This is a genomic window from Chitinophaga sp. 22308 (genome assembly GCF_052045305.1).
Lineage (GTDB): Bacteria > Bacteroidota > Bacteroidia > Chitinophagales > Chitinophagaceae > Chitinophaga > Chitinophaga varians_A.
The window spans coordinates 1040698-1098368 of the sequence record NZ_JBQEOP010000002.1 but is presented as its reverse complement, the minus strand read 5'-3'; the positions used below and the strand labels follow the sequence as shown (position 1 = coordinate 1098368).

At 49.4% G+C, this 57671-nt stretch carries 46 protein-coding genes and 1 pseudogene (2 of these 47 only partly in view); 8 read left to right on the top strand and 39 right to left on the bottom strand.

Annotated features, from left to right (window positions below; genetic code table 11):
• Window positions 1–527, bottom strand: partial view of a bacillithiol biosynthesis cysteine-adding enzyme BshC gene (gene bshC / locus ACTJJS_RS11300; RefSeq protein ID WP_440663776.1) — the beginning only. Its footprint begins 1054 nt before the window's first position; the window shows 527 of its 1581 coding nt (coding positions 1–527); the start codon lies at window positions 525–527; its stop codon lies beyond the left edge, outside the window.
• 180 nt (window positions 528–707) lie between these two features.
• Here bshC and ACTJJS_RS11295 point away from each other — a divergent pair, with 180 nt between their 5' ends.
• Complete coding sequence (locus ACTJJS_RS11295) at window positions 708–1712, top strand: glycosyltransferase family 4 protein (RefSeq protein WP_343745569.1); 1005 nt, start codon at window positions 708–710, stop codon at window positions 1710–1712.
• Window positions 1713–1714: 2 nt separating this feature from the next.
• Here ACTJJS_RS11295 and ACTJJS_RS11290 read toward each other — a convergent pair whose 3' ends face one another.
• The 3 genes from ACTJJS_RS11290 to ACTJJS_RS11280 are packed head-to-tail and all read right to left on the bottom strand — an operon-like array spanning window position 1715 to window position 5939.
• Window positions 1715–3184, bottom strand: a complete 1470-nt coding sequence (locus ACTJJS_RS11290; RefSeq protein WP_440663775.1) for a glycoside hydrolase family 130 protein — start codon at window positions 3182–3184, stop codon at window positions 1715–1717.
• 13 nt (window positions 3185–3197) lie between these two features.
• Window positions 3198–4469: a glucose-1-phosphate adenylyltransferase gene (locus ACTJJS_RS11285; protein ID WP_440663774.1), complete on the bottom strand. Its 1272-nt coding sequence runs from the start codon at window positions 4467–4469 to the stop codon at window positions 3198–3200.
• A 51-nt stretch (window positions 4470–4520) separates the two neighbouring features.
• Entirely contained in the window at window positions 4521–5939 is a 1419-nt protein-coding gene (locus ACTJJS_RS11280; protein WP_440663773.1) for a glycogen synthase, read from the bottom strand.
• Between the two features lie 179 nt (window positions 5940–6118).
• Here ACTJJS_RS11280 and ACTJJS_RS11275 point away from each other — a divergent pair, with 179 nt between their 5' ends.
• Complete coding sequence (locus ACTJJS_RS11275; RefSeq protein ID WP_440663772.1) at window positions 6119–7018, top strand: DUF72 domain-containing protein; 900 nt, start codon at window positions 6119–6121, stop codon at window positions 7016–7018.
• Window positions 7019–7102: 84 nt separating this feature from the next.
• Window positions 7103–10027, top strand: a complete 2925-nt coding sequence (locus ACTJJS_RS11270) for an FAD-binding and (Fe-S)-binding domain-containing protein (RefSeq protein WP_440663771.1) — start codon at window positions 7103–7105, stop codon at window positions 10025–10027.
• Between the two features lie 79 nt (window positions 10028–10106).
• Here ACTJJS_RS11270 and ACTJJS_RS11265 read toward each other — a convergent pair whose 3' ends face one another.
• From ACTJJS_RS11265 to ACTJJS_RS11245, 5 genes are all read right to left on the bottom strand, one after another.
• Window positions 10107–10757 carry a serine O-acetyltransferase gene (locus ACTJJS_RS11265; RefSeq protein WP_440663770.1) on the bottom strand — a complete coding sequence of 217 codons (651 nt, stop codon included), beginning with the start codon at window positions 10755–10757 and terminating at the stop codon, window positions 10107–10109.
• Between the two features lie 191 nt (window positions 10758–10948).
• A complete protein-coding gene (locus ACTJJS_RS11260; protein WP_440663769.1) occupies window positions 10949–11713 on the bottom strand; it encodes a class I SAM-dependent methyltransferase in 765 nt (254 codons plus the stop codon).
• Window positions 11714–11727: 14 nt separating this feature from the next.
• On the bottom strand, window positions 11728–14901 hold the full coding sequence (locus tag ACTJJS_RS11255) for an efflux RND transporter permease subunit (RefSeq protein ID WP_168873025.1): 3174 nt from the start codon (window positions 14899–14901) through the stop codon (window positions 11728–11730).
• Window positions 14902–14923: 22 nt separating this feature from the next.
• Window positions 14924–16036, bottom strand: coding sequence for an efflux RND transporter periplasmic adaptor subunit (locus tag ACTJJS_RS11250; RefSeq protein ID WP_440663768.1), 1113 nt, complete (start codon window positions 16034–16036; stop codon window positions 14924–14926).
• Window positions 16037–16105: 69 nt separating this feature from the next.
• Window positions 16106–17383, bottom strand: a complete 1278-nt coding sequence (locus tag ACTJJS_RS11245) for a TolC family protein (protein ID WP_168873023.1) — start codon at window positions 17381–17383, stop codon at window positions 16106–16108.
• Between the two features lie 302 nt (window positions 17384–17685).
• Here ACTJJS_RS11245 and ACTJJS_RS11240 point away from each other — a divergent pair, with 302 nt between their 5' ends.
• Entirely contained in the window at window positions 17686–18396 is a 711-nt protein-coding gene (locus ACTJJS_RS11240) for a TMEM175 family protein (protein WP_440663766.1), read from the top strand.
• Window positions 18397–18398: 2 nt separating this feature from the next.
• Window positions 18399–19442, top strand: coding sequence for a hypothetical protein (locus tag ACTJJS_RS11235; protein ID WP_440663765.1), 1044 nt, complete (start codon window positions 18399–18401; stop codon window positions 19440–19442).
• Window positions 19443–19472: 30 nt separating this feature from the next.
• Here the strand turns inward: ACTJJS_RS11235 and ACTJJS_RS11230 are convergent, their stop codons facing one another.
• On the bottom strand, window positions 19473–20447 hold the full coding sequence (locus ACTJJS_RS11230; protein WP_440663764.1) for a terpene synthase family protein: 975 nt from the start codon (window positions 20445–20447) through the stop codon (window positions 19473–19475).
• Window positions 20448–20618: 171 nt separating this feature from the next.
• On the bottom strand, window positions 20619–21158 hold the full coding sequence (gene idi / locus ACTJJS_RS11225; protein WP_168873019.1) for an isopentenyl-diphosphate Delta-isomerase: 540 nt from the start codon (window positions 21156–21158) through the stop codon (window positions 20619–20621).
• A 294-nt stretch (window positions 21159–21452) separates the two neighbouring features.
• Between idi and ACTJJS_RS11220 the strand changes: the two genes are divergently transcribed.
• Both ACTJJS_RS11220 and ACTJJS_RS11215 read left to right on the top strand, forming a co-directional pair.
• Window positions 21453–21926: a GAF domain-containing protein gene (locus tag ACTJJS_RS11220; RefSeq protein WP_168873018.1), complete on the top strand. Its 474-nt coding sequence runs from the start codon at window positions 21453–21455 to the stop codon at window positions 21924–21926.
• Between the two features lie 42 nt (window positions 21927–21968).
• Window positions 21969–22709: a tyrosine-protein phosphatase gene (locus ACTJJS_RS11215; RefSeq protein ID WP_440663763.1), complete on the top strand. Its 741-nt coding sequence runs from the start codon at window positions 21969–21971 to the stop codon at window positions 22707–22709.
• A gap of 9 nt (window positions 22710–22718) precedes the next feature.
• Here the strand turns inward: ACTJJS_RS11215 and ACTJJS_RS11210 are convergent, their stop codons facing one another.
• The 26 genes and pseudogenes from ACTJJS_RS11210 to ACTJJS_RS11085 all read right to left on the bottom strand — a co-directional run bounded on the left by ACTJJS_RS11210 (window position 22719) and on the right by ACTJJS_RS11085 (window position 54368).
• A complete protein-coding gene (locus tag ACTJJS_RS11210; protein WP_440663762.1) occupies window positions 22719–24230 on the bottom strand; it encodes a gliding motility-associated C-terminal domain-containing protein in 1512 nt (503 codons plus the stop codon).
• Window positions 24231–24562: 332 nt separating this feature from the next.
• Window positions 24563–25771 (bottom strand): hypothetical protein, encoded by a 1209-nt coding sequence (locus tag ACTJJS_RS11205; protein WP_440663761.1) that lies wholly within the window; start codon window positions 25769–25771, stop codon window positions 24563–24565.
• A complete protein-coding gene (locus tag ACTJJS_RS11200; RefSeq protein WP_440663760.1) occupies window positions 25762–26892 on the bottom strand; it encodes a DegT/DnrJ/EryC1/StrS family aminotransferase in 1131 nt (376 codons plus the stop codon). The genes ACTJJS_RS11205 and ACTJJS_RS11200 overlap by 10 nt, the downstream gene beginning before the upstream one ends.
• Before the next feature lie 39 nt (window positions 26893–26931).
• The gene (locus ACTJJS_RS11195; protein ID WP_317166438.1) at window positions 26932–27567 is read right to left on the bottom strand and encodes a sugar transferase; all 636 of its coding nucleotides are present in this window, start codon (window positions 27565–27567) and stop codon (window positions 26932–26934) included.
• A complete protein-coding gene (locus tag ACTJJS_RS11190; protein WP_440663759.1) occupies window positions 27551–28777 on the bottom strand; it encodes a glycosyltransferase family 4 protein in 1227 nt (408 codons plus the stop codon). Before ACTJJS_RS11190 ends, ACTJJS_RS11195 begins: the two co-directional genes overlap by 17 nt.
• On the bottom strand, window positions 28774–29283 hold the full coding sequence (locus ACTJJS_RS11185) for an acyltransferase (RefSeq protein ID WP_440663758.1): 510 nt from the start codon (window positions 29281–29283) through the stop codon (window positions 28774–28776). Before ACTJJS_RS11185 ends, ACTJJS_RS11190 begins: the two co-directional genes overlap by 4 nt.
• Entirely contained in the window at window positions 29273–30424 is a 1152-nt protein-coding gene (locus ACTJJS_RS11180) for a glycosyltransferase family 4 protein (RefSeq protein ID WP_440663757.1), read from the bottom strand. Before ACTJJS_RS11180 ends, ACTJJS_RS11185 begins: the two co-directional genes overlap by 11 nt.
• 22 nt (window positions 30425–30446) lie before the next feature.
• Window positions 30447–31772, bottom strand: coding sequence for an O-antigen ligase family protein (locus ACTJJS_RS11175; RefSeq protein ID WP_440663756.1), 1326 nt, complete (start codon window positions 31770–31772; stop codon window positions 30447–30449).
• 58 nt (window positions 31773–31830) lie between these two features.
• On the bottom strand, window positions 31831–33045 hold the full coding sequence (locus ACTJJS_RS11170) for a glycosyltransferase family 4 protein (RefSeq protein ID WP_440663755.1): 1215 nt from the start codon (window positions 33043–33045) through the stop codon (window positions 31831–31833).
• A 34-nt stretch (window positions 33046–33079) separates the two neighbouring features.
• The gene (locus tag ACTJJS_RS11165) at window positions 33080–34372 is read right to left on the bottom strand and encodes an oligosaccharide flippase family protein (protein ID WP_440663754.1); all 1293 of its coding nucleotides are present in this window, start codon (window positions 34370–34372) and stop codon (window positions 33080–33082) included.
• A 3-nt stretch (window positions 34373–34375) separates the two neighbouring features.
• On the bottom strand, window positions 34376–35533 hold the full coding sequence (locus tag ACTJJS_RS11160) for a glycosyltransferase family 4 protein (protein ID WP_440663753.1): 1158 nt from the start codon (window positions 35531–35533) through the stop codon (window positions 34376–34378).
• A 6-nt stretch (window positions 35534–35539) separates the two neighbouring features.
• A complete protein-coding gene (locus ACTJJS_RS11155; protein ID WP_440663752.1) occupies window positions 35540–36778 on the bottom strand; it encodes a polysaccharide pyruvyl transferase family protein in 1239 nt (412 codons plus the stop codon).
• A 140-nt stretch (window positions 36779–36918) separates the two neighbouring features.
• A pseudogene (locus ACTJJS_RS11150) lies at window positions 36919–37113 on the bottom strand (DapH/DapD/GlmU-related protein); the annotation flags it as partial.
• A 290-nt stretch (window positions 37114–37403) separates the two neighbouring features.
• On the bottom strand, window positions 37404–38609 hold the full coding sequence (gene wecB / locus ACTJJS_RS11145) for a non-hydrolyzing UDP-N-acetylglucosamine 2-epimerase (RefSeq protein ID WP_440663751.1): 1206 nt from the start codon (window positions 38607–38609) through the stop codon (window positions 37404–37406).
• Between the two features lie 14 nt (window positions 38610–38623).
• Window positions 38624–39610: an SDR family oxidoreductase gene (locus ACTJJS_RS11140; protein WP_168873005.1), complete on the bottom strand. Its 987-nt coding sequence runs from the start codon at window positions 39608–39610 to the stop codon at window positions 38624–38626.
• A gap of 41 nt (window positions 39611–39651) precedes the next feature.
• Window positions 39652–40941 carry a nucleotide sugar dehydrogenase gene (locus ACTJJS_RS11135; protein ID WP_168873004.1) on the bottom strand — a complete coding sequence of 430 codons (1290 nt, stop codon included), beginning with the start codon at window positions 40939–40941 and terminating at the stop codon, window positions 39652–39654.
• A gap of 51 nt (window positions 40942–40992) precedes the next feature.
• Window positions 40993–43380, bottom strand: a complete 2388-nt coding sequence (locus ACTJJS_RS11130; protein WP_440663750.1) for a GumC family protein — start codon at window positions 43378–43380, stop codon at window positions 40993–40995.
• A 17-nt stretch (window positions 43381–43397) separates the two neighbouring features.
• Window positions 43398–44114, bottom strand: coding sequence for a polysaccharide biosynthesis/export family protein (locus ACTJJS_RS11125; protein WP_440663749.1), 717 nt, complete (start codon window positions 44112–44114; stop codon window positions 43398–43400).
• A gap of 209 nt (window positions 44115–44323) precedes the next feature.
• Window positions 44324–46261, bottom strand: coding sequence for a polysaccharide biosynthesis protein (locus tag ACTJJS_RS11120; RefSeq protein WP_440663747.1), 1938 nt, complete (start codon window positions 46259–46261; stop codon window positions 44324–44326).
• 707 nt (window positions 46262–46968) lie between these two features.
• Complete coding sequence (locus tag ACTJJS_RS11115; RefSeq protein WP_440663746.1) at window positions 46969–47535, bottom strand: LutC/YkgG family protein; 567 nt, start codon at window positions 47533–47535, stop codon at window positions 46969–46971.
• A 23-nt stretch (window positions 47536–47558) separates the two neighbouring features.
• Window positions 47559–48941, bottom strand: a complete 1383-nt coding sequence (locus ACTJJS_RS11110; RefSeq protein ID WP_440663745.1) for a lactate utilization protein B — start codon at window positions 48939–48941, stop codon at window positions 47559–47561.
• Window positions 48922–49701, bottom strand: coding sequence for a (Fe-S)-binding protein (locus ACTJJS_RS11105; protein WP_440663744.1), 780 nt, complete (start codon window positions 49699–49701; stop codon window positions 48922–48924). Before ACTJJS_RS11105 ends, ACTJJS_RS11110 begins: the two co-directional genes overlap by 20 nt.
• A 142-nt stretch (window positions 49702–49843) precedes the next feature.
• Window positions 49844–50425, bottom strand: coding sequence for a hypothetical protein (locus ACTJJS_RS11100; protein ID WP_168872999.1), 582 nt, complete (start codon window positions 50423–50425; stop codon window positions 49844–49846).
• Between the two features lie 122 nt (window positions 50426–50547).
• Entirely contained in the window at window positions 50548–51549 is a 1002-nt protein-coding gene (locus ACTJJS_RS11095) for an LLM class flavin-dependent oxidoreductase (RefSeq protein ID WP_440663743.1), read from the bottom strand.
• 11 nt (window positions 51550–51560) lie between these two features.
• On the bottom strand, window positions 51561–53795 hold the full coding sequence (locus tag ACTJJS_RS11090; protein WP_168872997.1) for a helix-turn-helix domain-containing protein: 2235 nt from the start codon (window positions 53793–53795) through the stop codon (window positions 51561–51563).
• Window positions 53796–54176: 381 nt separating this feature from the next.
• Window positions 54177–54368: a cold-shock protein gene (locus tag ACTJJS_RS11085; protein ID WP_440663742.1), complete on the bottom strand. Its 192-nt coding sequence runs from the start codon at window positions 54366–54368 to the stop codon at window positions 54177–54179.
• Between the two features lie 234 nt (window positions 54369–54602).
• Here ACTJJS_RS11085 and ACTJJS_RS11080 point away from each other — a divergent pair, with 234 nt between their 5' ends.
• Entirely contained in the window at window positions 54603–55901 is a 1299-nt protein-coding gene (locus tag ACTJJS_RS11080; RefSeq protein ID WP_440663741.1) for an MFS transporter, read from the top strand.
• On the opposite strand, the gene rpiA is transcribed toward ACTJJS_RS11080, so the two are convergent.
• Together rpiA and ACTJJS_RS11070 are read right to left on the bottom strand one after the other, a co-directional pair.
• Window positions 55865–56545, bottom strand: coding sequence for a ribose-5-phosphate isomerase RpiA (rpiA, locus tag ACTJJS_RS11075; RefSeq protein ID WP_168872995.1), 681 nt, complete (start codon window positions 56543–56545; stop codon window positions 55865–55867). The genes ACTJJS_RS11080 and rpiA overlap by 37 nt on opposite strands.
• A 17-nt stretch (window positions 56546–56562) precedes the next feature.
• Window positions 56563–57671 carry the end of an aminotransferase class III-fold pyridoxal phosphate-dependent enzyme gene (locus tag ACTJJS_RS11070; RefSeq protein WP_440663740.1) on the bottom strand. Its footprint extends 1195 nt past the window's final position, so 1109 of the gene's 2304 nt are visible here — the last part of the coding sequence; its start codon lies beyond the right edge, outside the window — the gene reads right to left on this strand; its stop codon occupies window positions 56563–56565.

Sequence of the window (57671 nt, the reverse complement as noted above, 5' to 3'; positions counted from 1 at the left end):
CCGATCAGCTGCTCCAGCCCATCGGGGTGCATGCGTCCTACAGCGCCCTGCTGGCCTGCAGCCCAGGTAAGGGTTTTGCCTTCCAGGTAAATGCTGCCCAGTTCATCAAGATCAGCGTCTTCGCTGCCCATATAGTATACCGGCACAAAATGATGCTGCGGGTACTGCTGTTGCAGCTCCTGGCATAGTTTGACGGCTTGCAGTATCTTATATACAAAATACAGGTAACCGGTAAATATATTGGGTTGGTGAGCGGTGGTCACCGTAAAGGTCTGTGGATCGGCGAGCCGGGCGATATTATCCTGGACGGCCTGTATTGGCTCCAGGCTTTCGTATTGTTGCTGCAATGCAGCTACCAGCGCAGCTCTCGGGGTGTTAAACTGTTGCCTCGCGGCTATAGCGGCTGTAAAATCCGGACGAACGGAGGAATAGGTATAGAAAGGTCTGATCTGTGGCGCGTCTGCTAAAAAATCTGTTACCAGCTGATTAAAATAGCCTGTCTTCCCGTAAGGAATATACTCGAGCATATTACGTGTCGAATTACAAATGATCAATAAAAGTAGCGATATATCTGAATACATCGAAACTTTTGAATGTACGAAGTTAGAGAAGAAAAAGCGATTTAAGGATTTTTACCGATGAAATTTGATGGGCGGATGATTATGGATTAGAATTTGCCATGATACCGGACCGGAAACCGGAACACTATGAAGATCGCAATTCTTTCGCCTGTAGCCTGGCGGACACCGCCCCGGCACTACGGCCCCTGGGAACAGATGGCCTCCAACCTCGCTGAAGGCCTGATAGCCCGTGGCGCAGACGTTACCCTCTTTGCCACCGGCGACTCACTCACACAGGGCAAACTGGCATGGACCTGCCCGCAGGGCTACGAGGAAGACCGTCATGCAGACGCTAAAGTCAATGAGTGCATGCATATCAGTTACCTGATGGAACAGGCGCATCATTTTGATATCATCCACAATCATTTCGACTTTCTGCCTCTCACCTATTCCCGCCTCATTGGCACACCGATGGTCACCACCATCCACGGTTTTTCGTCAGAAAAGATTGTTCCGGTATACCAGCGTTACAATCATGTGGGCCATTATGTGGCCATCAGCAACGCCAACAGGCACCCTTCCCTGCACTACAAAGCCACGGTATACAATGGCGTCAGGCCGGAAGACTTTGCCTTCACGCCTGCGCCGGACGATTACCTGCTGTACTATGGCCGCATCCATCCCGACAAAGGCACGTACGACGCTATACAGATAGCCCTGCAAACAAACCGGCAGCTACTGATAGCCGGCATCATCCAGCAAAAAGAATATTTTGATGAAATGGTGAGACCTTATATAGATGACGACCAAATCCGGTACCTGGGCCCTGTGGGCGGCGCTGCCCGCAGCGAACTGCTTGGCAGGGCCAGCGCACTGCTGCACCCGATACATTTCGATGAACCTTTCGGGCTGAGCGTAGCGGAAGCAATGTTATGCGGGACGCCGGTGATAGCGTTCAACAGAGGCTCTATGCCGGAGCTGATACTGGACGGGCGCACCGGTTTCCTGGTCTATACGGTAAACGATGCCGCTGCTGCTGTGGAATCTTTGAAGCAAATAGACCGCTATGCCTGCCATCTGCATGCACAGGAAAATTTCACCACCGGCAGGATGACGGAAGATTATCTGAAAGTATACCGTTCTATCGGGTGAGGTTATGCGCCATCCGCCTTGATCTGCGCCAGCAGCTTTTCGAGATTGACAGTGGCAAAGCCGGACGCATAGTCAGACAGGCCGTAAGGGATGATCAGCTCTTCGTTGTGTACAATGGAACCGCAGGAATAAAGCACGTTGGGCACATATCCTTCCCTTTCGTCTTTATTGGGCATAAGCAGTGGTTCCTTCAGACGGCCGATCTCTGTGCCGGGGTCTTCGAGGTCCAGCAGGCTGGCCCCAACACAATAAGTACGCATAGGCCCCACCCCGTGGGTGATCAACAGCCAGCCTTCCGGCGTTTCTATCGGAGAGCCGCAGTTGCCCACCTGTACAAACTCCCAGGGATATTTGGGGGTTTGCAGTATTTGCGGGTTTTCCCAGATATTGATTTTATCGGAATACATGATATACCCGTTGATGCCGTCAATACGGGATATCATCACATATTTCCCTTTGATCTTGCGGGGGAAGAGGGCCAGGTTTTTATTCTGGGCCCCTTCTCCATACAAGGGCATAATTTTAAAGTTATAGAAATCTTCGGTAGATAATAATTTGGGTTGAATAGCCACCCCGTCAAACGCAGTATAGGTAGCGTAATAGGTAATGCTGCCGTCTTCATCCCTGTATTTCACGAAGCGGGCATCTTCAATCCCCCTGCTTTCCGCGTCAGAGTAAGGGAAGATCACGCGGTCGGAAATATCCGTATCAAGGGAAAAATTCAGTTCATAATACGAATCCGCCAGCCAAAGCAGCCTTTCCAGCGCTTTTTTCACGAGATGATCGACCTGATAGCGCTGCTGCATTTCACGGATGACCTTTTTCAGCGACATGTACTCAAACTCGTCCGAGAGACTGTTCATCACCTCCAGCATTACCGGGTCCGGCAGTTTGATGGAGACAGCGTTCTGAAAGAAGGTGTCTTTCTTATACATGGCGTTGCGGATCACTTCCGCTTCATCCACATAGTTGCCGGCTGTTTGCAGGGAAATCTGATTGTTACGGTCGATGACGCCGCTGCGGAAAGCGATAGATGAGATATGGCCTTCGCCTACGGCGCGGAAGCTGAGGATCACCCTTTTCTGACCTTCTTCCAGCCCGCTCTGGTCCACATCTTCAATCATCGACGGATTAAAAAAGGCAGCAGATTCAATTGAATATTCATTGGTAAAATACGAGCCTGTCAACAGTTTTCTTTTCAGGGACAGTTCATCGTAGTTGACCTGCACTGCAGCAAAAAGGTGCCTGATCCTGTCTGCATGTTTTTCAAAAATGCGGGTGATGTTACGATGGCGCCGGGAGAATTCTCTCAGTATAGGCGTTATCGTTACCTCCACCTGATCATCGGTCATGGCGGCAACATGTTGGATAATAGACTTGGCCCTGGCTTCGCCATTGAAAAAAAACCTGGCAACCACTCTTTTCAGATCAGGATATATCTTGGTAGGTTTCCGCTCAATTGACAGTCGCATGTGTATTGTTTTGTTAGATATTGAATCCGTCCGGCAGGACTACTCCTTTTTTAACAACAACAATGCCGTCTTTCACCGTATATTTTTCAAAGTCTCCATCCGGCAGATGGTCTCCGCCTTTGATATGTACGTTGTTTCCGATACTGCAGTTCTTATCAATGATAGCCTTGTCGATCACGCAGTTTTCACCTATCCCCATTGGTGGGCGGCCTTCAGCACTGGCCCTGTCCAGTTCGTCGTGGGTCTGGTAATAGTCGCTTCCCATGATATAGGTGTTGGAGATCACCGAGCCTTTGCCGATACGGGTACGGATACCTACCACGCAGCGCTCCAACCGGCTTGCCATAATAATACAACCATCGGCGATGATTGTTTTCTCCATGGTACCGGATATTTTGGCGGGGGGAAGCATCCTGGCCCTGGAGTAGATGGTCTGTGATTCGTTAAAGAGGTTAAACTGCGGGATATCATCTGTGAGCCCGATATTGGCTTCCCAGAAAGAGGAGATATTACCGATATCTGTCCAGTAGCCTTCATACTGATAGCTGAATACACGCGCTTTGGCCTCTATCGCTTCCGGGATGACTTGTTTGCCGAAGTCGGCCGCTTCTGGTTGTTTGCCCAGCATATTGAAGAGCACGTCGCGGCTGAAGATATAGATGCCCATACTGGCAAGGTATACCCGTCCGGCATTTTTCATCTCTTCACTTACTTCTGAGGCCCATGGCGGCAGAACGTCTTGTGACGGCTTCTCTGTAAAGGAAACGATGGCGCCGGAATCATCGGTTTTCAGGATACCAAAATCCGAAGCATCTTTGGCAGATACCGGAATAGTGGCAATCGAAATTTCCGCACCGGTTTCTATGTGATGCTGGATCATGTCCCTGAAATCCATCTGGTACAACTGGTCACCGGAGAGGATCAGCACATATTTAAAATCGAAATTCTCCACATGGTGCAAACACTGCCTTACGGCGTCTGCGGTGCCCTGGTACCACGTAGGGTTATCAGGGGTTTGTTCCGCAGCCAGGATATCTACAAACCCTTTGTCGAAATGACTGAAATGGTAGGAGTTTTTGATGTGTTTGTTAAGCGAGGCGGAGTTGAACTGGGTTAAAACGAAAATACGGTTCAGTTCCGCGTTCAGGCAGTTGGAGATGGGAATATCCACCAGTCTGTATTTACCGGCAAGGGGCACGGCCGGTTTAGACCTGCGGCGGGTAAGGGGATATAAGCGGGTACCTGCACCGCCTCCGAGAATAATGGATATAACATCTTTAGTCATAGTGTGGACGTTGGTTTAGATTATGAATTCGCAGTGCGTTATAATAATGATTTAGCCTTTCATGCTCTGGTAGACATCGAGGTACTGTTGGGCCGAGCGTCCCCACGAGTGATTGAGCCGCATGCCACGCAGGCGGATTTCCGACAGGTGGGCGGTATCGTTGAACAGTTCCACTGCACGTTTTACGGAGTAACAGGCGTCCCATACCCCTGCCTGATTAAAACGTATGCCAAAACCGCCGGGATCTCCAAAATCGGTCACGGTATCTTTTAATCCGCCGGTACTACGGACCATGGGCACTGTTCCGTAACGCAGGGCATAGAGCTGGTTTAACCCGCAGGGCTCTACTCTGGACGGCATCAGCAGAAAATCGCTGCCGGCATATATCAGGTGTGACAGTGCTTCGTTGTAGCCAATATGGAGATTAAACCCATAGCTTACGTCATGCCGGGTTTGTTGTAGTGACCATTCCACATATGGATCTCCGCTACCCAGTACGAGGAAGTTTACCTCACCTGGCAGTTCACGCAAAGAGCGGCCAATGATCTCAGGCAACAGGTCGGCGCCCTTATCTCCTACCAGCCGGCCAATAAAGGATACCAGCGGCAGCGAGACATCGAAACCGAACCGTTCACAGAGGGCTTGTTTGTTTTCTTTCTTTCCCTGTGCTACCGTCTCCAGATCATAGTTGGCCTGTACCATGTGGTCCGTTTCCGGGTCCCATACAGCCGTATCGATACCATTGATGATGCCCGCCGTTTTGGCTTTTTCATGACTGATCAGCCATTCGAGGCCGTTAGCGTTCTGATACAGTTCTTCCAGGTAACCCGGCGACACGGTGGTTACGCGCCAGGCACATTTGATGGCAGCGGCCAGCGGATTGATGGCCCCGCCCCAGTCCAGCAGGCCGGCCTTCCACAGGTCGAAAGACGGGATGAGGTACAGCCTGTCCCATCCAAACTGGCCCTGATACTGGGCATTATGAATAGTCAGCACGGAGGGGACTTCCTTCATGCGCTCATACTTGTAGCCGTAGCTCATCAGAAAAGGAATCAGACCAGTATGATGATCGTGACAGTGAATTACATCCGGCTGATGGTTCCACTCGTTGATCCAGTCCAGCACAGCGATCTGGAAAGCGAGGAAACGCTCGGTGTCATTAGGGTAACCGTATACCCCGGGGGTGTCCAGCAGGCCGGGGATGTCTACCAGGTATAAATCGAAGCCCAGTTCATTGTTGCGCTCCTTTAAAACATTGAAATGGTACCAGTCGTGTCCCAGCCACATGCCAGCCTGGTGCACCACGTCAAATTCATGCGTATCATAATATTTGTTCCTGTAGGCCGGCACCACCACTTTGGCGATGGCCCCCAGCTCGTATTGGTATTTGGGCAATGCCCCTACCACGTCACCGAGCCCACCTACTTTGGCTACCGGGTAACATTCCGCGCTAACGTGTAAAATCTCCATGCTAAATAATTGATAATCTAATTTAAGTTAATTGGTAAAAACAAGAAAACAAAGGGTTTCGGCCATTTTATTTTAGCAGTGTGTTTTACCGCCGCAGCCCCCGGCTTTTAGTATATTTGCAGTACCTACACTTATCCTTTACCGGTGATTGTCATGTGCATCCGTTAAAACCTCCTGTTATGGATTTTGGCCGTGTTACACCTGCGGAGCTGGAAGAACTGGACTTCAAACTGCCCGCTGAACCGCTTTTCAACAAAAAAGTGCTGAAAGGCAAGCCCGTTAAGAAACCGCAGGCCTGGCTGGGCTGCGCCAAATGGGGACGCAAGGAATGGATCGGGAAAATATATCCCAAAGGCACCAAAGAAGCCCTTTTCCTTCCGGAATATGTGCGCCATTTCAACAGCATTGAGCTCAATGCCACCCACTACCAGATCTACGGGCCGGACACCATCTCCAAATGGGACGCATCGGCCAAAGGCCTGGAGTTTAAATTCTGTCCCAAAGTACCACAGGCCATCAGCCATTTCAGCAATCTCAGTCCCGCTACGGCCGGCCCCAGGACCACTTCTTTCCTGGAAGGCGTGCTGGCCTTCGGCAAACACCTGGGACCTATCTTCCTGCAGCTGAGCGACAAGTACGGCCCCGCCAAACGGAAAGCCCTATACGATTACCTGGCCTCGCTGCCTACTGACTTGCAGTTTTTCCTGGAAGTAAGGCATAAGGAATGGTATGAAGATGAAGCCGTCCGGCTGGAACTGTTTGACAAGCTGAGGGAACTGAAAGTAGGCGCCATTATCACCGATACCGCCGGCAGAAGGGACTGCGCCCATATGCACCTGACCGTCCCTAAAATATTCATCCGTTTTGTGGGCAACAGCCTGCATCCTACCGACTACACCCGTATCGACGACTGGGCCAACCGCATCAAATACTGGCTGGACAACGGTTTACAGGAAGTCTATTTCTTCATGCACATGCACGACGAAGCCCTGTCGCCCGACCTGGCCGCCTACCTGGCCGACAGAATAGAAGCCGTCTGCGGGCTACAGGTAAAAAAGCCGCAATTTGTAAAGGAATAGTGTTTTTTTTGACGAATACATTACAAGAGATAAAAAAGCCGGACTGAAATATTAATTTCGCCCTCTCTAAACCCGGTACATACCATGATGCGCGAAAAGCTGGAACAATTGGCCCAGGAACTGGAAGGAACGCTTTATACAGACGATACCATGCGGACACTCTATGCCACCGATGCGTCGGCATACCGTGAGATGCCGCTGGCCGTGGCCATCCCTGAATCAACAGACGACCTGAAGAAACTCATCTCTTTTGCGCGTACCAACAAAACATCGCTGATACCCCGCACGGCAGGCACCTCGCTGGCAGGCCAGGTGGTAGGCAACGGTATCATTACCGACGTGTCCCGCAACTTCACGAAAATACTGGAGCTCAATACTTCCGAAAACTGGGTACGGGTGCAGCCCGGCGTCATCCGCGACGAGCTGAACATGTACCTGAAGCCGCACGGCTTTTATTTTGGCCCTGAAACATCCACCGCCAACCGCGCCATGATTGGCGGGATGGTGGGCAACAACTCCTGTGGCTCCAACAGCGTTGTGTACGGCAGTACCCGCGAACACCTGCTGGAAGTAAAAGCATTACTGAGCAACGGTGAAGAAGTCACCTTCAGCACCCTCAGCCCTGATGCCTTTCATGCCAAATGCGAAGGCCCCGACACGCTCGAGACCCGTATCTACCGGCAGATACGCAGCACCCTCAGCGACTATCGCAACCAGGAGGAGATACGCCGCGAATTTCCCAAGAAGAGCATCCCCCGCCGCAATACCGGCTACGCCGTGGACATGCTGCTGGAAACAGCTCCTTTTACCGCCGGCACCGAAGATTTTAACTTCTGCAAACTCATCGCAGGCTCCGAAGGCACCCTCGCGTTTATCACAGAAATAAAACTGCACATCGATCCGCTTCCCCCAAAAGAAACCGGCTTGCTGTGCATCCATTTCAACAGTGTCGATGAATCCTTGCGGGCCAATATCCAGGTGATGGAATACAAACCCAGCGCCAGCGAACTGATAGACCATTTCATCCTGGAATGCACCAAAGACAATATCGAACAACGTAAAAATCGCTTTTTCGTACAGGGAGATCCCGGCGCCATCCTCGTGGTGGAATTCTGCCGCAACACCCGCGAAGAAGTGAAGGAAATAGCCGGCAAACTGGAAGCCCAGCTGCGCGCCGCCGGACTGGGTTACCACTTCCCGCTCCTCTTTGGGGACGATACCAAAAAAATATGGACCCTCCGCAAAGCGGGACTGGGACTGCTCAGTAACCTCCCCGGTGACGAAAAAGCCGTTCCGGTAATTGAAGATACCGCCGTGGCCGTGGAAGACCTCCCCGATTTTATTCGTGACTTCAACGTCATCCTGCAGCAGTACAACCTGCATGCGGTACACTACGCCCACGCCGGCAGCGGCGAAATCCACCTCCGCCCTATCATCAACCTGAAAACGGAAGAAGGCAATCAGCTTTTCAGAAAAATCGCGGAAGAAATCGCGACCCTCGTCAAAAAATACAATGGCTCTCTCAGCGGTGAACATGGCGACGGCCGCCTGCGCGGAGAATTCATCCGCCAGATGGTAGGCGAAAAAAACTATGAACTGCTACGGCAGATCAAATACACCTGGGACCCTGAAAATATCTTCAATCCTCATAAAATCGTGGACACACCGTCCATGAACAGCATGTTGCGCTACGAGCCCGGACAAAAAACACCGGACTTCCATACCATCTTCCATTTCCCGGAACAGACCATTCTGCAGCACGCAGAGCAATGCAACGGTTCCGGCGACTGCCGCAAGACGCCGCTCAGCGGTGGCACTATGTGCCCCAGCTACATGGCCACCCGCAACGAAAAAGATACCACCCGTGCCAGGGCCAACATCCTGCGGGAGTTCCTGACGCACTCCACCAAAGAAAACCGCTTCGACCATAAAGAGATCTACGACGTACTGGACCTCTGCCTCGCCTGCAAGGGCTGTAAGTCAGAATGCCCGTCCAACGTGGACATGGCCAAACTGAAGATGGAATTCCTGCAACATTACCACGACGCCAACGGCGTCCCCCTGCGGGCCAAAATGATAGGCAATTTTTCCAAACTGTCCGGTCTCGCTGCTATTGCGCCAGGCATCTACAATGGGCTGATCAACAACAGCTTTACCGGCGGCATTATCCGCAAGTTCAGCGGTTTTGCGTCCAAACGCTCACTGCCGGAACTGCACCATACCACGCTGCGGAAATGGTTCCGGCAAACCTGGCCAAAAGAAAAGCAAGGCACCGGCAACCGCACCGTCTATCTTTTCTGTGATGAGTTCACCAACTATAACGACACGCCTGTTGGCATTAAAGCCGTGCAATTGCTGCAACGCCTCGGCTATGAAGTGAAAATGATCGACCACCCGGAGAGCGCCCGTGCGTATATGTCCAAAGGACTGCTGCGTAAGGCACGTGAACTGGCAGAAGAGAATGTTCGTATATTCAGTGCCGTTATCAACGACAACGTTCCGCTGCTGGGCGTAGAACCTTCTGCCATCCTCAGCTTCCGCGACGAGTACCCTGACCTTGTCCGCGAAAACCTTCGTCAGCAGGCGCAAACATTGGCTAAGAACTGTTTCCTGATCGATGAATTTATTGCCAGCGAAGCAGAGAAAGGAAATATTACCGCAGCACAGTTCACCACGCAACCGCAGCAGATCAAGCTGCACGGGCACTGTCAGCAGAAAGCCCTGTCCTCTGCGCTGCACAGCAAGAAGATGCTTTCTATCCCGCAGCATTACACCGTGGAAGTAATCCCTTCCGGCTGTTGCGGTATGGCCGGCTCCTTTGGCTACGAAAAAGAGCACTACGACCTTAGTATGCAGATCGGGGAAATGGTGCTGTTCCCGGCAGTACGCAACGCCGCCACCGGTACGCTGATAGCCGCTCCCGGCACCAGCTGCCGCCACCAGGTGAAAGACGGCACCGGCGTAAAAGCACAACATCCGGTGGAAATATTATTTGACAGCCTGATTTAAAAAGACGACGATATACTATTAAACAAAAAAAGCGAAGGGACCAGGTCCCTTCGCTTTTTTATGTTGGTTATACTAAGTTTTACCGAAGACCGATATTGTTCACCACCTCATCGGGGTAACCATAAAATTTTGCATACAGAATTTTGTTCAGTTCCACCGCCGTTCCCGGTTCCTTCACTTTACCTATTACAAACGGATTACCGCCGCCAATAACATGGTCCGGCACATCTCTGCTCACCGTGGAGTTGGCCCCGATGATCACATCATCTCCTACAGTGACAGGGCCTGCTATCACTGTGCCGGCACAAATAAAACACCAGCTGCCTATTACAGGGGTGGTCCTGTTGCCTTTCGTTTTTCCGAAATTGCCGCCGAGGGTCACATGCTGCCCGATAGTGGTCATAGCCCCTATTTTAACATTCCCCCCAATGATCACACCATAGGGATGTGGCAAACGGAGCCCGCCGGCAATGTCTGCAGTATGCGCCAGCGTAGAACCATAACGGCGCCGGAGGCGGTTCGAATAATAAAAAGTCAGTATTTTTATCCGCTTACTATGGAAGTAGCTACATAATCTGAATAACAACACTGCATGGAAGGCCTCGCTTTTTAAAGCCCTTTGGACAACGAGTAACAACAGCTTTCCTTTTCCACCCCGGGGTGCGGTAGGTACGCCGTTTCTAACGTTATACCATGACAGGTCCATCTTTATTTTATCCCAAAAACCCATATTGTTTTGATTAATAATAGTGTGTGCCACTCAGGTATTTTCATTGCCGGAGGAAGGAAGCCAGCCATGAGATGCTGCTCCTGATAAGATATGGCATATAAAAAAGACCTGTGTTCAGCAGGTTATTAAAGGTTTTTCAATTTTCTGTTCTACTATTCTGACGGCAGCAAAGATAGAAAACAATTTCACATTCAGCGTGTGTGCGCTATTAAGCCTGTGTATAATTTTGTTTCATACCGGAACAGGACCATCCCGTTTTCCTGGTACTTTTCAAAGATATCCTCCAGATCCTTTACCATGGCCGTATAACCGGAATGTGTCTTATCCGGCATATACGATGAAGAGGATAACAGTCCTTTCAGCGCAGGAAAATCAAAACGTTGCACATTTTGAAAAGTTTTCTCCCGGAAGCTGCCTGCTGCAAAAAAGATGCCCAGCTGTGCCGGCCCCACATTCCGGTGTTTCATGTCTTTATAGTCAATCCCATGCTGATGCAGCAGGTTTTCATAGGCTTGTTCAAAGGGAGTGTTCATCTGCCGGAAGTTCCACATCAGTACGCCACAGGCATTTTCTTTTGCGATACGCCGGAACTCTTCGCCGGCGGCTTCCTGATTGAACCAGTGAAAAGCCTGCCCGGCAACGATCAGGTCTGCTGAGCGGGAAGGCAGGGTGGTACGTTCTGCCGTTCCCGTTATACTCCGGAAGTTAGGATACCGCTGCAGCAGTTTTTCAGCAGCCTCCCGCATTTCCTTATTAGGCTCCACCGCATAAACGACATTGCCGTTGTCCAGAAAAGGTTCTGCAGAAATACCGGTACCGGAGCCTATATCGGCTATTACTGACTGTTGCGTAAGCCCTGCTTCGGCAGCCAGGTATGGTATGATTGCTACCGGGTAATGCGGCCGGTACTTTACATAGTTGTCCACCCTGTTGCTGAAGCGTTCTGTACTTTTCATGGTATAAAACTATGTTATTCACCCAGACCTTTGGGTTTCTTTTCTTCATTGCCGTGTGCTTCCAGCTCTGCCAGTTTCTTTTTACCGTAAGCCAGTTTGGTGATGAGCACATACAATACCGGAACGGTGAACACGCCAAGGATAGTGGCGGCCAGCATCCCGCCAATAACGGTGAAGCCTATATTAACACGGGAAGCGGCGCCTGCGCCTTTCGCGAGGCACAGCGGCACCACGCCAAGGATAAACGCAAAGGATGTCATCAGGATAGGCCTGAAACGCAGCTTCACGGCTTCCAGCGTGGCATCCAGCAATGGCATTCCCCTGTCTACACGCTCTTTGCAGAACTCCACGATCAGGATGGCATTTTTAGCGGCCAGACCGATCAACGTGATCAGACCAATCTGGGAATATACGCTGTTGGCCTGTTTGGTGAGCGCCAGCGCGGCGATGGAACCAAACAACGCCACCGGTACGGCCAGCAGTACGGAGAATGGTACTGACCAGCTCTCGTACAAGGCGGTGAGCAGCAGGAACACAAACAGGATAGACAACATGAATATCAACACACTGCTGTTACCCGCTTTGATTTCCTGCAACGACACGTTGGTCCACTCGTAACCGAAATTTTCCGGCAACACCTTGGCAGCCACTTCCTGTAAGGCTTTGATGGCGTCACCGCTACTGTAGCCTACTTTACTGTCCCCGTCTATTTCCACGGAGCGGTAGAGGTTAAAGTGGTTGATTACCGGAGCGCCTGCGCCTTTTTTGGAGGTGATGAGCGCGCTGAGCGGCACCATCTGCCCCAGGTTATTACGGACGTAATAAGTAGCGAGATTATCAATGCTGGTGCGATATAGCGAGTCTGCCTGCATCACCACGCGGAAACTGCGACTGAACCGCGTGAAGTCGTTGACATAGAGGCCGCCGAGGAAAGTTTGCAAGGCATTGAACACGTCGCTGACGGCCACGCCCAATTGTTTACACTTGTCCCTGTCCACTTCCACATTGAACTGCGGCGTATTGGCGCTGAAGAAAGCGTAGGCCCGCGCAATTTCCGGCCGCTGGTTGGCGGCCATGAGGAACTGTCCCATTACCTGGGTGAACTGCTTAATATCCGGATTGCTTTTCTGTTCCAGCACGAACGAGAAACCGCCCGAAGTACCCATACCACGCAGTGTGGGCGCGGGAATAGCAATGATCGTGGCGCCTATGATACGGGAGGCGGCTCCCTGTATGCGGCCCAATACCTTACCGATATCGTCTCCATGCGCATAGCGCTCGTCCCATGGTTTGAGGCTCACGAAGAAGGTGCCGGAGTTGGGTTTCACCGCATTGGCCACAAAGTTCATCCCGGTGATGCCGAAGAAGTGGTTAACGGCGCTGTCAGCGCTGAGGATATTCCCGATTTCATCCACCACTTCTTTCGTTCGTTCGGTGGAAGAAGCTTCCGGCAGTTCCAATGCGATAAAGAGGGCACCCATGTCTTCCTGGGGCACAAAGGTGGTGGGCGTCTTCTTAAAAAGATAAAAAGCGGCGACAAACAACACGGCCAGCAAAATGAGCACTACCGGCGTAAAACGGATGGAACGCATCACCATGTTGCCATAACGGTTGGTAACACGGGTAAACCATTCGTTGAACTTATAAAAGAACTTATTGAGCCCGTGGGATTTTTTAGTGAGATGTGCCGGCCGCAGCAAAATGGCTGTGAGCGCCGGCGTGAGCGTTAACGCCAGGAAAGCCGAGAGCAACACGGAGAACGCGATGGTGAGCGCAAACTGCTGGTACAAGCGTCCGCTTACCCCTGGAATAAATGCCACCGGCACAAACACCGCTGCGAGGATCAGCGCGATAGCGATTACCGGCGCCTGCACCTCGGACATGGCCTTGAAAGTAGCTTCCCGTGGCGACATCAGGTCGGCATCTATATGGTGCTGGACCGCTTCCACCACCACGATGGCGTCGTCCACCACGATACCGATGGCCAGTACGAAACCGAAGAGGGTAAGGGTGTTGATGGAAAACCCAAGTAACTGGAAGAAAATAAAGGTACCGATCAGCGAGATGGGAATTACCAATATCGGGATGATGGTGGCACGCCAGTTTTGCAGGAACACAAACACCACGATCACCACCAGTGCGAGCGCTTCGAGGAAGGTGTGGATCACCTCATTGATGGATATTTTTACGAATGAAGTCGTTTCAAAAGGAATGAGCCAGTTCACATCTTCCGGAAAAGACTTGCTTAGTTCTTCCATTTTAGCGATCACCCGGTCGTTCACATTGAGCGCGTTGGCGCCGGGCGCCAGGTAGATGGCCAGACCGCTACCGGTTTTACCGTCCGCTTTGGCGTCGATGGCATAGCTGAAAGAGCCGAGGTTGATGCGGGCCACGTCACGCAGGCGAACGAGGCCGCCGTTCGGGTTTTTCGCTACCACTACGTTGCCAAATTCTTCTGAAGTGGCCAGACGGCCTTTTACGCTTACCGTATATTCAAAAGCCTGTGTACGTGACATAGGCGGCGCCCCGATACTACCGGCAGGCACCTGCTGGTTCTGTTCGGTGATGGCCCGGGCAACATCGGCAGCGGTCAGGTTGAGCGCCGCCATCTTGTCGGGGTTGAGCCATATACGCATGCTATAGTCCTGTGAGAACACGTTCACATCGCCGACCCCTTCGATACGGGCCAGTTCCGGTTTGAGATAGATATTGATGTAGTTGTCGAGGAATTCACGGGTATGTTTGCCTTTGGGTGAGTTAAGCCCGATCACCATCAACATGTCATTAGAACGTTTTTTAACGGTCACCCCTACACGCCTTACTTCGTCCGGCGTACTGGGGAGTGCGAGGCTTACCCTGTTTTGTACGTCGAGCGTAGCGATATCGGGATCGGTGCCGAGGTTGAACGTAACGGTGATGCTCATGGAGCCGTCGTTGGCGCTTACGGACTGTATGTACATGGCGCCGGGCGTACCGTTCACCTGGTTTTCGATGGGCGTGGTCACCGTTTCTTCCACTGTGGTGGAGTTGGCGCCCACATACACAGCCCGCACGTCTGTCACGGGTGGCGCAATATCGGGCAACTGGGCAATAGGCAGGTTAAACATGCAGATCAACCCTACAATCACCAGGATGATGGATATAACTATCGTAGTATTCTTGCGCTCTATAAAAGTTTTTGAAATCATACTGTGATGGCGATTTTAGGAATTAATGTTTACCTGCCGGCGGTGCTGCCGGTGTGCCCGGACCGGCCACATTCACCGTATCTCCGGGCCTTACTTTCTGAAGGCCTTCCACGATGATCCTGTCGCCGGCCTTGAGGCCGCTTTCCACGATCAGCATGGTGTCGGCGACGGGGCCGGGCGTGATATGCACCGGCTGTACGACGTTGTCTTTCGTGAGCGTCATCACGGAAGTTTCGGAGAGGGTTTCTACAATTGCTTTAGCAGGAATGGCCACCTGTGTGGCGGGGGTGGCGTACTGCATGACCACTACGCCGCTCATGCCTGACTTCAGCTGGTTGTCTTTATTATCAAATACCAGGCGCACCCGGATGGTACCGGTCTGCGGGTCCACGATATTATTGATGGCTTGTATTTTCCCCTGTTCCCCGTAGGTTTCGCCGTTGGTGAATTTCAGGAAGAATTTTTCATCGCCCTGTCCTTTCTGAATGCGCAGGAACTGCGGGATGCTGGCTTGTGGCACGTCGAAGTCGGCGAAAATGGGATGTTCATTGACGAGAGTGTTGATCAGTGTCTGGCCGGCGTTGACGATATCGCCTACTTTGATCTGTACGATACCGATGCTGCCGCTGACGGGGGCACGGATAACAGCGTGGTTGACGTCCGTGCCGGCGCGGGCCACGGCTGCCTTGGCGGCCGCCAGGTTAGCTTTGGAAGTCATCACGGCGGTGTACGCCTGGTCTACCGTCTGCCGGGAGATAGCGTCGTGCTCCAGCAGGGTCTTATACCGCTCATAATCCTTTTCTTTCTGGGCGAGGTCAGCTTCGGCCTGTTGCTGGGTGGCAGCCACCTGGCCGTAAGCGGCCACATAACGGCTTTTATCTATCTCGTATAGTGGCTGTCCTTTTTTCACCATACTTCCGTCTTTTACTTTGATACCGGAGAGATAGCCGGTCACGTCCGAGCGGATAGCCACTTCATCATGCGCCGTCAGCGTGGCCGGGAATTGAGAGTGCACGGTATAGGAAGCCGGCACTACTTCCTGCGCTACAACGGTTGCCTTCATCATGCCCATCATGGCCGCCTGTTGCTGTTGTTTTTTTCCACCGCCACAGGCAGTACCCAGCAGTGCAACCACGATTATGATCCAATTTGATTTCAGGTGCATATGGAGAAAAAATTAATAATTGTTGTATGAGTTGCTGTATTATTTAATTCTGCCTGTGGCCTTGTCCAGGTCTGTTTTGCTGATCAGGGTATTGAGCATGGCATTGACGTAGTCTGTCCGGGCCTGTGTAAGCTGGCTTTCCGCAGAGATCACGTCCAGGCTGGTGGCCACGCCCTGTTCAAACTTCAGCACGATGCGGTCGTATATGCCCTGCGTTAGGGCCATATTCGTCTTCTGTGTAACGAACGTGGCTTTATTGCTTTCGTAGGCAGTATTAGCGCTCTTTACCTCCAGCTTGATCTGTTGTGACAGGAAGTCGAGATCATTTTGTGATTTTTTCAGGGTGATCCGTTCTTCCTGGATCTGATGGAGCCTTTCCGTGCCGGTAAAAATGGACCATGATAAATTGAGACCCAGCGCAGAAGCCCCGAAACCTTCTTTATACAGGTCGCCGAAACGGGTAGAGAACCAGTTGACCCCGTAATTGACGAAAAAATTCAGTTTAGGCAGATAGGCCATCTTCTTGCTTTTCAGGCTGAGTTCATTCAGGGCTATCTGGGTGTTCTGAATGCTGTATTCGATACGGTCTTCCACTTTATAGTTGAGCGTATCGGCAGAAAAGGACTCCACATTGAGGTCCTGTACGGTTTCCCGGAGTTCGAGGTTGCTTTCCTGCGGCATGCCCATCTGGAACTTCAATAACTGCATCGTATATACGAGTTCCCGGATCTGGTTTTCGATCTGGGTGACGCCGTTATTATAGGACACCTGTATCCGGTCCACATCTACCCTTTCGGACACTCCGGCATCGTAGCGGGCTTTGGTGTCGGTGAGGGTTTTACGCAACTGGTCGAGGTTGGATTTCGACAGGCGGATATTTTCCTGGTTGGTGAGCACCGCGTAGTAGGCCTTGATGATGGCCACTTTGGTATCGATTTCCGTACGTGTCAGCGTTTTGGTGGCCAGTCCGCGATATACGCGGGAAGCTTTCAGTCCGAGGAAATAATCGCTTTGAAAGACGGTCTGGTTTACCTGGCCGGTGGCATTGGAACTGAAGCGGGTACCAAACTGCACGGGAATTTTCCGGTCATAGTTGCCGCTGGCGATATCGGGTATCAGAGAGGTGGCCAGTTTCAGATTGTCGGTGAAGTTAGCATTGATGTCCGCATGGGGAAACAGCTTTGCGGTGGCTTCCTTTACCTGTTCCTTCGAAAAATCCACGTCCAGGTTGGCATTGACCATATCATGATGATGCGCGGTCCCGTATTGTATGCAGTCGGCCAGGTTAAAGGCGTAGTTCCCCCTGGTTGTATCCATCTGCCCGTAAGTGGTATTTATTCCTGACAACAAAAAAGTAGAAATCAATATAAGGGTACAACGCATACTTATAACATTGAAAGTATATGATGATTGATAGATACCTAACAAACGAAAAAAGAAAAGGTTGTAAAGCAGCGATCGGCGGTTGACAGGGCCGCAACGCAAAAAAGAATCTGACCGGAGGCGGTCGCACAGGAAATGCTGCTCCCCGAATATACGAAACTGTTAGATTAAAAAAACCGTGGCAGGATGCTTTATTCAGCTTTTCGTATATTGCCGAAAAGCCATACGTTTTTATTATGTCTATGTCAGTTATAAAGGAAGCAAAACCTGCACACCGTGAGTTTGAGCTGGACCGGACGGTGTTGTTCAGCGATGCTGTGTTTGCCATTGCCATTACGCTGTTAATCATCGAAATCAAATTACCGGCCATGCCGGCACACTTGCCTGCGGGCGGTTACCGGGAAGTACTGAATCCCTTTCTGATGGAGTTTTTCACTTTCGCGATGAGTTTTCTGTTCATCGGGACTTTCTGGAAATGGCACCTGCACCTGTGCCGTTTTTTACAGCATTATGACGATGGACTGATCCATCGCAATCTTTTTTTCCTGTTTTTTATTGTCACCTTTCCTTTTTCCACCGGCGCCATGATGCATACGGGAAACCATTTCATGCTACCGTTATATATTTATCTATTTAACCTGGCCGGCTGTCTGGCAGGGCTGTTCTGGATAAGCTATTATATTTTCCAGCGCAAGCCGGGACTGGCGGTGGCAGGCCTTCACACCGAAAAGGAATTGCTGTACCAGCGGCTGAAATACAGTTTTCTGACGATGGCCTTCGGGTTTACAGCCCTTGCACTTGCCTATTTTATTTATCCGGACAATACGACCATACAAAATCTCAGTTTTTGCCTGATCCCGCTGTTGATCTTTTTCAACCATTTCCGGTTGAAGATCAAAAAGCGTAATACCCTTCGCCTGGTACATGTAGGCGATAAACCCAGTTAACCATGATCGAAGTAGATAAAAGAGACGGTCAGTTTTTGCACCGGGTCATCCGGCAGTGGCAGCAGGAAGGGCGTCTCAGCGACGCGCAGGCGGATGATCTGCAGAAAAGCTACACTGTACGCACCAATGACTGGCAGACGATCACGCTGTATATTTTTATTGCCGCCATTTCCTGTGCCCTGATGGCGTTTGGATCGCTGGTGCTGGACGAGAAATGGATAGAGGTGTTACGGAAGAAATTTTCGCTGACCGACGGGGTGATCGCTTTTTTGTTTGCCGGGCTGACCGTGTTCCTTTGTTACCAGGGATGGCGCCGTAACAAGCACCAGCCTGCCTTCTCTTTTAACCGTGAACTATTCTGGCTGTTACCGATTCTGAGTACAGGCGTTACCGTAGTGTACCTTGGCAAAAGCATGGACTACCTGGGCGGCAATTATGGCATTTTCTGGCTGCTGGCCACGGTGGTGTACGCGGCTGTAGCACTGACGCTGCATTCACGGCTGTTGTGGATTGCCACGCTGCTGTGCCTGATACCCGCCTATGTGAAGCTGACCTATTATGTTACCGGTGATGCGCCTTATTTCCTGGGGATGAACCTCCCCTGCCGTATGGCCTTGCTGGGCGCCGTAATGACAGGCGCCGGCTGGCTGATGAAGCGCACCGCCATATTCCTGCCGGCAAAAGAAATCACCTGGGGCGGCGGCTGGCTGCTGTTTCTGCTTTCCGGCTGGCTCATCTCTGTTTTCGGCAATTGCGGCACCTGGCAGGAATGGCAGGCACTGCGACAGGTACATCTGTTATGGTGGGTGGCAGTGTTCAGTGCGCAGTGTATCCTTACCCTCTTATTGGGCATCCGCTTCAAAGATGATCTGTTGCGCGACCTCGGCGTTATCTTTCTTTTGCTCGACCTGTACACCCGTTATTTCGAATATCTCTGGGACCGCACCAATAAGGGCCTGTTTTTCTCCATCCTGGCTGTTTCCTTCTGGTGGCTGGGCAAGCGGCTGGAGAAATATATGAACAAGCGTAAGGGAACCCCGGGCTAAAGCCCGGGGCTACGGCTGAATATTTTTCTCTCAACTGTTGACATACTCTTTCATCATCGCGCTATAGCGTCCGGTATCGTGCAGGCTCCATTCGAAGTTGCCGGTAATCCAGGAACGCAGTACCGCCACGTAGCGCAGCAGTTCGTAATCTTTCTCACTGCCGCTGAGTGGCAGCAACTTTTCCAGCACCACAAATATGGCCACTTCCTCGTTGTGCATGCGGGCCGCTTCATCTACCGCCTCCTGCAGGGAGCATTGGCGTTCATGCTGTAGTACCAGTACCAGGTTATGTACGTCACCGGCCTTATGTTCTTTCGGGAAAGAAAAGAGGTCGTTGGCCCAGCATACGATGTTATTGCAGGCTTGCACCATGCGTTTGAGCAGGGCATGCTGCAGCATATCGGCAGGCAAATATATTTTCTCAATGATATCTATCGCCTCCACGTCGGCGAGAAGGGCGCCGGTATAGGGGCGCATCCGTACATAGTCGGCCACGGTGGGGACTATACGATTTTCGCGGTTCTGCGCTTCCCAGAGGCAGGAGTTGAAATAATCTTCCATGCTGCGGATAAAGCGTTGTTGCCATTCCGGTGAGCTGATGGCCTTCATCCGTTCCCAGATGCTGATGAGCGCTGCCGGCAGCGGCGCGTTGTTGGCCGGTGTGCGGGGATCGGGATGACGGAAGATGTCCATGAAACTGGTCATGACACTGCGCAGAAAGCCTGATTTTTTACCGGCTTCCGCCTCATCACACTGATCATCGAGGATAAACAACCAGGTATTGAAATCTGCGATGATACAGAGCTCGTGCAGCCCTGCGTCCGGGAAAGCACGGGCCGCCAGCCAGGCAAAACGGGCTTTGGCAAAGCGGGCCTTCGCTTTGTCGGTAGACAATAAACCATGATGATGCACCCAGTCTTCTACATGTTGCTGGGCGGCTGCCACATGGGAATTCAAACGGGAAGGAAACGGATACTGGACCCGGGGAAACTGGATCGTTGTCATGTGTCTGAGGATTTAGCAGTTAACTATTAAGGGTTATGAAATGGCATAGGCGAATCAGGGAAAACGGCGGCAGGCAGGCATATCAATAGCCCACCATACCTGTTGGCACAGTAAAAAGTTGGCTAATTTCGGTTAACAGCAAATGAGATGTAACAATAAAGTACAGGGTGATCACATACCAGTCGTGGTGACGGATACATTTAAATGTTTCAGCACCCTGGGCAATGCGAGATGGAACCAGCTGGTGAAGCGGTCTGGTTCCTGCTCCATCAACGCCAGGACCTGAGTGGCAGACATATACCTGTAATCATTTACTTCCGTGCTGTCGGGGTGAATCGCACCATTGTAAGTACCTATAAGCACATGATCAAATTCATGCTCGATAAGGCCGTTGGCAAAAGCTGTTCTGTAAGTAAAAGCAAAAATTTCCTCCAGCGGGCAGTCAAAACCCATTTCTTCCATCAGCCTGCGGTGAGCGGCATCCGATGTAGATTCGCCGGGAAACTGATGGCTACAGCAGGCGTTGGTCCACTGACCGGGAGAATGGTATTTGCCCAATGCCCGTTGTTGTAACAAAATATCTCCGGCATCATTTAAAATAAATACGGAAAACGCACGGTGCAACAGGCCCCTGCGATGCGCCTCCATTTTTTCCATGGTACCTATAGCTTCATCGGATTCAGTCACTAGTATTACTTCAGGTTGATTCATAGTGTAGCAAAGATAATTTAATAAGCTGTTAGCTGTCTGAAATGATCGCGAATTACTAAAAATGAGCCCTGTTCTCTATAATGGTTACTTCAAATAAATATACAATAATAACGGGAAAAGTGAAAAAAAATTACACTTCAACAGGCGCAAAGCGGCGATACGTCAGCAGTGCGCCCGGCAGGCGGCAGACACGGAATGGAAAAGGAAAACGGAATGGAAAAGAAGGTCCGGTGACCACCTCTTCGTCCGGCACCTTTAAGTGCCGGATTACCGTATCTTTGCAGCAAAAAAGAAATGGCAGAAGACTTACAGATCATTCAGGGAGATAAAACCGCACAATATCAATCGCTCATTCCGCAGATAAAGGGACTGCTGGACGGAGAGCCTGATCTGGTGGCCAATCTGGCCAATGTGGCGGCAGCATTGAAAGAACAATTCGGCTGGTTCTGGGTAGGATTTTACCTGGTGAAAGGGGAAGAACTGGTACTGGGGCCTTTTCAGGGGCCGGTTGCCTGCACCCGTATCCGTAAAGGACGCGGTGTTTGCGGCACCAGCTGGGCACAGGCGGCCACACTTATTGTACCGGATGTGGAAGCCTTCCCGGGGCATATTGCATGCAGCAGTCTTTCCAGGTCTGAAATTGTAGTTCCCCTGATGAAAGCAGGTGAAGTGGCAGGTGTGCTGGACGTGGACAGCGACAGGCTTTCCTCTTTTGATGAAACAGACCGGCAATTCCTGGAAGAAATTGTGGCATTGATTATGATATAGTTCTGTGATTTTTTTTGCCATATTCTTTAGAGGAAACCTATTATGTTTTTATTCCGCAATAAAACCAAGGAAAGCGAACAGCTGGCACAGCTGCTGTCATTCATGGAAACAGATATCCATTCACATCTGTTGCCCGGTATTGACGATGGTGTACCCGACACCGATACTTCCGTGCATTTTATAGAGCAGCTCCATAACATGGGCATCAAAAAAATAATTACCACTCCTCATGTGATGATGGACCGGTACCCCAACTCCGTACAAACAATGGCAGGCCCTTACCGCGAGGTATCTGCCGCACTGGCGGCGAAAGGACTGTCGGTTCCGTTTCATCATGCCGCGGAGTATTTTATGGATGAACAGTTCGAAGAGCTGATGCAGCGGCCTTTATTGACACTGACGGGTAAACTTGTGCTGGTGGAAATATCGTTCATGTCTGCACCACCGCAGATGCACCGTTGGATCTTCGAGCTGGAAGCACAAGGCTACCTGCCGCTGTTGGCGCATCCGGAGCGTTATAACTATTGTCACAGCGATTTCGAGAGCTATCACCGGTTCAAACAATGGGGCTGTCTTTTTCAGGTCAACCTGCTTTCCCTTGCAGGGTACTACGGGAAACATATTCAACAGGCGGCAGAAAAACTGATGGAGCTTGATATGATTGACTATATAGGCACGGACCTGCATCATGAAAGGCATCTTCATGCCATTACACAGATCAGCAGGAACAAAAAGCTGCGGGCCATGCTGGATAAATATCCGTTTAAGAACCGTACCCTATAGGCGTAGGCGTTATCTTATCAATACCAGTGGCCCTGTTTGTTTCCGCGCCTGCTTTTTACTGTCGGTGTAGATAAGCACCCACACGTAAGTCCCGTTGGGCTCCTGTGCTCCGTTCCAGCCGGCTTCGGGGTTGGTGCTGTCAAATACAACAGCTCCCCATCGGTTATAGACGGTCATCCTGAATGCAGATACGTCATCGTTCACCCTGGCACGGAACAGGTCATTGACACCGTCGCCATTAGGGCTAAAAGCGGTAGGAACATATACCGCACAGGTACGGTCATTTCTTGGCACCTCCGTATTTCCGTTGGTATGGCATCCATTCTTATCCTTTATCTCGAAATAATAACGACCGGCATCCAACTGGCTCCATTGATTATTATCCTGCCAGCTACCAGGCTGCAGGCTGAATGAGTAAGGAACAACGCCTCCCGATACTTCCAGGGTGATACGGCCATCTCTCGTGTCACTGCAGCTCAGCGCCTTTACATTTACCGCTGTTACCAACAGGGGTTCAGGTTCCCTTAATTGTACCGGCGATAATTTATCCTCACAGCCATGGTCATCTTTTACGATCACGGTGTAGCTTCCGGGACGCAGTTCTTTAAATGTCCCGACATAGGCGGGGTGCTGGGAACCATTGAAATAATAGCGATAAGGAGGGACACCGCCGGTGGTGTTTAAGGTGATCTCGTTTTGATTGTCTCCGTTGCAGGGAGATGGCCGGATGACCAGCTCATTTTTCAGGTCAGTTTCTTCGATCATGACCTGCGCTTTGGTGCTGGTTCCATTAGGAGCCGTAACAGTCACCTCATAGCGGCCGGCAGCAAGGCCTTCAATATGGCTGCTGGTTTGCCCGCCAGGCTCCCATTTGTAGGAACACTTCCCCACGGAACTGCTCAGCAGCTTCAGGGTAGCCTCTCCCGTAGCGGCGCCTTTACAGGTGCGGACAGTGGAAATAACCACCTGCGGCACCTCCCGGATGAAGGCAGACAGATTGTCTATCAGTACAACAGACCCATAGGCACTTTTATCGCAGGGAATACCGGCATCGGCCCAGAACGAAATGTATTTGTAATCCTTTGACGGATTAAACACAGCCGTATATCGTTTCCAGTCGGTATGAGAAAACGGGCCCGAACGCCAGAGCAATTCCGCAGAATCACCCGGAGCATCCCCTGCGTAAATGGCCATATTTCCATAACAGGCCCGGTATGCATAAAAGGCGGTAAATGCCAGGTCCATGGAAACCGTATAGCTGCGGCCTCCTTTGAGGGATAGTTCCTGTGCAATAGCTTCAGGCCACAATGACCCGCTGTGTAAGCCGATGTAGGTGTTTCCGTCAGATGCTGGTAAAGTAATGTCAAAAATTCCCGGCTGAATATCAGGTGTATTCATGGCAACAATCCAGGACGCAGGAACCTTTCCCTGTCCCGGTACCCCTTCCAGTGAAGGATTTCTCAGGTTGATATCCTGAGCCCGCCCTGCTTTACCCCATAGGAAGAGTAAAACAACTAACAAGGTTTTCCAGGAAAGATACCGATGGATGGATAAACTGCTGCAAAAAGCATCCCTATAAACATTCCAGCTATGACAACATAGCAATTTTTTCATAAGATAATAGTAACCACGTCACTTAAAACGCCCTGTTTTCATAAGTTGTTTTGTTTGTTAAAAACCAAACAAACATATATTTATTACAAATAAATAAAACATTTGAATACCAAACAGATAAAAATGTTATTCTTATAAACTTAACATTGCAGGTTTCGTTGAAGCAGCGTATTCAGGTAAGGGAATGATAAAAATAAACCTCTGCCTTTTAAGTCAAGGCAGAGGAAACACAATTGAATTTAGTCCTGTATGCTCATTTTACTTTCACTGGAGATCGTTTTCTTCATCAGCATAAATTTCTCTGCATCCGGTTTGTCCCGGCCGTCCCTGTCGGTTTTCAAAACAGAAACTTTGGTGAACTTCACAGTAGGTGCGTAACCGTTGGGTTTATAGCTTCGGAAAGCCCTCTCCTGGTTATTCTTCCACACCGGATCAATGATCTCTATAGTGCCCTGTATAGGCGGCACATCGTAATGCGGTTTTAATCCACCCATGGCAAAGGCAACGGCGGAGCCGTCGTCCTGGTGATTGCGGATCGTTACATTAACATCTTTCGGACTGGAACCGATGAGCCTGAACAATGATATATTGATACCATGTTTTGCATTATTTAATGTTACCGGGCTATCCATCATTACATTATTGACAACATCGGTATTATTGTTTGGCTCAATATCAATACCGCACATCGGCGCCTGGCCAAAGGTGTTGGCTATAACCGGCTTTACCAGCTTCAGGCCGTCCACCGAAGAAATGGACATCCCGTTACGCCTGTTGAAATTGAGCCACGCGTTGTAAATGTTGATACCGGAACTGGTAACACCTTTAAGGCCGCCAACATAAATACCATCACCCCAGCAATTGGACACCTGCGGAGCATAGACATTTACATTTTTTGAAGCCCGGATGGCAATACCCATTCCCCATTGTCCGGTACTTCCCTGATGGCCTTTACGGTCGCCTTCGAGTACAGGACAGTATATGTTTACATTTTGCACATTATGCACCCTTAACATTTCATAGGTGTCTTTTGAAGTAGGCTGTAACAACAGCCTGGAACCGGGCTTAAAAATGATATTGGCTCCGCTCCCGACAGTCAGTCCCTTGTCGTTGATCAACACCGGGAAATCAGGGAATACCACCGTTTTATGCTGGTCCATTCCCGTTTGCAGATAGCTGGTGTAATCTACGGTGCCATCCTTTACATACCCCGCCGGCAACACGCCGGTGAGATCAAATGCACCGGCAGACAAAGCTGCGGCTTTGCTTCTGAAAGCAGCCGCATCCTGTTTATTCGCATATTTAGCTACTATGCCCTCGTTGTATTTAAAAGGCGGAAACTGCGCACTGGACGAGAGACAGCCTAAACCTGATAACAGCATCAATGCTGCCAGTGTAAAACTTCGCCGTTTCGTACGGAGAAGGGCGGTATTAATTTTCAGTCCCATAACTTTTTAATATTTATAACAATACTTTCCAATTGCTGTATTGTAAGATTAGAGCCGCTGGGTAGACAAAGACCGTCATCAAAAAGTTTTTCCGAAACGCCATTCACAAAAGCCGGAGCACCGGAGAAGACAGGTTGTATATGCATGGGCTTCCAAAGCGGCCTTGATTCAATATTCTCTTTTTCCAACGCCAGCCTGATTGTTTCCCGGCTTATCCCGCCGGTTGCTTCTTTGTTGACCAGGATAGTCGTGAGCCATCGGTTGCTGAAACTGCCTTCCGGCTCCTGCAGGAAAGTAATTCCCGGCAAACCTGCCAGTTCTTTTACATAATAGTCGAAATTCCTGCGGCGTTGCTCCACACGGTCATTCAACACGAGCATCTGTCCCCGTCCTATACCCGCACAAATGTTACTCATCCGGTAGTTGTAACCAATGTGCGTATGTTCATAGTGCGGTGCGTTGTCCCTCGCCTGTGTAGCCAGGAACCTGGCCTTTTTTATCTGGTCCCCGTTCCTGCCGATCAACGCCCCTCCACCACTGGTAGTAATTATCTTATTGCCGTTAAAACTAAGGATACCTGTTTCTCCCAGTGTGCCGCAGGCTTTTCCCTGATAAAGAGATCCCAGCGCCTCTGCCGCATCTTCTATTACGGGAATTTCATATTTGGCAGCTATAGCCAGTATCTCAGTCATTTTCGCGGGCATACCATACAGATGCACCGGGATAATGGCCTTTGGCTTCTTTCCTTTGGCCATGCGGTCTTTAATAGCTTCTTCCAGTAACACCGGGTCCATGTTCCAGGTTTCTTTTTCGCTGTCTACAAAAACCGGGATAGCGCCCTGATATGCGATCGGGTTAGCAGATGCAGAAAATGTCATGCTCTGGCATAATACTTCATCCCCTTGTTTTACATCCAACAAAATTAGCGCCAGATGAAGCGCCGCCGTACCTGCAGACAATGCCGCCACAAACGGAGAACCGGTATATTTTGCCAAATCTTCTTCAAATCCGTCAACATTAGGCCCCAGGGGAGCGATCCAGTTACTCTGAAAGGCATCTTTCACATATTCTAATTCCTGTCCGCCCATATGCGGGGATGACAACCATATCTTTTCGTTCATATTCTTTGGTTTTTCAATAATTCAATGGTCTTTTGCCGGTTATTCAGCAGTACGAAGATGCCGATCGCCTGTTCCTGTAAACCGTTCTGCGGTAACGTGCCCGTTCTGGCTGATACCTTCCGATTTAAATACTTTTGCGACGGTCATCCACATGATTTTTATATCCAATAGCAGAGAGAGCCGGTCTGCATACCATACGTCATATTCAAATTTCTTTTCCCAGCTGATCGCATTACGGCCATTCACCTGGGCCCATCCGGTAATGCCCGGTTTAACCTCATGCCTTCTCAGCTGTTCCTTATTATACAAGCTCAGGTAATCCACCAGCAATGGCCTTGGACCTACCAGGCTCATATCTCCCTTAATAACATTCAGCAGTTGCGGGATCTCGTCGAGCGAAGTTCTTCTTATGAGTCCGCCGATTTTTGTCATCCTTTGTTCATCCGGCAGCAGGGTCCCATCCGCTGCTTTTTTATCGTTCATCGTCTTAAACTTGATCAGCCGGAAAATACGGCCATTCAGCCCGGGGCGGAGCTGGGTAAAAAACGGTGTTCCTCCGTTTGAAATCCAGAGTATAAGCATTACCGTAAAAAAAACGGGCAACAGTATGATAAAGGCTGACAAGGCCAGCAAAAAATCGATCAGTGGCTTAAACAGTTTACGATACAACATCATTTAATATTTTCAGGTAGTGAGCCGCGGCAATATCCAGCGAATAGGATTTCTTCGCCAGCGCCACCGCGTTTTCCCGCTGCTGTTCCAGCAACCGGTCATCGTTGATATAAGTACAAAAACGTTGCGCTTCCCCGGCGATATCCTTTATATCGTAGTTCAATACAAAGCCTACATTCTCCTGTTCTATCACAGCAGCCTGCCAGCCGCGATGATTGATCACCACCGGGCGGCCGGCAGCAAGGCAGTCAAAAAATTTATTCGCCGAGTTGGCCCACAACTGGGGGACCGGTATCACAAAAGACGAAGCCACTGTACATTCGTAGTACAACTGTGACAGCTGTGATTTGGGCACCGGGTCGAAAAAATAGATATTTTCATTCAACACCCCTTTCTCACTGGCATATTGCATCAATTTTTCCTTCTCCATCCCGTCCCCGAAAATGATGAACTTAATGGAGGGGTCTATCTTATAGCTATGAATGGCCAGGTCCGTCATATATTTCAGTCCATTCACCATCCCCAGTGTACCGGCGTACAGCACCACTTTACGCGGGGCATATCCCAGCAGTCCCGCCAGCATCCCTTCTGACCGGGTATATCGTGAAAAACGTTCTGTTTCTGAAATATTGGTAATGACAGACAATTTTTTGTCCGCGATGTTTACACGCTGTTGTACTGAGGTCTTCATATCATCAGACAAAGCGACAATATGCGCAGACTTCCGGTAGATATATTTTTCAAATCCTTCCAGGAAGCGTATCACCATTTTATTTTTGATGATCCCCATGGCTACCGGCACCTCCGGCCATACATCCCTTACTTCGAAAATAAAAGGCCTCCGTTTAAAGATACGGGCCGTAATGGCAGGAACTGCCACGGTAATGGGAGTAGACGTGGCAAGCACTACATCTGCCTTGACTTTGAAGGTGCGCAGGGAAGCAAATACAAGAAATTTCAAAAAGGCGGATATCCGTTTTGAAAAGCTCATTTTATTACTGTATTCCACATGCAGCACATGCAGCTCTATCCCTTCATGCTCCACCACTGTCCAGCCTTTCGGAAATTCGCGCATGCCTTTCAGAAAAGAACTGCTGGTAATGACCACTACCTTATGGCCTGCCTGCGTAAAACGCTTTGACAGGTCATATGAGCGGGTACCGCCGGCAGCGGCAGGTAACGTAAAATATTGATGTATATACAGAATCCTCATTGTAATTTCTTTATAAGCACTGCCGGCGCACCTGCATACAGGCCCCGTATTTCCGTAAATGGTTTATTAAGCACAGAACCCGCTCCCAATACAGACATGGGAGGCAGTACGCCGCCGCCCACCACTGAACAGTTACCGGCAATCCAGGAGCCGCTGCCTATTTTTGCGGCCCGGGGCGCTGATTTGCCAAACCGGTACGCCCCATCCTGGAAAGTATGGTTAGCGGATGAAATAATACAGTTGGGGCCTACCAGTACCTTGTCTCCAATTTCGATATCCAATCCTATCAGCACACAGTTGTGCGCTATATACACATCGTTCCCCACTGCAAGGCCAGACAAAGAATTCAGGATAGCCGTTGAGGTCACCTGAAAATTACGGCCGCAACGTTTCATCATGAGGGAATACAAAAAACCTCTGAAACGCATAAACACGGGTATGTTGGGCAACAATAAAGTGATTGTACGCACCAGCCAGGCATATAATATAGACAGCTTAACTTTCATAGGAAAAAATGTTTTTGATAAAATGCTGGATAGTAAATCCTCTTACTTTTTCCTGCGCCCTGTTCCTGACAGCATTTGCTTCTTCAGGGTTTTCCACCAGATAACAGATCTTCCTGAAAAAGCCCTGGTCATCGTTGAATCCGGCATAGGTAATGTCCACCCCGTCTTTAAACACCGACGGCAATGAGCCTACCGGTGTACTAAGCACATTAATTCCATTGGCCATTGCTTCCAGCACGACTCTGGGAGAGCCTTCAGACAAACTGGCGAAACAGAAAATATGATGGGTACGGAAAAGCGTGTTAAGTGTGTCCCGGTTATCCACGTGGCCCAGAAAGGTTATTTTACCGTCCATTCCTGCTGCTGCCGCCATTGCCTTCAATTCTTTTTCAAACTCACCCGAGCCTGCTATGGTAAGGGTGGCGTCGGGATAACGTCGCAGCACTTGTTCAAAAGCACGGATAACCACTTCTACGCCTTTTGCCTTGCGCAGATATCCCACATACAGCAACTTCAGACCTTCAGCGGGGATCTGTCTGGCTTCATCTACATAAAAATCTTTATTATTCAGCGTTGTTGAAATAACGGCCTTTGCATTTATCCGCCATTTACTCAGCTTCTGTTGAAGATGATAACCGTTGGTAAATACCTTTGCGCCTTTACAGGCCCACATATAGGCCATATGCTCGGGCAGAAAGAAAGATATCAGCGTGAGTTTTTTAAGTAACCTGAAGTTGGGATTCACCCAGGCAGCATCAATCGGGTCTCCGACAAAATGCACGATCCGTTTTTTGTGCTTCAGGTAGCGTTTGCTCAGCCACCCCAACGGGGTGGGGTAACGCAGGTACACCACATCGTAGCCGGTAAGTTCCCTGTAAGCCTTTTTGTAAGCGCCGTAGTGTTTTACGGCCGACTTATAGCTATCGGAGTAGGGCAGCTCGTGAATGGTCACGTTGGTGAAATCGGCAATAGAGACCAGCCCCGAATCTGTTCCGTCAGCATACTGTTTTACCGGCGAAAGCAGACCTACCTGATCATAGTACTGTACAATCTCCTTCAGGTATACCCAATGCGTATACGGAAGGAAATATTCATTTCCCTTTTTTGATACCACCCAAGCTTGTAATAAAATGTTCGCCATAAAGAGTTGATAGAATAGTTAATTAATTCAATTGTGCTTCAAGTGGCATCAGTTTGGTTTTACCTGTATTTTCGGCAGTTTCGGCGGCCGTCTCATTTGCTCTGATTAACTTTTCGCAGATCAGCATAAACAATAAATATAGCTGCATGCATATGGTATTCTGAAAGTCTTCGATACTCATTCCCACAAACAACATAAATATCAATGCCAGCGGAAAATAATGTCCAAAAATATCTGACAGGATTTCTTGTTTATGCCGGACCAGTTTACTGCTGTATTTGATGGACCTTATCACGATTACGAAAAACATACACACCCCCCATATGCCATTATAGATAACTGCACCGAGGTAGGTGTTGTGCGCGGTGGCGTGATAGATGTATTTGGACATGACAGCTCCTATTCCATTGAAGAGGAGTACCGGATCAAATTTTTCCATGAACATGCTCCATACTTCCGAGCGTTTGTCCAGCCCGCTGTCTGCCGTAGCCCCTGTGGCGCCGGTAAACCTCGCTGTTACCAGTTCCCGCACGGGGTTGTCTGTTACCATCAGCAACAGTCCCACCACCAGCGCACCTACCAGTATGCCTTTGTTTTCAGACCGGAAAAGGATGATAGATCCAGTCAGTGCAAAGGCCAACATGGGGCCGCGGCTTTGGGTATATGCCAATCCGAGCAGTATAATGATGAAAACCGGGACCAGGAACTTTTTGCTTTGGAAAGCATAGTATTTCATCGCCAGCAGGTGCAGTGACAGCACCGACAGAAAAAGGCAGATAGCCGAGGTGGCCATTGTGCCAACGGAACCTCTGGCCCTCCTTGCCAACTCCATGGCGCCTTCCATGTTGTCCAGCATTTCACCCGCAGAGAGGTCCTGATTAGGAATCAGGAACAGGCCAAACGCGCGGGGCGCCACTACAGTGCCGGCTCCCAGCAACGCGGCAGCAGCACCGGCTATCAGCAACCATTTGATAAACAACTTTACATCCGCAAAGCTGTTTAATAAAGAAGCCGCAATAGCAACAGTCATCGGCACATAGGCCGCTTTCAGCAGGAATTTCACTACTTCCTGAACAGCGCCCCATCCACCATACAGCATCCCGTTGATATTTCCGAGCAGATGCAGCAGCCACCACACCAATGCGAGCCGGAAAGTGCTTAAACCCCAAACCCTGACACCGGCAGGCTTTTTATAGACACATACTACAAACGTAAAGAACACGAATATGTCATCGAACCGTATATTCAACGGCAATGTTCCATACAACAATGAATTAGGGTAAAGCCATATTGCAAACCACATAAAGATGAACCCTGTCATTGGATTCAATGCAGTTCTGTACATCATGAACAAAAAAAACAATATCACTACAATAGCCATCCCAATATATAGTTGATGTTAATATTTAAACCAGGCGTTCATATAGCTGTTCCATTTTTCTGCTGGTACCTTTTATGTCAAAATTTTCAGCAATATGCTGCCGGGCAGCTGTTGCTATATTTTTCCTTTTGGGTTCATCCGCCAACAGCTCCATGATAGCGGAAGCCAATGCGTCAGCATCTTTCGGCTCAGTTAACAGGCCATTTTTCCCATGCTCAATGATTTCCGGGAAAGAACCCAGCTTAGTAGCCACCACGGCCACTCCTGCTGCCATACATTCGGCAGCGGCCAGGCCAAAGCCTTCTCCCAGAAAATTCATATACGGAATAGTTGGCGTGCAGATGATTTTACAGTCCCGGAGGTACTTATAAGGATCGGCAACATACCCCAGGAACAGGATTTCCTGTTCCCTGTTCATTTCTTTTACTTCCTTTCTCAATTGCGCTTCAAAGCCCACTTTTATTTTTTGCGTAGCAGACTCGCGGCCGATGATCACAAAGCGGACATCCGGATATTGCCGCAGCACGATATCCGCTGCTTTAATAAAATAGGCATGTCCCTTGAATGGAGACACCGTTCCGAGTATGCCCACCAGCGTAGTATTTTCGTCTACACCTGCTAATTTCATTAAGTGACCATTGACAACGGAACTGGAAATTTTCGTTGTGTCCACTCCGTTATAGACCAGCTCGGACTTTTTCCTGGCCACTTCCGGCAGACTGTTATGTACAAAGTGGGTAATGGAGGCGATCTTATCGCAGAAGAACCGGGCGCCAAAGGCGGTCATGTTAGCCCGCATTCCTGTTGGCCTGCCTGCACCATGCCAGTGCCACAGGCAGGGAACACCTGTCATGCGGCTGGCTATTCCTGCCAGTATATGCAGCGGGAAATAATTTACGTCCATAATATCGATACGGTGCTTTTTCATGGCACGGGCCAGCAGGCGGGTCCCTTTAACGGCGGTGAGCAGTTTGGAGGTATTCATTTTCAGCCGCTGCATCCGGGTTTTACCACTGCCTACATTTACCAGGCGTTTATCAGTTAATATGGCCGTTTCGTCGAAGATATGTTTCAGCGCCTCATGACTGGGGCCATTTCCCAGGTAAATACCGATAGCCGTAAACCTGCTCCTGTCGATATTCGTCAACAGCAAACGTACGTATTCCACTACGCCGCCGCCTTCTCCTCCATCGAAAAAGAAACCTAATCTAATCTTTCCCTGACCATTAGTTTTACTCATACCTGTTAGTATTTGTTTTTCCAACAGAAAAACATCATTTAAGTTTTAATGATTTCATCATGGTTTTCACATCGGAAGGCCTTATCACCACACATTTGGCGAAGTTGAGCCCATAGTGCCTGTTGCATACGACCAGATTGGCAATAGCGGAAAAAATATTACCGCACAGCACTCCCAGGGCTGCTCCTTCTATGCCCAGCCTGCCTACTGTGAGCCAGGTTACCCCGGCCACTATTGTAAAAGTGATTGCCAGGATATACATAGTTATAATTGCTTTGCCATCGCCAGCCAGCAGGTTATTGCAGATACTGGTGATGGTGATAAACACCAGTGAAGGCGCAAGAATGCGTAATGCAACATTAGCGCCATAAAATGCAGGACCATATAGCAAATGGATAATCTGCCGGCTAAAAATGAACACTATCGCGGAAATGGTGAAACTGATCGAAGAGCTGACCCTCATGGCAAACTGAGCTTGGTTAGCCAGTAATTCACCTTTCAGACCAGCCCATTTTGCATATAGCAAGGGGCCTACCGTAGAGGGTATGATGGTGATCATACCACTGATGGCCACCGCTCTTGTATATAATCCCACCTGGTTGAAATTTTCCAGCTGGGAATAACGTAGTAACATGACCGTGACATTGGCCGTGAGCACGTACAGGAAGCTGGACGCGGACAGTTTAATACTGTACTTCAGCAGTGCTCCCAGCGTTTTCCAGTCAAACGGCGCACGCAGATTGATGTGTTCGCGGAGAAAATAAAAAAGCGCACAACAAGCTGCAGCGTTGCCTACTCCCAGCGCCGTGATCGCAAATCCGGGGCTTTTCTGATGGATACAGAGCATCAGCACCCCGCTCAGCAAGATGATGATACGGGGCAGCATATCTACCAGCACCATCCTTTTGGAAGCGAGTTGCGCCACCAGTACCGGCCTTAGTGTAGTAATATTTACAAGGGCGGCAGATCCCATCGCAAAAAGTAGTGCTACTATAAAAGAGATCTTCCCGAAGTAGGCGGGATTAAAAAAAATGGCCGCAGTGAACCCTACTATCAACAGTAAGCCAAACAGCAGGGACACCTTTGTTGTGTTGGATACAATATGGCTTGGCGCGTATTTAAGGTTATTCAGAAAATAAATGCTGGCATTACCCATCCCCAGTGAAAGAAAGGTCACTACCACCATTTGGGAAGAGCGAAATAGTTCATACTGCCCCATACCGCCGGGGCCCAAAGCCCTGGAGTATATTACTCCGCCCAGCATGTTCAGGAGGATGCCTGCCATCTGGCCGCCGGTAACAAATATACTTTTCCGTAAAAAACTCATAAACTATTTAGCATATTTCTTATAAATCTGAACGATCTTTTTAGCCCAGGTTTCGGAAGAATAATCTCCTTCTACTTTCTCCGTAGCGTTTTTTATCAGCTGGTTACGCAGCCCGTCGTCTTTGAGAAGCAGGTCCATCGCGTTGGCCAGGTCCTGTGCATTAGCAGGCTTCACCAGCAGGCCGGTATCATTGTGTGCAATCAGCTCCGCCAGTCCGCCGATACCCGATGCCACCGGCACAGTGCCCGCAGCCATGGCTTCTGTTACAGCCAGCGAAGTGGCCTCAATAACACCACTTGCCGGCACAGAAGGTACTATGACTCCCTGTGCTTTAGCAAACAGCGGTAATAACCTGTTTCTCGGTACCGGTCCCAGAAAAACCACGCGGGAACCAATATTGAGGCTGCCTACCAGGTCTTCCAGCTCCTTTCTTAATGGCCCCTGCCCTGCTATGGCAAGCTGGCAATGCGGATCTTTCACCTGTGCCAGTGCTTCAATAGCATAACGCACCCCTGTTTTTTCCACCAGGCGCCGGGGAACCAGGAAATAGGGCTGCTTCACCGGCAGGTCTATCTGTGCTTCCGCCAATCTCCTCACCTCTCCTACATGCACACAGTTGAACATCACATCAATTTTGGCAGGTGATACGCCGTAGTCTTTTTTCAGGATATCTGCCTGGCCGCTGTCTACCGCAATAAAGTGCTGCGCTTTTTTAAATGCGAGCGCTTCGCAGTCCATGATCAATTGTTTATACGCCGGCAGTTTATCTGCCCCGCCCATCTGTGCTTCGTACAGCGCCGGGCCATGAACCGTCTGAACAACGGGCAGGCCGTTGAGGTTCCTGCATTGCAGCACAGCATAGGATGCATATACATCATGCGTATGAATAACATCCGGCCTGAACCGGTCAATCTCCTGTTCTGCCAGCTGGCGGAGACGAAGAAGCGCCGCCCGGAAGTTTCCGCTCACAAACTTATTCTGATTACCGAGCGTCAGCAGCATACGGATGCCTTTTTTCCATTTGGGTGGCTGTATCATGCCGCCCTGAATCATTCTGACTTCGTGCCCGTTTGATCTCAGTTCCTGTATCAGGATTTCGACATGGGTACTTAGTCCGCCAGAATGAGGTATCCGCTGTTGTGTCGTTATTAACACCTTCATGATTTCCTATTTTGTTATTTTTCTTAAAACGAATCTGAAAGGCCTTTGCAACTGTACGCCGAAACCTTTCATCAACAGTTTCCCGATCCATCCCAGAGCGGCCAGTTTATCCTTCCGGGAGTAGTTTGCTTTATTATCCAGCACTTCCTTCACCACCGTAAAATTGTTACGGGAAAGCTGTTGCTGTATATCAAATGCGCCCGCCCATGTTCTACCAGTGTCTTTTACTTTCAGCTCTTCCAGTATTTTATCAGCAAATTCCACAGAAAGTGCGTCCATGGGAATCATTCTGTCTTCGAGGGACAGTCTGCGCATAAACTCAGTAACTTTATGATCATAGGGCACTGCATAAAAACCGGTACCTATCGCTGCGGCAAAAACACATCCGTGCAAACGCATGGAGAACAGGAAGTCTGCATTCTTTACTTCCTGCATGGCGTCTTTCAGGTCGGCAGGAAGGTGTATGCTGATTTTTCCCTGATGCCGGGGTTCAAATTTCAGGATCAGCTGTTCATAAAATTTCTTGTCCTGGGAAGATTCATATCCCAGCATCCTGATATGCACGCCGCTTTCAATCAGCCTGCTGCAAATAGCCACCAGCCCGTCCTCATCAAGATCAGGCCATTTTCTGAACGCCAGCGCCACCACCGGAGCCGGGGCCGGCACCTGCTGAGCAGACACGTGCTGCTTCACATCCAGTGAGGGCACCACGTCTGCCGTTACAGTTATTTTATCGGCCTGTACGCCGCATTCGATCAATACTTTTTTACTTTTTTCGTCTCTTACCTGGACCTTTGCCATCCTGTTACAGGTAAAGCAGATCAGTTCCTTCAACCACCTGTTTTTAACAGGACCTACACCGATTCCCACGGTGATGATGTTACGGTTGTACAGTATCCCGATACAAGCAGGAATGAGGAAAGCCGGAATGGTTGTCCAGCTGTGTACATCCTGTAATATTCCTCCACCTCCGATCACGATCAGGTCACTTTTTTTTACGCTGCGGACATGACTTGACATCCGTAGCCAAAAATCCTGCGACGGGTAAAACCCTTTTACAGCTTTCGCTGCCGTAATACCTGTAAAGTTTCTGGTATAGGCCGGGCTACGTGTGACGATGCTGAATTTTGCACCCGGTAATTGTTCTTTTACGCCTTCGTAAACTGCCAGGGAAACAGCTTCATCCCCTACGTTTCCGGCGCCGAAAAAGCCAGTCAGCAGTATGTTATCCGTGCTTTGTTTCATTGTTATGTAAGTTCGTTTCAGGTCCTGTGGAAGATTCAACAGGATCACCCCTCTGTTTCGAAATATTTTATTTGCCCCCGTTCTTTCAGGTGCATATAAACTTGCTGCTGTTGTTTTAATTGTTGATATGTTTCCTCATCCCTCATCTTAATCACCTTAGCCGGGTTTCCGCCAACGACTGCCATGGGCGGAACATCCCTTGTAACGACCGCGCCGCCGCCCACGATAGCGCCTTCCCCAATTGTTACGCCGGGCACAATCATCACACTGCCTCCTATCCATACGTTTTCCTTAATATGGACAGGTTTCAGAATAGTGGCACCATCGTAGGGTATCGCCGTCGCACCTTCATAACGGTGGTTAGCGGTATAAATGCTGACATTGGGACCTATTATTACGCCGGAACCTATATACAGGCCGCCCTGACTGGACAGGAGGGCGCCGGGACCTATGTATATATGATCGCCGAAATGCACCCTTTCCGGAAAAGTAGCTTTGATCCCCTGCGCAATGACCACATTCACCCCCGGTTTAAATGAAGATAGCGGAGTATCATTGGCCCAGCTATAGATCTTTTTTATAAGGGTTTTCAGTTTTCTGCTTAGGATACTCACTGTTATGAAAATTATATGAATTGTTCAATGACCGCCTCTTTATTCAGCATCCTGACTATACGCTGACATGCCTTCCCATCTCCATAAGGATTTACGGCCTGGGCCATCTGGCTGTAAGCAGTTTTGTTGTCCAGCAGCATGCTCACTTCATGATATATTTTGTCTTCATCCACCCCTACCAGTTTTACCGTGCCGGCTGTTACCGCTTCCGGCCTTTCGGTGGTATTACGCATTACCAGTACAGGTTTGCCAAGACCGGGCGCTTCTTCCTGTACGCCGCCACTGTCAGTCAGAATAAGGGTGCTTTTGTTCATCAGGTAAACAAAGGGAAGATAATCGAGCGGTGCAATGATATGCACGTTGGGCAATGCCGCCTCTCCCAGGATTTCATTCACTGGTTTACGGACATTGGGATTAAGATGTACCGGGTAAACAAAATCCACTTCCGGATATTTTTCCGCCAGTTTTTTGATGGCCTGGCAGATGCTTCTGAAGCCGTCGCCGAAGTTTTCGCGGCGATGCCCGGTGATGAGCACCAGCCTTCTTCCGTTGCTGTCATTGCCGTTCCAGTCAGACAATAAAGACGAGGCAAGGCCATGCTGCACCAGTACATCTTCTATACCTGTCTGTACTTCCTGGTCATTTTTGACTCTTTCCAGCACGAGGTGTAAAGCATCCAGCACGGTATTGCCGGTAACAAATACCTGCTCGCTGCTGATGTTTTCATCCAGCAGGTTTTGGCGGGAAATTTTCGTCGGTGCGAAATGATAGGTGGCAATACGTCCGGTGATGCTACGGTTCATTTCTTCCGGCCATGGACTGTACATATTATGCGTTCTCAGGCCGGCCTCCACATGGGCAACCGGGACCTGTTTATAGAATGCGGCCAGGGCGGCTGCCGTAGAAGTAGTAGTATCCCCGTGTACCAGTACGATGTCTGGCTTAGCATTATCCAGTACGTCCCGCATGCCGGAGAGTACGCCCACCGTTACATCGAAGAGGTCCTGTCCCTGTTTCATGATCTTGAGATCATAATCAGGTTGTACATTAAAGATATTCAGTACCTGGTCAAGCATTTCACGATGCTGACCGGTTACGCACACTTTCACTTCAAAGATCTCCGGATATTTTTCCAGCTCTTTAATCAACGGGCACATTTTGATAGCCTCCGGGCGTGTACCAAATACCAATAGTACTTTATTCATTTCTGTTTTCATGATAATAGCTTTAGTCAGATACTGTTACGTTCCAGCCAGCTGTAGGTAAGCTGCAATCCTGCAGCAACGCTTACTTCCGGATCATAGTTGATGAGCTGCCGTGCTTTGGAGATATCAGCGAGGCTGTGTTTCACATCTCCTTTTCTTTCCATGCCGTAGTCGGGTGCAATGTTGATTTTTGCACACTCGCTCACCATCTGCCATAACTGGTTGAGGGTAGTCCTTTCACCAAAGGCGATATTGATGATCTCAGCGGTATGGATGTTTTCAGCCAGTAATGCTTTTATGTTTGCCTGCACCGCATTTTCAACAAAAGTGAAGTCCCTGCTGGTTTCGCCGTCACCATTGATTACCGGCGCCTTTTTCTGCAAAGCGGCATCGATAAACAGCGGAATAACGGCTGCATAGGCGCCTTTAGGATTCTGCCGGGGGCCAAATACATTAAAGTACCTCAGTCCTACCGGATGAAAATCATATACCCTGGAAAATACGGATGCATACAGTTCATTGACATATTTGGTCACAGCATATGGCGAAAGCGGATTTCCAATGAGGTCTTCCACTTTGGGCAGGCCCGGATGGTCGCCATAAGTGCTGGAGCTGGCTGCATATACCATGCGTTTCACTTTGGCATCGCGGGCGGCCACCAACACGTTCAGGAATCCGGAAATATTTACTTCGTTGGTTGTAACAGGATCATTGATAGAGCGCGGCACAGATCCCAGTGCCGCCTGATGGGTCACATAATCCATTCCTTCCAGTGCCCTGCGGCATACGTCGGCATCGCGGATATCCCCCTCCAGCAACTCAAAGGCCGGGTTATCGAGAAATGGTTTTATGTTCTCACGGGAACCTGTGGAGAAATTGTCCAGTACACGCACTTTTGCAGCTCCATATTTAAGCAGGTATTCAACTATATTGGAACCAATAAATCCTGCGCCCCCGGTTACAAGAAAGGAGGACGCAGAAAGATCATGCGTATGGAATGGTTTTTCGTACATATTCGGCAGATATAGTATGTCCTTTGTTTTAGGTATCGGGATTAGAGCCTTGCGTCTACCAGTTCTTTCGGCAAAATGCCTTTAACATCATAGATCACCGCATTGTCTTTACACATGGATTTAATGTTCAGCGCACTGAACTCATTGTGTGCCACAGCCAGTAATACTGCGTCAAATTTATCTTCTGTGCTGACAGACTTCACGCAATCCCAGTTGTACTCATGTTTCACATCTGCAGGATCAGCCCAAGGATCATAAATAGAAATATTAACATCGTACCCTTTCAGTGTATTGAGGATATCCACCACTTTGGTATTACGTACGTCCGGGCAGTTTTCCTTAAATGTAACACCAAGCACGAGGATATTGGAGCCTTTTACCCGCACTTCTTTTTTGATCATCAGCCTCACCAGTTCGTGCGCCACATAGGCACCGATACCGTCATTTACACGGCGACCTGCCAGGATGATTTCGGGATGATAACCCGCCTCCTGGGCTTTTTGTGCCAGGTAATAGGGGTCAACACCAATACAGTGCCCTCCCACCAATCCTGGTCTGAACTTCAGGAAGTTCCACTTCGTACCGGCAGCAGCCAATACATCTGCAGTATCGATTTCGAGCAGGTTAAATATTTTTGCGAGTTCATTTACGAAGGCAATATTGATATCACGCTGTGCATTCTCAATTACTTTCGCCGCTTCTGCTACCTTAATAGAGGTGGCTTTAAAGGTACCGGCAACAATGATTGACTTATACAGCTGATCGATTTTTTCCGCCACTTCAGGAGTAGAACCGGAAGTTACTTTCAGTATTTTAGTAACGGTGTGTTCTTTATCGCCCGGGTTAATACGTTCGGGAGAGTAGCCTGCAAAAAAATCCGTATTAAACCGCAGTCCGGATATTTTCTCCAGCACCGGCACACATTCATCTTCCGTCACACCAGGATATACGGTGGATTCATAAATCACAGTATCCCCTTTCTTCAGTACTTTACCAACTGTTTCACTGGCTTTGTATAGTGGCGTAAGGTCCGGACGATTGTGTTTATCTACCGGTGTAGGTACGGTAACAATAAAGTAGTTCGCTGATTTAATGGCATCCAGTTCATTGGTACAAAACAGTCCTGTAGCGGCTTCCGGATCAGCGGTAATTACTTTTTTCAGATCTTCTTCCGCTACTTCCAGGGTATGGTCTGACCCGCTCATTAATTCCGCGATCCTGGCTTTATTGATATCAAAGCCGAAAGTTTTATATTTTTTCGCAAATTCCACTGCTAAAGGCAATCCCACGTAACCTAATCCAATGATTGCAATCCTAGTTTCCTGATTCATAGTTTGACTATTATTTTCCAGATTTTTCCAGATTTTTTTCAGATAAAAATATTATGATTTTCCGATCAACTTTTTAAAGCGTCCGGCCACGCCTCTACGTTGCGTTTCACTGTAGCCGTAGCCGTAACCATAACCGTAGCCGTAACCATAGCTGCGGCCAGCCTTCACATCGTTTACGATCAGGTTTATTCTGGGCATTTTTCGCTGTGCTGCCAGATCGCCCGGAATTTGCAGCTGTTGTTTAAAGGTAATGCCCTGACGGACAAGGTAAAGTGTGGCATCTGCAAAACGCGCTAACAGTTGTGCGTCCGTCACCAACCCTACCGGCGCAGTATCTACTACGATATAGTCAAATTTTGCCCTGAGTTTGGTAAACAATATTTCTGTTTGTTCCAGCAATAAGAGCTCTGCAGGATTGGGCGGTATCGGCCCGGAGGAAATAATACTGCAATTTTCGTGTATGCCGGAAGGTTTGATAACTTCCTCCAGCATACTTTTGCCGATGGCGTAGGTGCTAAACCCTGTCATGTTGTCTATACCCAGTTTATCGGAGAGCTTTGGCTTACGAAGGTCCATTTCCAGCAGCACTACCTTTTTGCCTGAAAGCGCCAGCACGGCTGCCAGGTTTGCGGCCACGAAGGACTTCCCTTCACCGCTCATGCTGGACGTCAGCAGGATCACCTTTTGCTGTGGCCCCGACAGTATGAACTGCAGGTTAGTACGCAGCGCCCTGAACTGTTCTGCAACAGGGGTCACATTATCCCTTTTGGCCACCACCAGTTCTTTATTCTGTGTATGTCCGATTTCACCAATGATGGGCACTTTGGTGCCGCCAGTGATGTCTTTCTTATTGGTTACCCTGATATTCAGGAGTTCTTTTACATAAAGGCCCAGTGAAGGTAATGCCAGTCCTGCCACCATGGCCAGCAGGTATATTAACAGGCGCTTGGGTTTAAAAGGAAGGGCGTCGCTTTTTGCCGGATCGATGATTCTTGCTACTGCCAGATTAGACGATTTCGACAACGCAGATTCTTCCCTTTTTTTCAACAGGAACAGATAGAGCTCCTGTTTAATAGCCTGTTGCCGCGAAAAATCCAGGAAGAGACGTTCCTTGGCGGGTACCTGTGCTATCTTTTTGTTCAGGCTTCCGGAGCTGCGTTGCAGTTCGTCGATACTAATCTGGATACCATTCTTTAATGAGCCGAGACTGGTGTTCAGGTCTCCGCGTAGTCCCTGCAATTGCTGATCAATGTTTTTAATCAGCGGGTTATTTTCCGTGGTGGACAGCAATTGCCTTTCCCTTTCCAGCTGTAATGTGTTATAACGCTCTACCAGCCCGAGGAAGGAAGGGTCCTGTACAACAAGGGAGGAAGGTACCACACGTTTGTTGTTGGCCTCGTCCTGCATGTACTTTTGCATAGACTCAACAATGTTTAACCTTACCTGTTGGTCCAGCAACTGTTTGGAAAAATCCCCGGTACTGGAAACCAATAATTTTGCCTGTTCTTCCAGGTCGGCCACCTGATTTGACTGTTTAAACTGTTGTATGTCTTTTTCAACACCGGAAAGCTCTTTGGTCACGATCACCAGCCGGTTATCGATAAAGGCGATGGTGCTGTCCGCGATCCTGTTTTTATCTTCCACGCTGGCCTTCATATACGCTTCAATCAGTTTGTTAAGCACCGCTTCGCCTCTTTCAGGTATACCATCCGTGATGGTGAGGTCTACTGTGCTTACCTGCTTGTTGGGGACAGCCATGGTCACCAGCGACCGGTATTTTCCCACGGCCTGGTCCACAGAAACCACTTTCACATAATATTCCGGATGGACGAACGCGTACAATGGGTTCCGTTGTATGAACACGACACCTTCGGGCAAATGCAGCGTATCGTTCCAGGTCCCCTCTCTGGTAAGACCGGTACGGCTCAGTGAAAATTTCTTTTCACTGATCGGATGGATGGTATAATTCATCGCAGCGAGGCTGTCACTCAGGCTAAGCCACTTAAGTGAAAAAGGCATGTTGCGGTATTGCTCTGTTTTCTTCACGCGGCCATCAGCGACATAGCTCACATTCAGCTGGAGGTCTTTCACTACGCTTTCCATAATAGAACGCGAGCTAAGTATTTCCACTTCATTATCCACGCTGCTTTTTGTATTGAACAATTCCAGCTGACTGAGGATCTCTTCACCTGGCAGGTTCCCGCCTTTTTTATCATCCTGCACCAGTATTTTGGCACTGATCTTATAGCTCGGCGTTGCGTACCGGAGATACAGCCAGGCGGCGGCACCTGTCAGGATGAGGCTCAACAGGAAAATATACCAGTATGATCCCAATATATCCAGTATTTTTCTTAAGTCAAGTACATTATCCGGTTGCGGTGCAACAGGAGTGTTACCGTTTAAAGAAAATGGATTATTTGAATTGTTATTCTCGTACATGTAAGTGCTTTAAAAAATTAAAACTTGACCCTCGTTAGTATTACCACCAGCAACGTGATCGCAGATGTGATAATAGTAATGTTCTTCAATCGCGATGCGTCCGTTGCAACAACCTTCGACTTATTCGGTTCAACATATACCACGTCTCCCTGTTGTAAATAATAATAGGGAGATGTAAACAGGTTTGTATTGTTCAGGTTAAATCTGACAAATTCTTTTTTACCATCTTTATCCCTGATCAGTAATACGTTTTCGCGTTTTCCATAAATAGTAAGATCACCCGCCATGCCGATAGCATCCAATAAGGTTACTTTTTCATTGGGCATCACATAGGTTGATGGCCTTGCTACTTCACCAAGCACTGTAATTTTAAAGTTAACGAATCTTACATTAACAACAGGGTCTTTGTAAAACTGGGCGGCCTTTTCGGCAACCGCTGCTCTTACTTCTTCTGTTGATTTACCTTTCACCTGCATCTTGCCAATCAATGGCAACATGATATTGCCATCCTTGTCAACCAGATACCCGCTGATATTAGAGCCACCTCCGGGAACGGTTCCTGCGGAAGGCCATGATGGGGCGTTCTGTTGGTTTAACAAGGCGGTGGTGCCCGGGTCCAGGGTTTGAATATTCACTTGCAGAATATCATCCACCTGGATGAGCGGCGTTTTATACAACGCCTGTTCCACTTCCTTTGATCCCAACGAATCCGGGATATCCCTGAAATAGGTCACATTTTTAGGCGCCGAACATGAGAACAGGAAAAGGCAAATTATTCCTGCTAAATGATAATACGTGACCCTGCACCTTTTGACAATGGTGTTTAAACGGGAGCCGAACTCCCTGTTGATAAGACTCATATCTAATTGACAGTTTTGCAAATAGGAAGCTGCAGCTGGGCAAATTTTATGCCCATCAGTAACAAAAGCTGCGCTTTCGCCTGTTACATTTTAATTTTATCTTTATCCAGTTCTTCGTACGCAGAATTCTTACTGATAAACTCTGGTACCAGCTTTTTCATCAAAGCAACCGTAGGTGTTAAATAGTGCTTTTCGGCAGATGCGATCAACTGCGTTACCTTTTCGTCTACTTCCGTAAAACTATAGCTCCGCACCTTTGCAATCAGTATTTTTTCATGATAGGTGGGCAATGTATTTTCGGCATTATTCAATAACTCTTCATATAGTTTTTCTCCTGGTCTCAAACCGGAGTATACGATGTGAATATCCTTTCCCGGTTCCTTTCCGGCCATCCGGATCATCTTCCTGGCCAGATCAGCAACTTTCATCGGTTTACCCATATCAAATACAAAGATCTCCCCGCCCTGTCCCATGGCGCCTGCTTCCAGTACGAGCTGGCAGGCTTCCGGGATGGTCATAAAATACCGGGTAATTTCAGGATGGGTAACTGTGAGCGGGCCACCGTTTTCCAGTTGTTTTTTAAAGCGGGGTATCACCGAACCGTTAGACCCGAGCACATTCCCGAAGCGGGTGGTGATAAAGCGGGTAGGTGGCAAGCCAAATACCGGACCTGTTTTTTTAAACTGTTCGTTTATCCTGTTATTGTAAGATTGTGTGAAGATTTCTGCGATGCGTTTGGAAGCGCCCATCACATTGGTAGGGTTCACTGCTTTGTCTGTAGACACCATCACAAACTTTTCCACGCCGAAATCTACCGATAATTCCGCCATGACTTTAGTGCCCAATACATTATTCATCACTGCGATAGAAGGATTTTTCTCCATCATGGGCACATGCTTGTAAGCCGCGGCGTGATACACGATAGCGGGCGCGTATATTTCAAACAGCTGCTGCATACGGGACCTGTCGCATACATTCCCGATAAATGGAATGATGGGAATGTTGGTCCCCATTTCCGCCATTTCCAGTTCCAGTTCATGCAGCGGTGATTCCGCTTTATCGCAGAGCACAATAACTGCCGGCTGATAACGGATCACCTGACGGACAATTTCGCTGCCAATAGAGCCCGCAGCACCGGTTACCAGGATACTTTTATCACGGATCTCTGCATCCAGTTTTTCATTTTTGATATCGATGACAGATCTTTCCAGCAGATCTTCAATATGGATGTCTTTCAACTGTATTCCTTTATTTTGTGTACCATCTATCCATTGATTCACAGAGATGATCTTCTGTACTCTTATGTTCAATGTGATACATTCTTCTACCAGTTCATTGAGATGTTGTGCATCCAGGTGATCATCCGGTATCAGCAGCAGGGATACTTTCACCTCTCTCAACATTTTAAACAATTGCCCTTTACGCGAGGCATATACCGGCAATCCCTCGATGGATTTACCTGCATGCGCATTGGTATCTGCCAGGAAGGCCACAATACGTATATCCGCTTCCGGGTTGTCGTTGATAGCCTTACGCAGCATAATACTGGTGAGACCTGTATGATAGATGGCAGCCCTGGTCCTGTTGACAGCACGAAAGTTCTTATAATACTTAAATACCCATTTCACCATCAGGCGATAGGACAACAGCAGGAAAGAAGATATAAAAAAACCGATCAGGATTACTGACAATGGGAACAGGTTAATTTCCGCGTCCAGCACATGACTATAGTTGATGCTCACAAAAATGACGCTGGCAATAACATTCATGCAGGCGATGTTCCCAATATCCGCCATACTGGTATGCCGTACGATACCACGATACGTTCGTAACAGTAAAGACAACATCAGGGTCACACCTAATACAATAAAGGAGATTTCTTCAAGCGGATACGGAGTGAGGGCCTCCATATCAAAATTGAGCCTGAGCAGAAAGGCAAGATTGATGGCGATAACGGAGCACCCAAGGTCAAGCAGCAGAATAAGCCATGACGGGGTAATCCATGATGATTTGTTCACCATAGGTTTCAATAATAGATACGGTTAAGAAATATATGCTCGTCCAATCAGGTAAGTAGCGCGAGGGTGGTTTTCATAGAAGCGCTTTACTCTCCGGTCAGATAGCGTAAGGTTTGGTTCGCATTTTTCGGTTTTTCAAGTTATGCAAAGTAAACACTAAATTTTGATATCTTACTATTATGAAAAAGTAAACTATTAAAATTTTTTTACTGTGCGTAAATGATAGCTTCCACCAATCCAATATTGATCTGATACTGACAAGAAGATAAAGGCAAGTATGAACCCGCCCGCTGCAAGGAAGTTCGTCTCCTGTGTTCGCATACAGGTAATCCGGACGACTAACTTTACAGGTTATATTAGATGCTACTTCAACAGCAGTTGTTGATATCGGGACAGGACAAGTGCAATAGCTTCACACATGATTGATTGTGCAGTAAACAGTCATTCTCGTTTCTAATACCTTCATGCGCTGGCACACAAAATAATTGATACATGGTCTTTCAATTTTTCCGGTTAACTAAGTTCGTTCGCTATATGGTTAAAGTAATATTCGCTATATGGTTAAATAGAACTACTAAAGTTGTTTGTGATGGCCAGTGGAAACAAACACCATACCAACTTTATAAAAAAAGATGATTTTTGGCGGTCGGATCATCTTTTCATTTATAAAAGTAAGTGATTTTTTGAATAAATATACAGTTAAAATGAATTTAACCTAAAACAAACACGACCAGGCTTTTTGCACCATGGGCGCCTAATACGAGGGATTGCTCTATGTCAGCGGTTTTGGATGGGCCTGCAATAAATACACCGAAACCGGTTTGAGGCGCACCGATTTTTTCATACGCATCATGCATGGTTGCCAATATGCGTTCCCGTGGTAATATGATGGCAAGATGCTGGCAGATAAAAGGTAAAACCCTCACGGCTATATCATTTTCCGTTAGCCAGATGGCGCCGTTTTCAGCGACACCCCATTGTCCGGTCACCACGGCCATGTCTACGTTTTCCAGCTGGTGTGGGTCTTCGTGTGCCCATCCCCGTTTATCATCAGCAAACACTACCCTTTCAAGATGCGGGTAATGTTGCGTCAGCAACGCAGGCACCTGCACCGCATCAGCAATTTCAAACAGGCTGCCACCAAGGCTTTCCAGCACTTTGCGATAGGCCTCCAGGGTGGCTGGCATCTCTCCTGCCAGGCCCTGTAATGATGGCAACGCAGTTGCTTCCGGTTGATTTTTTTTCACGGCGGCCAGTATCTGTTCCCTGCTACTCATATCAATATATTATTTACGGCTGTTTATTTTTTTGTTGATGACTGTTGTGCATACCATTCAGAAAATGATTGTGCAGGCGGCGCGGGCATCTCCCGTTGTTTATACCACGGGTTAAAGCGGTTGTTGACCATTCCCGGGAAAGCACGTAACACCCAACGGCCCATCTTACCTGCTTTTTTATAGTTGCTAGGTTTGGAAAGTACTGCATTCATCATTTTCATACCGGCGGTTTTTGCAGCGCTGGTATGACCTTCCCTTACCAGCACCTGTCTCCATTTATATAACTGCTGATGGATATCTATTTTCACCGGGCATACGTTGGAGCAGGAGCCGCAGAGCGTAGAAGCAAAAGGCAGATCGGCATAATCCTTCATATCAAGGTTGGGCGCCAGGATACTGCCGATAGGCCCGGCCACGGCGGTATGATAACTGTGACCACCGCTTCGGCGGTACACCGGGCAGGTGTTCATACAGGCGCCACAACGGATACATTTCAGGGAGTTGCGGAAATCTTCCCTGCCCAGTTGCCGTGAACGGCCGTTGTCCACAATCACGATATGCAATTCCTTACCAGGGGCCGGTTTTCTGAAGTGGCTGGAATAGGTGGTGATGGGTTGACCAGTAGCGCTGCGTGCCAGCAGCCGCAGGAACACGCCTAAGTGTTTCCGCTCGGGGATGATTTTTTCAATGCCCATGCAGGCGATATGCACATCGGCGAGGTGAGCGCCCATATCGGCATTGCCTTCATTGGTACACACCACCATCTCACCGGTTTCCGCCACCGCGAAATTAACGCCGGTGATGGCGGCTTTGGATTGCAGGAATTCTTTGCGCAGGTGCAGCCTTGCCGCTGCCGTCAGAAACTGCGGGTCAGCATTGCCGGCCGGCGTGCCCAGGTGCTCATGGAACAGCTCTCCTATCTCTTCTTTCTTTTTATGGATACAGGGCAACACGATATGGCTGGGCGGTTCTTTCGCCAGCTGTACGATCCGTTCACCGAGATCGGTATCGATCACGTCGATGCCATGCGCTTCCAGGTGTGGGTTCAGGTGACATTCTTCCGTTAACATGGACTTGCTCTTCACCATTCGTTTTACGCCATGCCTTTGCAGGATTTCCGTCACGATGCGGTTATGTTCCGCGGCGTCAGCGGCCCAGTGGACAACGGCGCCATTCTGTAGCGCCTGCTGCTCAAACTGTGTCAGATAGTCATGCAGGTTACCCAGCACGTTTAATTTTATCTGTGAAGCGGTTTCCCGCAGTAGTTCCCATTCAGGAATGCTCCATGCCTGGCGGTCACGTTTGGCGCGTACCCACCAGAGGGTTTCATCGTGCCAGTTCACCCTGGGCTCATTTTCGTTGAACTTGTCCGCCAGCGTGGCGTGATCAGTGGTTGGCCTGTTCATGGATCTGTTGATTAAGGATTTCAGCAATATGCATCACTTTCACCTGCTGGTGCTGACGGCGGAGGATACCTTCCAGGTGCATCAGGCAACTGACATCCGTGCCGGTGATGATTTCCACGCCGTGTTTAACGTGATCGGCTACACGGTCTTTGCCCATTTTCACGGAAACGGCCTCTTCTGTTACGCAGAAGGTGCCGCCAAACCCGCAGCACTCGTCTTTGCGGTCGAGGTCTACCAGCTCCAGGCCTGCCACCATACGAAGCAGCTGCTCCGGTTTGGAGAAAGGCGCTGCCACCAGCTCGCTCATCTGCGCCAGCCCGAGGCCGCGCTGACCATGACAGCTCTGGTGCAGCCCTACTTTATATGGAAAGCGTGCAGGCAATGCCGTTACCTCTAATATATCGGTGAGAAAGGCCGTGAGTTCATATATACGTTCCCGTATGCCGGCGGCTGCCGGTTCATGGGCGGGGTCGTGCAGGTGTTCTTTGATATGCAGCACACAGCTGCCGGAAGGGCCCACAATATAATCGTAAGCCGCAAAATTACGGACAAAGAGGCTGTTGCACTCATGTGTCAGATGCTCATAGCCGGAGTTGGCCATCGGCTGGCCGCAACAGGTTTGTCCCTGCGGGTATTCCACCTCACACCCCAGTTTCTGTAACAGCTGCAGCGTGGCAATGCCTACCTGCGGGTAGAACTGGTCGATATAACACGGTATAAATAATCCTACTTTCACAGTGGTAGCGATTTTAATGGTCATTCCTAACGTGCAAATTTAGCGGCAGCCACCGTAGTAATCCTACCTCTTTTTTACCGGTTACTGGCTTATTTTTCACTGATACAAAATAATAAGGCCGGGCAGCTTTAGCAACCCGGCCTGTTATGGATGGAACGTATTTGTTTTATGGTTGTACTTTGATGGTGACTTTCAGCCGTTGTCCTTCGGAACGGGACACCTTGATGACCCCTATTTTTCCTGCGGCATTTTTGAATAACACTACGCCATCGTAGGTGGTAGAGAAAAAATTGTCGTCCTCCTTTACCGGCAGGTTATTCAATGCAGAGCCGTGCGACAGGGTATCGAATTTCAACGGATCAAAAACCTGTACGGACGGAGCGTTCATGATTTCCGTAAGGGTGGCGTTATCAAATGTAAGGCTGTGAGACGCCGTGGCCGTAGGACTGCTGAAGAACAACCTTCCCGGGTCTACGCCGGCAAACACCAGGTCTATGTTTTTACCGTCTTTAGGCAGATTGCCCCGGTAGTACATCTTGCCGTCTTTTGTGGAGAAAGCGATGCCCACTGTAGTACTGGTGCCACTGATATCAAACTCCAGGTCTTTGTATATCGTCAGGGAATCTTTGGGCGTTACCGCTGGTTGTTCCGGTTTAGGTGCGTTGTCATCGTTGCTATTCTTGTCTTTTTTGGAACAGGCGGTCAGCATGGCGGTAAGAATAACCGCGCCTAAAATGAGTTTTTTCATAGGGATGATGGTTTTAAGCTGGCATTTTCAGGTTTTCACTGTATGTGATCGGTCATAAAAAAAACGGCTATATGCATAGCCGTTACAAATATAAAAATAATTAAATGATAAATATCGATAATTTATCTGCCTAATTGGAAGACCTCTGCCAGCAGCTCGTATGACCGGAGCCTGTCGGCATGGTCCTGCGTAATAGTGGCGATCACCAGTTCGTCCACCTCATAGTCGGCTGCCAGCTGTTCCAGGCGGGCCTTTACCTGTGGCGGGGTACCGAAAACACGCCGGCCGCTGTTGGCGCGTATGCGTGCCAGTTCTTCTGCGGTGTATTCAATGTCTTTGATTTCTTCGTAGGTAGGAAATATATCGTACCTCCCTTTTTCAAAGCTGAGCAGGCGATAGTCCATCACTGCCGCCAGTTCAGCCGCTTTTTCTTCCGTATCGGTACAGAAGACAAAAATGCCTACGCTAGCCTGTGGGGCAGCGAGATGTTCCGAAGGACGGAACTGTTTGCGGTAATTAGCTACCGCCTGCGGGCCGCCCACCGGATAGATAAAATGGGCAAAAGAGAGCGCCATCCCGAAATGGGCCGCCAGCAGGCCGCTTTCGCCGCTGGAGGTGAGCATCCACAGATCAGGCGAGGACGGTATGACCGGAATGGCCTTTACTTTTTCCTGCATACTGCCGGGGGTGGCTTTATCGGTAAGCCATGCCTGCAGGTCTACCACCTGCTGCACAAACTCTTTAGGGTCAAAGGTATTGGAGGGATTGAGGATATGCGCCGTGATACGGTCGCCACCCGGCGCGCGGCCGATGCCCAGGTCTATACGGCCGGGATACAGCGCTTCGAGCAACCGGAAATTTTCCGCTACTTTAAGGGTACTGTGATTTGGCAGCATCACCCCTCCGGAGCCGATTCGGATACGCTCCGTTTCAGCGGCCAGCCGGGCTATCAGTATCTCCGGAGAGGCGCCTGCCAGGCTGTTGGTGTTATGATGCTCTGATAACCAATAACGGGTATAACCCAGTTTGTCTGCCAGCCGTGCCAGCTCAACGCTTTCCTGCAAGGCTTCCATGGCATTGCTGCCTTTTCTGATCGGAGATTGGTCTAATACGCTTAGTTTCATCGTCTGTCGGTTTAATCTTTCATAATCTCGTCTTCCTGCTGTTTTTTAAGATACCATTGTACTGCCCGTATTTCTGCGAAGGTCACGGCAGGGCCTACACGTTCTTTGATAGGACCGGCTGCTGTAGCGCCCAGTTCGCGGATATGGGACATGATCAGTTTCACCGTCGGCTCAGACACGAAGCGGAACAGGTCCAGCTCTCCGGCTTCCACACACTGGGCCAGATGGCTTTCTACCGTACTCACCGCCAGTTGCCGCGCCACGGCTATGTCGGGGATATTCTTACCGCCTAAATACAATTCCAATGTACCCCTGCGGCTACTACCCTTTTCTACTTTGCCTTTGGCTTCCGGTTTGCCGCCTTTTTTACCGGCCACACCTTCTGCTTCCGCATTTCTTAGTTTCGTATAGTCTTTCAGCCCTTTGGTAAAATCCAGGTCGGCATAAGACACTTCCCATACCTGCTGCAGCTTCTGCCAGCAATCCGCTTCCAGCGACATGAGCTGTAACAGGTATTTTTTTGATTTTTGTTTTTTGACCGCTGCAATATGTTCCTGCAATGGCACTATCAAATCTTCGTATATGCTTTTGGTGAAGTAACCGACAGCCTTGGTGACACGCTCTTCCAATTGGTCGGTTTCACCAGTTTGCACCGTTGTATCGAGCAGCTGATGAAGCTGTACCACAAAGCGGTTGGCCACTTCCTGTTGCTGTTCCGTTTTGGCCGTCAGCTGACGGCTTACCTGCAATGCCGCATCGATGTCCGGCACTTTTTTGTCCTGTATCCATACTGCATGACTGCGGATATTGGCCTGCATCCGGTACCAGTCGAACAACTGCAGCAGCGAGGTGGCCTGAAACTTTTTCCGTTCCATTTCCAGCAACACCACCAGCTCGTTGGCCTCCACTTCTTTCTCTGCAAACGCTATCACCTGGCGGTCCGTTTTGATGGCGCCATAATTAATACGGGAATGCAGCACCAGTCCTTCCAGTGAGGTACAGCGGCTCAGCGCCACATATACCTGTCCGGGCGCAAAAGCGTACCCCGCATCGATAATAGCCCTTTCAAAGGTCAGCCCCTGGCTCTTATGGATAGTGATGGCCCACGCCAGCCTGATAGGAAACTGTGTGAAACTGCCGATCTCCTCTTCGTCGATGCTATTTTCCTCCTGGTTATAGTGGTAACGGATATTGCGCCATGTTTCCTTGCCAAGTTTCAGCTCTTCATGCGAGCCGGCCAGCAGCAAGGTGATCTCTTCGTCATCGATATCTGTCACCGTGGCCAGTTTACCATTGTAATAACGGCGGGGCTGCGCCAGATCGTTTTTCAGGAACATCACCTGCGCGCCGATTTTCAGTTGCAGCACCAGTTCCGTAGGCAGGGCCTTATCACTGAAATCCCCCTCTATCTTGCCTTCAAAGCGAAAGATCTTTCCCGGCATTTCGGCCAGCCGGCGGGCGTTGATATCATCCGCCTTACGGTTATGGGTAGACAGCACAATATATTCACCGTCTTCCCCTTTGAAATAAGGATCATAACGGTCATTGAGCAACATCAGGTCATCTTCCTCCACTTCACTGTTACGGATACGGTTGAGCACATCGATGAACAGCTGTTCGTTCTGCCGGTATATCTTTTTTAATTCGATATACAACGGAGGCGCCTGTTCAATCACCCGCGCATCAAAGAAAAAAGAGCTGTTGTAATACTCTGAAAGCAGCTGCCATTCGGAATCCGGCACTACCGGCGGCAACTGGTACAGATCACCAATGAATAGCACCTGTACACCGCCAAAAGGCAACAGCGGTTTATTCCGGAAATGCCGCAGGATAGTGTCGATGGCATCGAGCATATCACAACGTACCATACTCACCTCATCAATAATGAGCAGTTCCAGTTCCTGTAACAGCACCTTTTTATCGTTAGTAAAACGGATGTTACGGAACAGGCTGTGTTTATCCGTGCTGCTGATTCCATCCATGCCAAAACCGCGCTTGCTGCCCGGCACAAAAGGTCCGAAGGGCAACTGAAAAAAGGAGTGCATCGTCACCCCGCCGGCATTGATGGCTGCCACGCCGGTAGGCGCTACCACCACCGTATTTTTCTTCGTATGTTCTTTGATATATTTCAGGAACGTAGTCTTCCCCGTTCCGGCTTTACCGGTCAGGAACACATGGCGGTTTGTCTGGTTAATGAAATCTGCCGCCAGGTGGAAGATGATATTTGTACTATCAGGTTGGGGCATGATATTTAAAATTGAAACCGCAAATATAATTTATTTTAAGCAATCCCAGGGCTGAAGCCCTGGGCTACGTTTAGCGCCAGGGTCCATAATGTGGTGTAAGCTGTAAATGGGCTGATTAGTCTTTAAATATGAACGGCCAGGACGCATGATGTTCATCTGGCTATAAAAAGGAGTAGCGATCAGAGCGTAGTAATTCATGAATGGAGATAAGCTCCGCTACAAAACGGGAATCAGGATATGAGAGGACTACCAAGTCAATAGCGCACTTGCGCATTAAAGAAACCTGAACCTCAATGTAACCCAGGGCTTCAGCCCTGGGGCAAAAAAAACTGCCCCGGCTCATCGCCAGGGCAGTCCTCAACAAAACTATTATTCAATAAGTTATGCCAATCTTACGTTAACAGCATTCGGGCCTTTTCTACCATCTTCCACGTCGAATACTACGCGGTCATTTTCGCCGATGCTTTCTTTGATACCAGAAACGTGAACAAAAATTTCTTGTCCTGTTCCTTCGATTTTAATGAATCCAAAACCTTTAGCTTCATTAAAAAATTTAACTACACCTGTTTGCATTTTTTATTAATATTTAATTGTGAACGTGTTCTCGCCATTTTTTAAACAGGCGGCTACCTGGGGGCAACTAGAAGAAAAAATGTAAGAAAAAAGCTGAATGTACCCGGAGATCACCAACAAAATGAAATACAATATTCTTAAGAAGCAGGACGAAGATAACTGTTTAGGCTTTACCATCCAAACTTTTTTGTATAACACAGAAAGCAATTTTATTTATATATTTTTGATACCTATATGAAAAACACGGACGCATGGCGTATTAAGGCTATTTTAACCGGCTCTGCCGGCAATCTCGTGGAATGGTACGACTGGTACATTTACACCACCTTTTCGCTCTATTTCGCGCCTGTATTCTTCCCGAAAGGCAGCTATACGGCGCAGCTGCTCAATACCGCCGCCATTTTCGCGGTAGGTTTCCTGATGCGTCCCATTGGCGGCTGGATGTTTGGCCGCATTGCAGACCAGAAAGGACGGAAAACCGCCATGACGCTGTCTGTGCTTCTGATGTCGCTGGGTTCTGTGCTGATAGCCTGTACCCCGTCGTACGACAGTATCGGGGCGGCAGCGCCGGCCCTGCTGCTGATAGCCCGGCTGTTACAGGGACTGAGTGTGGGCGGGGAATACGGCACTTCCGCCACTTATCTGAGCGAGATGGCCACTGCCGGCCGTCGTGGCTTTTTCTCCAGCTTCCAGTACGTTACGCTGATAGGTGGCCAGCTGACAGCCCTGGGCGTGCAGATGCTGCTGCAACGCGTGTTTCTCACACCAGAACAGCTGCATAACTGGGGATGGCGCATTCCCTTCGTGATCGGTGCCCTGCTGGCTTTTGTAGCGCTATACCTGCGCACCCATATGCAGGAGTCCGGCTCCTTTGAGCAACATAAGTCTTCCAAAAACAAAGGCTCGGTAAAAGCCCTCTTCCGGCAATATCCCCGGGCGGCCTTCACCGTGGTGGGACTCACCATGGGCGGCACCCTGGCTTTTTACACCTATACCACCTACATGCAGAAGTTCCTTGTCAATACGGTCCACCTGACCATTGAAAGGGCCACTACCATTACATTTTTTGTGATGCTCATATATGCTTTTTTACAGCCTCTGTTCGGCTGGCTGTCAGACATCTTTGGCCGCAAGCCGCTGCTGATAGGGTTTGGCGTCCTGGGCACCGTCCTTACGGTGCCTATTCTCACGGCTATCAGTCATACTACCTCCGAGTGGGCCGCTTTCTGGCTGATCCTGGGAGCGCTGGTGGTGGTGAGCGGATATACGTCTATTAATGCGGTGGTAAAAGCGGAGATGTTTCCGGCGGAGATACGGGCGCTGGGCGTGGGCTTCCCCTATGCAATTACAGTGGCGCTTTTTGGCGGAACGGCAGAATCTATTGCCCTGTATTTCAAAAAAATCGGCCACGAACCATGGTTTTACTGGTACGTGACCGTTTGTATCTTTATTTCCCTGCTGGTCTATATCACGGCACGTGATACCAAACACACTTCTTACCTGGACAAGGATTTCACGGAACCATCGGCATAACCGATGATAACGCGGCTGGCATAGTGGAGGAACAGGCCGTTCTCCACTACGCCGGGAATATCATTCAATTGCTGGTGTAATGCCACCGGGTCTTTGATTTTCTCATAATGACAGTCGAGTATATAATTGCCGTTGTCGGTCACGACGGTGCGGCCGTTGCTGGTACGCAATACTGGCGCGGCATCCAGCGCCAGCAGTCTTCTGAAGGTAAGTTCCCACGCAAACGGGATGATCTCCACTGGTAGCGGAAAGCGGCCCAGGCATTTTACCACTTTGGACTCGTCTGTTACCACGATCATTTCTGCTGAAGCAGCTGCCACGATCTTCTCGCGCAACAATGCTGCGCCGCCGCCTTTGATGAGCCGCAGGTGCTCGTCTACCTCATCGGCGCCGTCGATGTCCAGGTCTATCTTCTCCACTTCACTGAAAGGGATGATGGTAATACCCTGCTTCCTGGCCAGTTGTTCGGACTGCTCAGAGGTAGCTACCGCTTTGAGCGGCATACCCCCTCTCACCATCTCGCCTATACGCATAATAGCATAATAAGCGGTGCTGCCCGTTCCCAGCCCGATGGTCATATTCGGTTTGATGTATTCGGTGGCTTTTTCGCCGGCGGCTTTTTTGGCCAGGTCCTGTTGTTGCATGCAACAAATATAAGGAATCAGAGGGAAGACAATACCTCGTCCAGATGAGCCAGCAAAGCGTCTGTATTCGCCTTGTTGAACGTCATGGGAGGTTTAATCTTCAGTACGTTGTGCAGCGGTCCGTCGGTGCTCAGCAGGAAACCGCGTTGCTTCATTGCTTCCACGATCACGTCTATCTCGGGAACAGCCGGTTCCAGCGTGTTCCTGTCACGCACCAGCTCCGCCCCAATGAAGAACCCATGTCCGCGCACGTCGCCGATGATGGCATGTTTATCTTTCAGCTTACGCAGCCCTTCCATAAAATAGTTGCCGGTAACTCTTGCGTGCTCCTGCAGGCCTTCTTCTTTAATCACGTTCAGCACAGCAAGCCCTGTGGCCATGGACACGGGGTTGCCTCCGAAGGTGTTAAAGTACTCCATACCGTTGTTGAAAGCATCTGCAATGGCGCGGGTGGTCACCACCGCTGCCAGCGGATGGCCGTTGCCAATGGGTTTGCCCAGCACAACGATATCCGGCGTCACCTCTTGTAATTCAAAGCCCCAAAAGGCGTCGCCCACGCGGCCGAAGCCTACCTGTACTTCATCGGCGATACATACGCCGCCGGCAGCTCTCACCGCGGCATATACCGCTTTCAGGTAACCTGGCGGCAGCGGTATTTGTCCGCCTACGCCCAACAGCGTTTCGCAGATATAAGCGGCTACGCCCCTGCCCTGTTCTTTCAGGCCGGCAATGATATCGGAAACATCTGCTGCATATTTTTCTCCTGCCTGCGGATCATCCGCACGGTAAGGCCCGCGGTACATATCAGGATTGAGCGCTTTATGCGTATGTTCCGGTTTACCGAATCCGCCTTTGCCGTCAAACTTATACGGGCTCAGTTCCATGGCTACCGTGGAAGTGCCGTGGTAGGCATGGTCCAGCACGATCACATCTTTCTGCTTCGTATAATGACGGCTCATACGGATAGCCAGGTCATTGGCTTCGGACCCGGAATTGGTAAAGTAACAAACCTCGAGGGATGGCGGCAGCGTAGCGATCAGCTGATTGGCGTAATCCACCAGGTTATCGTGCAGGTAGCGGGTATTGGTATTGAGCCGCGCCGCCTGCTGCTGCAGGGCTTTCACCA

What these genes read in the sequence shown, in the direction of transcription:
- rpiA (WP_168872995.1), bottom strand. Translation starts at nt 56,545, where the DNA reads ATGCAACAACAGGACCTGGCCAAAAAAGCCGCCGGCGAAAAAGCCACC.
- ACTJJS_RS11165 (WP_440663754.1), bottom strand. Translation starts at nt 34,372, where the DNA reads ATGAGTTTTTTACGGAAAAGTATATTTGTTACCGGCGGCCAGATGGCA.
- ACTJJS_RS11295 (WP_343745569.1), top strand. Translation starts at nt 708, where the DNA reads ATGAAGATCGCAATTCTTTCGCCTGTAGCCTGGCGGACACCGCCCCGG.
- ACTJJS_RS11215 (WP_440663763.1), top strand. Translation starts at nt 21,969, where the DNA reads ATGTTTTTATTCCGCAATAAAACCAAGGAAAGCGAACAGCTGGCACAG.
- ACTJJS_RS11190 (WP_440663759.1), bottom strand. Translation starts at nt 28,777, where the DNA reads ATGAGGATTCTGTATATACATCAATATTTTACGTTACCTGCCGCTGCC.
- ACTJJS_RS11120 (WP_440663747.1), bottom strand. Translation starts at nt 46,261, where the DNA reads ATGGTGAACAAATCATCATGGATTACCCCGTCATGGCTTATTCTGCTG.
- ACTJJS_RS11290 (WP_440663775.1), bottom strand. Translation starts at nt 3,184, where the DNA reads ATGCGACTGTCAATTGAGCGGAAACCTACCAAGATATATCCTGATCTG.
- ACTJJS_RS11160 (WP_440663753.1), bottom strand. Translation starts at nt 35,533, where the DNA reads ATGAAGGTGTTAATAACGACACAACAGCGGATACCTCATTCTGGCGGA.
- ACTJJS_RS11235 (WP_440663765.1), top strand. Translation starts at nt 18,399, where the DNA reads ATGATCGAAGTAGATAAAAGAGACGGTCAGTTTTTGCACCGGGTCATC.
- ACTJJS_RS11080 (WP_440663741.1), top strand. Translation starts at nt 54,603, where the DNA reads ATGAAAAACACGGACGCATGGCGTATTAAGGCTATTTTAACCGGCTCT.
- ACTJJS_RS11090 (WP_168872997.1), bottom strand. Translation starts at nt 53,795, where the DNA reads ATGCCCCAACCTGATAGTACAAATATCATCTTCCACCTGGCGGCAGAT.
- ACTJJS_RS11275 (WP_440663772.1), top strand. Translation starts at nt 6,119, where the DNA reads ATGGATTTTGGCCGTGTTACACCTGCGGAGCTGGAAGAACTGGACTTC.
- ACTJJS_RS11100 (WP_168872999.1), bottom strand. Translation starts at nt 50,425, where the DNA reads ATGAAAAAACTCATTTTAGGCGCGGTTATTCTTACCGCCATGCTGACC.
- ACTJJS_RS11230 (WP_440663764.1), bottom strand. Translation starts at nt 20,447, where the DNA reads ATGACAACGATCCAGTTTCCCCGGGTCCAGTATCCGTTTCCTTCCCGT.
- ACTJJS_RS11205 (WP_440663761.1), bottom strand. Translation starts at nt 25,771, where the DNA reads ATGGGACTGAAAATTAATACCGCCCTTCTCCGTACGAAACGGCGAAGT.
- idi (WP_168873019.1), bottom strand. Translation starts at nt 21,158, where the DNA reads ATGAATCAACCTGAAGTAATACTAGTGACTGAATCCGATGAAGCTATA.
- ACTJJS_RS11255 (WP_168873025.1), bottom strand. Translation starts at nt 14,901, where the DNA reads ATGATTTCAAAAACTTTTATAGAGCGCAAGAATACTACGATAGTTATA.
- ACTJJS_RS11240 (WP_440663766.1), top strand. Translation starts at nt 17,686, where the DNA reads ATGTCTATGTCAGTTATAAAGGAAGCAAAACCTGCACACCGTGAGTTT.
- ACTJJS_RS11200 (WP_440663760.1), bottom strand. Translation starts at nt 26,892, where the DNA reads ATGAACGAAAAGATATGGTTGTCATCCCCGCATATGGGCGGACAGGAA.
- ACTJJS_RS11110 (WP_440663745.1), bottom strand. Translation starts at nt 48,941, where the DNA reads ATGAACAGGCCAACCACTGATCACGCCACGCTGGCGGACAAGTTCAAC.
- ACTJJS_RS11285 (WP_440663774.1), bottom strand. Translation starts at nt 4,469, where the DNA reads ATGACTAAAGATGTTATATCCATTATTCTCGGAGGCGGTGCAGGTACC.
- ACTJJS_RS11185 (WP_440663758.1), bottom strand. Translation starts at nt 29,283, where the DNA reads ATGAAAGTTAAGCTGTCTATATTATATGCCTGGCTGGTGCGTACAATC.
- ACTJJS_RS11245 (WP_168873023.1), bottom strand. Translation starts at nt 17,383, where the DNA reads ATGGATACAACCAGGGGGAACTACGCCTTTAACCTGGCCGACTGCATA.
- ACTJJS_RS11085 (WP_440663742.1), bottom strand. Translation starts at nt 54,368, where the DNA reads ATGCAAACAGGTGTAGTTAAATTTTTTAATGAAGCTAAAGGTTTTGGA.
- wecB (WP_440663751.1), bottom strand. Translation starts at nt 38,609, where the DNA reads ATGAAAACAGAAATGAATAAAGTACTATTGGTATTTGGTACACGCCCG.
- ACTJJS_RS11095 (WP_440663743.1), bottom strand. Translation starts at nt 51,549, where the DNA reads ATGAAACTAAGCGTATTAGACCAATCTCCGATCAGAAAAGGCAGCAAT.
- ACTJJS_RS11130 (WP_440663750.1), bottom strand. Translation starts at nt 43,380, where the DNA reads ATGTACGAGAATAACAATTCAAATAATCCATTTTCTTTAAACGGTAAC.
- ACTJJS_RS11140 (WP_168873005.1), bottom strand. Translation starts at nt 39,610, where the DNA reads ATGTACGAAAAACCATTCCATACGCATGATCTTTCTGCGTCCTCCTTT.
- ACTJJS_RS11220 (WP_168873018.1), top strand. Translation starts at nt 21,453, where the DNA reads ATGGCAGAAGACTTACAGATCATTCAGGGAGATAAAACCGCACAATAT.
- ACTJJS_RS11105 (WP_440663744.1), bottom strand. Translation starts at nt 49,701, where the DNA reads ATGACCATTAAAATCGCTACCACTGTGAAAGTAGGATTATTTATACCG.
- ACTJJS_RS11180 (WP_440663757.1), bottom strand. Translation starts at nt 30,424, where the DNA reads ATGGCGAACATTTTATTACAAGCTTGGGTGGTATCAAAAAAGGGAAAT.
- ACTJJS_RS11270 (WP_440663771.1), top strand. Translation starts at nt 7,103, where the DNA reads ATGATGCGCGAAAAGCTGGAACAATTGGCCCAGGAACTGGAAGGAACG.
- ACTJJS_RS11280 (WP_440663773.1), bottom strand. Translation starts at nt 5,939, where the DNA reads ATGGAGATTTTACACGTTAGCGCGGAATGTTACCCGGTAGCCAAAGTA.
- ACTJJS_RS11265 (WP_440663770.1), bottom strand. Translation starts at nt 10,757, where the DNA reads ATGGGTTTTTGGGATAAAATAAAGATGGACCTGTCATGGTATAACGTT.
- ACTJJS_RS11170 (WP_440663755.1), bottom strand. Translation starts at nt 33,045, where the DNA reads ATGAGTAAAACTAATGGTCAGGGAAAGATTAGATTAGGTTTCTTTTTC.
- ACTJJS_RS11155 (WP_440663752.1), bottom strand. Translation starts at nt 36,778, where the DNA reads ATGAAACAAAGCACGGATAACATACTGCTGACTGGCTTTTTCGGCGCC.
- ACTJJS_RS11175 (WP_440663756.1), bottom strand. Translation starts at nt 31,772, where the DNA reads ATGATGTACAGAACTGCATTGAATCCAATGACAGGGTTCATCTTTATG.
- ACTJJS_RS11115 (WP_440663746.1), bottom strand. Translation starts at nt 47,535, where the DNA reads ATGAGTAGCAGGGAACAGATACTGGCCGCCGTGAAAAAAAATCAACCG.
- ACTJJS_RS11195 (WP_317166438.1), bottom strand. Translation starts at nt 27,567, where the DNA reads ATGATGTTGTATCGTAAACTGTTTAAGCCACTGATCGATTTTTTGCTG.
- ACTJJS_RS11260 (WP_440663769.1), bottom strand. Translation starts at nt 11,713, where the DNA reads ATGAAAAGTACAGAACGCTTCAGCAACAGGGTGGACAACTATGTAAAG.
- ACTJJS_RS11135 (WP_168873004.1), bottom strand. Translation starts at nt 40,941, where the DNA reads ATGAATCAGGAAACTAGGATTGCAATCATTGGATTAGGTTACGTGGGA.